The sequence below is a fragment of the Rhizobium sp. FG96 genome (assembly GCF_057808655.1).
Window position 1 is genome coordinate 218,184 of record NZ_JBMDIL010000008.1, and the last position, 57,671, is coordinate 275,854.

General features: G+C 61.3%; 48 protein-coding genes, 2 tRNA genes and 1 riboswitch (1 of these 51 only partly in view). Of the genes, 14 read left to right on the plus strand and 36 right to left on the minus strand.

Translation table 11 applies throughout. The annotated features are described in order from the left end of the window. From topA to rpmG, 5 genes are all read left to right on the plus strand, one after another. Window positions 1-2,263 carry the 3' portion of a type I DNA topoisomerase gene (gene topA, locus ACODR6_RS18135; RefSeq protein WP_489023387.1) on the plus strand. Its footprint begins 434 nt before the window's first position, so only the last 2,263 of its 2,697 coding nucleotides appear in the window; the start codon falls outside the window, past its left edge; its stop codon occupies window positions 2,261-2,263. A 2-nt stretch (window positions 2,264-2,265) separates the two neighbouring features. Beyond that, complete coding sequence (gene rnr / locus ACODR6_RS18140) at window positions 2,266-4,638, plus strand: ribonuclease R (RefSeq protein WP_489023388.1); 2,373 nt, start codon at window positions 2,266-2,268, stop codon at window positions 4,636-4,638. A gap of 20 nt (window positions 4,639-4,658) precedes the next feature. Then, window positions 4,659-5,117: a DUF983 domain-containing protein gene (locus ACODR6_RS18145; RefSeq protein WP_112720453.1), complete on the plus strand. Its 459-nt coding sequence runs from the start codon at window positions 4,659-4,661 to the stop codon at window positions 5,115-5,117. Between the two features lie 274 nt (window positions 5,118-5,391). Continuing rightward, window positions 5,392-6,576, plus strand: coding sequence for an MFS transporter (locus ACODR6_RS18150; RefSeq protein WP_112720489.1), 1,185 nt, complete (start codon window positions 5,392-5,394; stop codon window positions 6,574-6,576). A gap of 93 nt (window positions 6,577-6,669) precedes the next feature. Then, complete coding sequence (gene rpmG, locus ACODR6_RS18155) at window positions 6,670-6,837, plus strand: 50S ribosomal protein L33 (RefSeq protein ID WP_003587245.1); 168 nt, start codon at window positions 6,670-6,672, stop codon at window positions 6,835-6,837. A 760-nt stretch (window positions 6,838-7,597) separates the two neighbouring features. On the opposite strand, the gene ACODR6_RS18160 is transcribed toward rpmG, so the two are convergent. Then, on the minus strand, window positions 7,598-8,971 hold the full coding sequence (locus tag ACODR6_RS18160) for a PleD family two-component system response regulator (RefSeq protein WP_489023391.1): 1,374 nt from the start codon (window positions 8,969-8,971) through the stop codon (window positions 7,598-7,600). 18 nt (window positions 8,972-8,989) lie between these two features. Next, on the minus strand, window positions 8,990-9,361 hold the full coding sequence (locus tag ACODR6_RS18165; protein ID WP_003547430.1) for a response regulator: 372 nt from the start codon (window positions 9,359-9,361) through the stop codon (window positions 8,990-8,992). 135 nt (window positions 9,362-9,496) lie between these two features. Here ACODR6_RS18165 and ACODR6_RS18170 point away from each other — a divergent pair, with 135 nt between their 5' ends. From ACODR6_RS18170 to ACODR6_RS18180, 3 genes are all read left to right on the plus strand, one after another. Continuing rightward, complete coding sequence (locus ACODR6_RS18170) at window positions 9,497-9,805, plus strand: DUF3572 domain-containing protein (protein ID WP_489023393.1); 309 nt, start codon at window positions 9,497-9,499, stop codon at window positions 9,803-9,805. A 5-nt stretch (window positions 9,806-9,810) separates the two neighbouring features. Further along, window positions 9,811-10,473: a hypothetical protein gene (locus ACODR6_RS18175; protein ID WP_489023395.1), complete on the plus strand. Its 663-nt coding sequence runs from the start codon at window positions 9,811-9,813 to the stop codon at window positions 10,471-10,473. A 126-nt stretch (window positions 10,474-10,599) separates the two neighbouring features. Continuing rightward, window positions 10,600-11,895 carry a DNA polymerase IV gene (locus ACODR6_RS18180; RefSeq protein WP_112720457.1) on the plus strand — a complete coding sequence of 432 codons (1,296 nt, stop codon included), beginning with the start codon at window positions 10,600-10,602 and terminating at the stop codon, window positions 11,893-11,895. On the opposite strand, the gene ACODR6_RS18185 is transcribed toward ACODR6_RS18180, so the two are convergent. After that, window positions 11,892-13,622, minus strand: a complete 1,731-nt coding sequence (locus ACODR6_RS18185; RefSeq protein WP_489023397.1) for a GNAT family N-acetyltransferase — start codon at window positions 13,620-13,622, stop codon at window positions 11,892-11,894. The genes ACODR6_RS18180 and ACODR6_RS18185 overlap by 4 nt on opposite strands. Before the next feature lie 174 nt (window positions 13,623-13,796). Here ACODR6_RS18185 and ACODR6_RS18190 point away from each other — a divergent pair, with 174 nt between their 5' ends. Further along, on the plus strand, window positions 13,797-15,035 hold the full coding sequence (locus tag ACODR6_RS18190; RefSeq protein ID WP_489023399.1) for a L,D-transpeptidase family protein: 1,239 nt from the start codon (window positions 13,797-13,799) through the stop codon (window positions 15,033-15,035). On the opposite strand, the gene dnaE is transcribed toward ACODR6_RS18190, so the two are convergent. Further along, on the minus strand, window positions 15,032-18,517 hold the full coding sequence (dnaE, locus tag ACODR6_RS18195; RefSeq protein WP_489023401.1) for a DNA polymerase III subunit alpha: 3,486 nt from the start codon (window positions 18,515-18,517) through the stop codon (window positions 15,032-15,034). The two genes, ACODR6_RS18190 and dnaE, sit on opposite strands and share 4 nt — an antisense overlap. Window positions 18,518-18,914: 397 nt before the next feature. Here dnaE and ACODR6_RS18200 point away from each other — a divergent pair, with 397 nt between their 5' ends. Next, window positions 18,915-19,379 carry a DUF5680 domain-containing protein gene (locus tag ACODR6_RS18200; protein ID WP_489023403.1) on the plus strand — a complete coding sequence of 155 codons (465 nt, stop codon included), beginning with the start codon at window positions 18,915-18,917 and terminating at the stop codon, window positions 19,377-19,379. Window positions 19,380-19,382: 3 nt separating this feature from the next. Here ACODR6_RS18200 and ACODR6_RS18205 read toward each other — a convergent pair whose 3' ends face one another. The 25 genes from ACODR6_RS18205 to ACODR6_RS18325 form a co-directional block, all read right to left on the minus strand. After that, entirely contained in the window at window positions 19,383-20,066 is a 684-nt protein-coding gene (locus ACODR6_RS18205; protein WP_112720490.1) for an ABC transporter ATP-binding protein, read from the minus strand. A 15-nt stretch (window positions 20,067-20,081) separates the two neighbouring features. After that, on the minus strand, window positions 20,082-21,389 hold the full coding sequence (locus ACODR6_RS18210) for a lipoprotein-releasing ABC transporter permease subunit (protein WP_489023406.1): 1,308 nt from the start codon (window positions 21,387-21,389) through the stop codon (window positions 20,082-20,084). Between the two features lie 13 nt (window positions 21,390-21,402). After that, window positions 21,403-22,725 carry a proline--tRNA ligase gene (gene proS / locus ACODR6_RS18215; protein WP_489023407.1) on the minus strand — a complete coding sequence of 441 codons (1,323 nt, stop codon included), beginning with the start codon at window positions 22,723-22,725 and terminating at the stop codon, window positions 21,403-21,405. Window positions 22,726-23,309: 584 nt separating this feature from the next. Continuing rightward, the gene (locus ACODR6_RS18220; RefSeq protein ID WP_112720464.1) at window positions 23,310-23,591 is read right to left on the minus strand and encodes a DUF1467 family protein; all 282 of its coding nucleotides are present in this window, start codon (window positions 23,589-23,591) and stop codon (window positions 23,310-23,312) included. A gap of 122 nt (window positions 23,592-23,713) precedes the next feature. Further along, entirely contained in the window at window positions 23,714-24,118 is a 405-nt protein-coding gene (gene mce, locus ACODR6_RS18225; protein WP_203429072.1) for a methylmalonyl-CoA epimerase, read from the minus strand. 2 nt (window positions 24,119-24,120) lie between these two features. Further along, the gene (locus ACODR6_RS18230) at window positions 24,121-25,791 is read right to left on the minus strand and encodes a ribonuclease J (RefSeq protein WP_489023408.1); all 1,671 of its coding nucleotides are present in this window, start codon (window positions 25,789-25,791) and stop codon (window positions 24,121-24,123) included. Window positions 25,792-25,800: 9 nt separating this feature from the next. Next, a complete protein-coding gene (locus ACODR6_RS18235) occupies window positions 25,801-26,565 on the minus strand; it encodes a biotin--[acetyl-CoA-carboxylase] ligase (RefSeq protein WP_489023410.1) in 765 nt (254 codons plus the stop codon). Continuing rightward, window positions 26,565-28,010 carry an NADH-quinone oxidoreductase subunit NuoN gene (nuoN, locus tag ACODR6_RS18240; RefSeq protein ID WP_112720491.1) on the minus strand — a complete coding sequence of 482 codons (1,446 nt, stop codon included), beginning with the start codon at window positions 28,008-28,010 and terminating at the stop codon, window positions 26,565-26,567. The genes ACODR6_RS18235 and nuoN overlap by 1 nt, the downstream gene beginning before the upstream one ends. 18 nt (window positions 28,011-28,028) lie before the next feature. Continuing rightward, window positions 28,029-29,540, minus strand: a complete 1,512-nt coding sequence (locus tag ACODR6_RS18245) for an NADH-quinone oxidoreductase subunit M (RefSeq protein WP_203429074.1) — start codon at window positions 29,538-29,540, stop codon at window positions 28,029-28,031. Beyond that, on the minus strand, window positions 29,540-31,537 hold the full coding sequence (gene nuoL, locus ACODR6_RS18250) for an NADH-quinone oxidoreductase subunit L (protein WP_489023412.1): 1,998 nt from the start codon (window positions 31,535-31,537) through the stop codon (window positions 29,540-29,542). Before nuoL ends, ACODR6_RS18245 begins: the two co-directional genes overlap by 1 nt. Before the next feature lie 7 nt (window positions 31,538-31,544). Beyond that, window positions 31,545-31,853: an NADH-quinone oxidoreductase subunit NuoK gene (nuoK, locus tag ACODR6_RS18255; protein ID WP_018900202.1), complete on the minus strand. Its 309-nt coding sequence runs from the start codon at window positions 31,851-31,853 to the stop codon at window positions 31,545-31,547. 23 nt (window positions 31,854-31,876) lie between these two features. After that, a complete protein-coding gene (locus tag ACODR6_RS18260; protein ID WP_489023415.1) occupies window positions 31,877-32,491 on the minus strand; it encodes an NADH-quinone oxidoreductase subunit J in 615 nt (204 codons plus the stop codon). A gap of 143 nt (window positions 32,492-32,634) precedes the next feature. Beyond that, window positions 32,635-33,126, minus strand: coding sequence for an NADH-quinone oxidoreductase subunit NuoI (gene nuoI, locus ACODR6_RS18265; RefSeq protein ID WP_112720472.1), 492 nt, complete (start codon window positions 33,124-33,126; stop codon window positions 32,635-32,637). A gap of 40 nt (window positions 33,127-33,166) precedes the next feature. Beyond that, on the minus strand, window positions 33,167-34,210 hold the full coding sequence (nuoH, locus tag ACODR6_RS18270) for an NADH-quinone oxidoreductase subunit NuoH (RefSeq protein WP_112720473.1): 1,044 nt from the start codon (window positions 34,208-34,210) through the stop codon (window positions 33,167-33,169). Between the two features lie 12 nt (window positions 34,211-34,222). After that, window positions 34,223-36,304 carry an NADH-quinone oxidoreductase subunit NuoG gene (nuoG, locus tag ACODR6_RS18275; RefSeq protein WP_489023418.1) on the minus strand — a complete coding sequence of 694 codons (2,082 nt, stop codon included), beginning with the start codon at window positions 36,302-36,304 and terminating at the stop codon, window positions 34,223-34,225. A 224-nt stretch (window positions 36,305-36,528) separates the two neighbouring features. Then, a complete protein-coding gene (locus ACODR6_RS18280; protein WP_489023420.1) occupies window positions 36,529-37,149 on the minus strand; it encodes a 5' DNA nuclease in 621 nt (206 codons plus the stop codon). A 3-nt stretch (window positions 37,150-37,152) separates the two neighbouring features. Then, on the minus strand, window positions 37,153-38,457 hold the full coding sequence (gene nuoF / locus ACODR6_RS18285; protein ID WP_112720476.1) for an NADH-quinone oxidoreductase subunit NuoF: 1,305 nt from the start codon (window positions 38,455-38,457) through the stop codon (window positions 37,153-37,155). A gap of 10 nt (window positions 38,458-38,467) precedes the next feature. Beyond that, window positions 38,468-39,595: an NADH-quinone oxidoreductase subunit E gene (locus ACODR6_RS18290; RefSeq protein ID WP_489023422.1), complete on the minus strand. Its 1,128-nt coding sequence runs from the start codon at window positions 39,593-39,595 to the stop codon at window positions 38,468-38,470. 16 nt (window positions 39,596-39,611) lie between these two features. Next, complete coding sequence (locus ACODR6_RS18295; RefSeq protein ID WP_199628745.1) at window positions 39,612-39,890, minus strand: hypothetical protein; 279 nt, start codon at window positions 39,888-39,890, stop codon at window positions 39,612-39,614. After that, window positions 39,890-41,080 (minus strand): NADH-quinone oxidoreductase subunit D, encoded by a 1,191-nt coding sequence (locus ACODR6_RS18300; protein WP_199628746.1) that lies wholly within the window; start codon window positions 41,078-41,080, stop codon window positions 39,890-39,892. Before ACODR6_RS18300 ends, ACODR6_RS18295 begins: the two co-directional genes overlap by 1 nt. A 76-nt stretch (window positions 41,081-41,156) precedes the next feature. After that, window positions 41,157-41,516, minus strand: coding sequence for a four helix bundle protein (locus ACODR6_RS18305; protein WP_203429997.1), 360 nt, complete (start codon window positions 41,514-41,516; stop codon window positions 41,157-41,159). Between the two features lie 52 nt (window positions 41,517-41,568). Next, complete coding sequence (locus tag ACODR6_RS18310; RefSeq protein ID WP_112389671.1) at window positions 41,569-42,171, minus strand: NADH-quinone oxidoreductase subunit C; 603 nt, start codon at window positions 42,169-42,171, stop codon at window positions 41,569-41,571. An 18-nt stretch (window positions 42,172-42,189) separates the two neighbouring features. Continuing rightward, window positions 42,190-42,774 carry a NuoB/complex I 20 kDa subunit family protein gene (locus ACODR6_RS18315; RefSeq protein ID WP_112389670.1) on the minus strand — a complete coding sequence of 195 codons (585 nt, stop codon included), beginning with the start codon at window positions 42,772-42,774 and terminating at the stop codon, window positions 42,190-42,192. Further along, on the minus strand, window positions 42,765-43,130 hold the full coding sequence (locus ACODR6_RS18320; protein WP_112720492.1) for an NADH-quinone oxidoreductase subunit A: 366 nt from the start codon (window positions 43,128-43,130) through the stop codon (window positions 42,765-42,767). The genes ACODR6_RS18315 and ACODR6_RS18320 overlap by 10 nt, the downstream gene beginning before the upstream one ends. Before the next feature lie 245 nt (window positions 43,131-43,375). Further along, a tRNA-Asp gene (locus ACODR6_RS18325) sits at window positions 43,376-43,452 on the minus strand. A gap of 397 nt (window positions 43,453-43,849) precedes the next feature. Here ACODR6_RS18325 and ACODR6_RS18330 point away from each other — a divergent pair. Together ACODR6_RS18330 and ACODR6_RS18335 are read left to right on the plus strand one after the other, a co-directional pair. After that, window positions 43,850-43,925, plus strand: a tRNA-Val gene (locus ACODR6_RS18330). Between the two features lie 122 nt (window positions 43,926-44,047). Continuing rightward, a complete protein-coding gene (locus tag ACODR6_RS18335) occupies window positions 44,048-44,653 on the plus strand; it encodes a class I SAM-dependent methyltransferase (protein WP_112720484.1) in 606 nt (201 codons plus the stop codon). A gap of 50 nt (window positions 44,654-44,703) precedes the next feature. Here ACODR6_RS18335 and ACODR6_RS18340 read toward each other — a convergent pair whose 3' ends face one another. Continuing rightward, a complete protein-coding gene (locus ACODR6_RS18340) occupies window positions 44,704-45,126 on the minus strand; it encodes a (R)-mandelonitrile lyase (RefSeq protein ID WP_449096730.1) in 423 nt (140 codons plus the stop codon). Window positions 45,127-45,205: 79 nt separating this feature from the next. Here ACODR6_RS18340 and ACODR6_RS18345 point away from each other — a divergent pair, with 79 nt between their 5' ends. Continuing rightward, a complete protein-coding gene (locus ACODR6_RS18345) occupies window positions 45,206-45,712 on the plus strand; it encodes a DUF3833 family protein (RefSeq protein WP_489023426.1) in 507 nt (168 codons plus the stop codon). Window positions 45,713-45,804: 92 nt separating this feature from the next. Beyond that, on the plus strand, window positions 45,805-46,791 hold the full coding sequence (locus ACODR6_RS18350; protein ID WP_130282622.1) for an aldo/keto reductase: 987 nt from the start codon (window positions 45,805-45,807) through the stop codon (window positions 46,789-46,791). Window positions 46,792-47,086: 295 nt separating this feature from the next. Here ACODR6_RS18350 and ACODR6_RS18355 read toward each other — a convergent pair whose 3' ends face one another. From ACODR6_RS18355 to clpX, 6 genes are all read right to left on the minus strand, one after another. Then, window positions 47,087-49,285, minus strand: a complete 2,199-nt coding sequence (locus ACODR6_RS18355) for an esterase-like activity of phytase family protein (protein ID WP_489023428.1) — start codon at window positions 49,283-49,285, stop codon at window positions 47,087-47,089. 96 nt (window positions 49,286-49,381) lie between these two features. Then, a complete protein-coding gene (locus ACODR6_RS18360; protein ID WP_489023430.1) occupies window positions 49,382-50,281 on the minus strand; it encodes a DMT family transporter in 900 nt (299 codons plus the stop codon). An 89-nt stretch (window positions 50,282-50,370) separates the two neighbouring features. Further along, window positions 50,371-50,519, minus strand: a riboswitch (FMN riboswitch). Window positions 50,520-50,624: 105 nt separating this feature from the next. Further along, entirely contained in the window at window positions 50,625-52,547 is a 1,923-nt protein-coding gene (locus ACODR6_RS18365; protein ID WP_489023432.1) for a methyl-accepting chemotaxis protein, read from the minus strand. Between the two features lie 298 nt (window positions 52,548-52,845). Beyond that, complete coding sequence (gene hupB, locus ACODR6_RS18370; RefSeq protein ID WP_112718664.1) at window positions 52,846-53,121, minus strand: DNA-binding protein HupB; 276 nt, start codon at window positions 53,119-53,121, stop codon at window positions 52,846-52,848. A gap of 204 nt (window positions 53,122-53,325) precedes the next feature. Continuing rightward, window positions 53,326-55,743, minus strand: coding sequence for an endopeptidase La (gene lon / locus ACODR6_RS18375; protein WP_489023434.1), 2,418 nt, complete (start codon window positions 55,741-55,743; stop codon window positions 53,326-53,328). Window positions 55,744-56,147: 404 nt separating this feature from the next. Beyond that, entirely contained in the window at window positions 56,148-57,425 is a 1,278-nt protein-coding gene (gene clpX, locus ACODR6_RS18380) for an ATP-dependent Clp protease ATP-binding subunit ClpX (RefSeq protein ID WP_489023436.1), read from the minus strand. Window positions 57,426-57,671: the final 246 nt, after the last annotated feature.

Genomic DNA, 57,671 nt, shown 5'->3' on the forward strand with positions numbered 1-57,671 from the left:
CTATCTCGTTGGCTTCAACCTGTCGCCGGTTCTGTGGCGCAAGCTGCCGGGCGCCCGTTCGGCCGGCCGCGTGCAGTCGGTTGCGCTGCGCCTCGTCTGCGACCGTGAATCCGAGATCGAGCGCTTCATCTCGGAAGAATACTGGAACATCTCGGCGCTGCTGAAGACGCCGCGCGGTGACGAATTCGAAGCCAGGCTGGTGGCTGCCGACGGCAAGCGCCTGCAGGCCCGCTCGATCGGCAACGGCGAAGACGCCGGCAGGCTGAAGGCCCTGCTCGACGGCGCCTCCTATGTCGTCGACAGCGTCGAAGCGAAGCCCGTCAAGCGCAACCCGTCACCACCCTTCACAACCTCGACCCTGCAGCAGGCCGCATCCTCGAAGCTCGGCTTCTCGGCATCGCGCACCATGCAGGTGGCGCAGAAGCTTTATGAAGGCGTCGATATCGGCGGCGAGACCGTCGGTCTCATTACCTATATGCGTACCGACGGCGTGCAGATGGCGCCCGAGGCGATCGATGCGGCACGTGCCGCCATCCTCGACCAGTTCGGCAACCGCTACGTTCCAGACAAGGCCCGCATCTATTCGACCAAGGCGAAGAACGCCCAGGAAGCCCACGAAGCGATCCGACCGACCGACTTCAACCGATCGCCGGACCAGGTGCGCAAGTATCTGGATGCCGATCAGATCCGGCTCTACGACCTGATCTGGAAGCGCGGCATCGCCAGCCAGATGGCATCGGCCGAAATCGAGCGCACCACAGCCGAGATTACCGCCGAGAACGGTGGCCAGAAGGCCGGGCTGCGCGCCGTCGGCTCCGTCATCCGCTTCGACGGCTTCATCGCTGCCTATACGGACCAGAAGGAAGACGGCGAACAGAGCGACGACAACGACGACGAAGATGGCCGCCTGCCGGAGATCAATGCCCGCGAAAACCTCGCGAAGCAGAAGATCAACTCGACACAGCATTTCACCGAGCCACCGCCGCGCTATTCGGAAGCCTCGCTGATCAAGAAGATGGAAGAGCTCGGCATCGGCCGCCCGTCCACCTATGCAGCGACGCTCGCCACTCTTCGCGACCGCGAATATGTGACGATCGACAAGCGCAAGCTGATCCCGCATTCCAAGGGCCGGCTGGTGACGGCTTTCCTCGAAAGCTTCTTCACCAAGTATGTCGAGTACGATTTCACCGCCGATCTCGAAGAGAAGCTCGACCGGATCTCTGCCGGCGAACTGAACTGGAAGCAGGTTCTGCGCGATTTCTGGCAGGACTTCTTCTCGCAGATCGAAGACACCAAGGAACTGCGCGTCACCAACGTGCTGGACTCGCTGAATGAATCGCTGGCGCCGCTGGTGTTTCCGAAGCGCGAGGACGGCAGCGATCCGCGCATCTGCCAGGTTTGCGGCACTGGCAACCTGTCGCTGAAGCTCGGCAAGTACGGCGCCTTCGTCGGCTGCTCGAACTATCCGGAATGCAACTACACCCGCCAGCTCTCCTCGGAGAACAATGGCGAGGGCGAAGGCACGGCGCTGAACGAGCCGAAGAACCTCGGCACCGACCCGACCACCGGCGAAGAGCTGACGCTGCGTTCGGGCCGTTTCGGACCCTATATCCAGCGCGGCGACGGCAAGGAAGCCAAGCGCTCCTCGCTGCCGAAGGGCTGGAAGCCTGAGGATATCGATTACGAAAAGGCGATGGCCCTGATCTCGCTGCCGCGCGATATCGGCAAGCATCCCGAGACCGGCAAGATGATTTCCTCCGGCATCGGCCGCTACGGACCGTTCCTGCTGCATGACGGCAGCTACGCCAATCTCGAGACCGTCGAGGACGTGTTCTCGGTCGGTCTCAACCGCGCCGTGACCGTGATCGCTGAGAAGGCAAGCAAGGGTCCGGGCGGGCGTACACGCGGCACACCGGCTGCACTGAAGGAGCTCGGCGATCACCCCGATGGCGGACCGATCACCGTGCGCGACGGCAAATACGGTCCCTACGTCAACTGGGGCAAGGTCAACGCGACGCTGCCGAAGGGCAAGGATCCGCAGGCGATCACCGTCGAGGAAGCCCTGGAGCTGATCACCGCCAAGGCCGGCAAGGCACCGGCTGCGAAGGGCAAGGCCAAAGCGAAGACGGCCGCCGCCGAAGGCAAGGCGACCAAGACCGCCGCCAAACCGAAGGCTGCTGCGAAGCCCAAGGCCGCAGCAAAGCCGAAGGCTGCCGCCAAGACGACGAAGGCCAAGGCGCCGGCGAAAACGAAAAAGAGCTGAGTGTGAGCAAGATACCGCGCGAGAAGACTAGGGGCACGGGCAAGCGTCCGGGCAAGATCGGCCGCGCGGGCAACGATGCCCCCGCCGAAGAAGCAAAGATCACGCCCGGCGCCATGCCGTCGCGCGAGGTGATCCTGCGTTTCATCGCCGACCATCCGCAAAAGGCCTCGAAGCGCGAAATCGCCAAGGCATTCGGCCTGAAGGGCGATACGCGCGTCGAGCTCAAGCATCTGCTGCGCGACCTCGAGCAAGAGGGCATGCTGCAGAAGACCCGCAAGTCGCTGATCCGGCCGGGCGCCCTGCCCCCGGTCACCGTGCTCGACATCACCACCCGCGACAAGGACGGCGAGTTGATCGGCCGCCCGGCCGAATGGCCTGACGATCAGGGCGTGGCGCCTGCCGTCGCGATCCGCCAGACTTCGCCTGCGGGACGCCAGGGCAAGGGCAAAGCGCCCGTCGCCGGGATGGGCGACCGGGTTCTTGCGAAGATCTTTCCGGCTGCCGACCGCGGCGGCCCGGCCTATACGGCGCGCATCATCAAGGTTCTCGACAAGCGTCGCGGCGCCAGCATGGGCGTGTTCCGCACGGCCCCCGGTGGCGCCGGTCGCCTGCTGCCGATCGAACGGCGCGGCGAGGAGATGGTGATCGACCCTGATTATACCGGCGGCGCCAAGGACGGCGACCTGGTCGAGGTCGAAATCGCAAGGCTCGGCCGTTTCGGCCTGCCGCGCGCCAAGGTGCTCTCGGTCGTCGGTTCGGTCGGTTCCGAAAAGGCGATCTCGATGATCGCGATCCATGCCCATGGCATTCCGAATGTCTTCCCGCAGGCTGTCATCGACGAGGCGGAGGCTGCCAAGCCCGCCTCGATGTCGCATCGCGAGGACTGGCGCGACGTGCCGCTGATCACCATCGATCCGGCGGACGCCAAGGACCATGACGACGCCGTCTACGCCGAAGCCGACCCCTCGCCTGACAATGCCGACGGCGTGATCGTCACCGTGGCGATTGCCGACGTCTCCTATTACGTCCGGCCGAAATCGCAGCTCGATCGTGAAGCGCTGAAGCGCGGCAACTCCGTATATTTCCCGGATCGCGTCGTGCCGATGCTGCCGGAGCGGATTTCCAACGACCTCTGCTCGCTGCGCGAAGGCGTCGACCGGCCGGCGCTGGCCGTGCGCATGGTGTTCTCGAAGGAAGGCCGCAAGATCGGCCACACCTTCCACCGCATCATGATGAAGAGTGCTGCAAAGCTCTCCTACCAGCAGGCGCAGGCGGCGATCGACGGCAAGCCCGACGACAAGACCGGCCCGATGCTGGAGCCGATCCTGAAGCCGCTGTGGAATGCCTACGCGGTGATGACGCGCGGCCGCGACCGGCGCCAGCCGCTTGAGCTCGACATGCCCGAGCGCAAGATCCTGCTGAAGAGTGACGGCACCGTCGACCGCGTCTTCGTGCCGCCGCGGCTCGACGCGCACAAGCTCATCGAAGAGATGATGATCCAGGCGAACGTTTCGGCTGCCGAGACGCTGGAGAAGAAGAAGCAGGTTCTGATCTATCGTGTGCATGACGGCCCCACGCTTGCCAAGCAGGAGGTCCTGCGCGAGTTCCTGGCGACGCTCGGCATTTCGCTCGCCAAGGGCGGCAACATGCGTGCCAACAATTTCAACGGCATCCTGGCGAAGGCCGAGGGTACCCCGCATCAGACGATGGTCAACGAGATGGTGCTGCGCTCGCAAAGCCAGGCGATCTACAGCCCCGAGAATATCGGGCATTTCGGCCTGAACCTGATGAAATACGCGCATTTCACCTCGCCGATCCGCCGCTACGCCGACCTGATCGTCCATCGCGCCTTGGTCGGCTCGCTGGGCTTTGGCGAAGGCGGGATTACGCCCGAGGAAGAGGCCGCGCTCGACGATATCGCCGCCGAAATCTCGACCTTCGAGCGCCGCGCCATGGCCGCCGAGCGCGAGACCGTCGACCGCCTGATCGCCCATCACCTTGCCGGCCGCGTCGGCGAGGAATTCGAGGGCCGCGTTTCCGGCGTGACCAAGTCGGGACTATTTGTCGCCCTGCCGGAGTATGGAGCAGACGGCTTCATCCCTATATCTACTCTGGGCCAGGACTATTTCATCTATGACGAGGCGCATCAGGCCTTGTCGGGTGAGAAGACCGGGCTCGGTTACCGGCTTGGCGACAGCGTGACGGTGAAGCTTGCGGAAGCCATTCCGCTTGCAGGCGCGCTGCGCTTCGAGATGGTCAGCGAAGGCCGCGCCATGCCGACGGCAGTGCGCTCCTTCCACAAGGCCGGCCGCCGCGACAACCGCATGGCCGCCCGCAAGAAGGTCGGCACGAGACCGCCGAGAGGCCGGCGCTAGAAACGCCAGAGGAAAGAGCGATGACGACGCCTGCACAGGAACAGCCGATCCAATATGGCGGAAGCGACGCTTCCGAACGCCCGCTTGGCCGCTCCATCATGCGCGGCATGCTGAACAAGTGCCCGCATTGCGGCAGCGGCAAGCTGTTCCGCGCCTTTCTGAAGCCGGTCGACAATTGCGCGGCCTGCGGCGAAGCGATGCATCATCACCGCTCCGACGACCTGCCGCCCTATCTGACGATCTTCGTGATCGGCCACGTCGTTCTCGGCGGCTACATGCTGACCGATCTCGTCTGGCCGCTGCCGATGTGGCTCACCTTCGCCATCTGGGCGCCGGTGACGCTGCTTTCCGCCCTCCTGATCATCCAGCCGATCAAGGGCGGCGTCATCGGCCTGCAATGGGCGCTGCGCCTGCATGGTTTCGGCGGCCATAGCGACGATCACGACGTCTACGAGATCCCCGGCCGCGACCAGCCGTAAGCGGCATCGCGGCGACCTTCACCGTCCAGACATAATTCGCTTGTATTGGGCAACGCTCACCAACTGTGCGGGCGGCTTTTGCTGCGCGCATATGTTCTCCGGCGAATAAAATGGTGCGCGTTTTCTTGACCGATCTGACGTTCGACTATTCGATCTATTGCATTCTGCGCCGGACTTCCCGTAAAGCTCTGCCCGTCACCTGGTTTTGGCATCTCTGTGCCCTTCTATGTGGCACGAGACGGGCGATTCGTTTCAGTCATTCAAGGATGGATATATGTCTCAGCCGAGAAACGGCACGCCGGGCGATGTTGAAGAAATCCATTGGCCGTCGCTGGTTGCCGCCGTCTCGTCGATCTCTGCTGTCGGCATAGCGATCGGACTCGGACTGCCGCTGCTCTCCATCATTCTCGAGAAGCGCGGCGTTGCCTCCACTCTTATCGGACTCAACACGGCGATGGCCGGCGTGGCCGCCATGGCTGCGGCACCAGTGACCACCAAGCTCGCCCATAAATACGGCGTCGCCTCCACCATGCTCTGGGCGGTGGTGATCTCGGCGCTCAGCGCCATCGGCTTCTACTATGCCCAAGAATTCTGGATGTGGTTCCCGCTGCGCTTTGCCTTCCATGGCGCGACGACGACGCTGTTCATCCTCTCCGAGTTCTGGATCAACGCCGCATCGCCGCCGACGAAACGCGGCTTCGTGCTCGGTATATACGCGACTGTGCTATCGTTGGGGTTTGCCGCCGGGCCCCTGCTCTTCTCGATCCTCGGCAGCGACGGCGTCTTGCCCTTTGCCGTGGGCGCCGTGGCCATCCTGCTTGCCGCCATCCCGATCTTCGTTGCCCGTAACGAGAGCCCGGTGCTCGAAGAGAAGCCGGAGCTGCATTTCATGCGCTACGTCTTCCTGGTGCCGAGCGCGACGGCTGCCGTCTTCATCTTCGGCGCGGTCGAGGCCGGTGGCCTGGCGCTTTTCCCGATCTATGCGACGCGCGCCGCCTTTACCGAATCGCAGGCCGCCCTGCTGCTGACTGTCATGGGAATCGGCAACGTCATCTTCCAGATCCCCGTCGGGCTTCTTTCCGACCGCATGAAGGACAAGCGGCCGTTGTTGGCGGCTATGGCCACAATGGGCCTGATAGGCTCGCTGATGCTGCCCCTGCTCGTTCATAGCTGGGCGATGATGGCGGGCGTGCTGCTCTTCTGGGGCGGCTGTGTGGCCGGTCTCTATACGGTTGGTCTCAGCCACCTGGGCTCGCGCCTGACGGGTTCGGATCTAGCGGCTGCCAATGCCGCCTTCGTCTTCTGTTACGCCGTCGGCACCGTTGCCGGTCCACAGGTTATCGGCGCGGCCATCGATGTCGCCGGGAATAACGGTTTTGCCTGGGCAATTGCCGGTTTCTTCGGGATATATGCGGTGCTTTCAAGCATAAGACTGCTTTTCATTAGAAAGCGGGGTTGACTTTTCGGGCGGGATTCGTAGTTTCGCGCCAGAATTTGCCGTGGAGCCCATCCGGCTTGCCACGGCTTTCATTTTATTAAAGGCAGGACGACCATGGCCAAGGCTACCACAATCAAGATCAAGCTGCTGTCGACGGCCGACACCGGTTTCTTCTACGTCACGACGAAGAACAGCCGTACGATGACGGACAAGATGACGAAGACCAAGTACGACCCGATTGCTAAGAAGCATGTCGAGTTCAAGGAAACCAAGATCAAGTAATCCTTGATCCCTGGGTTTTAAAAAGGCGCGCGCCCAACGGCTGCGCGCCTTTTTCGTTTTAGGGTCTCTCATCGCGGGAAATGTTAGCGCAAACAAAAACGCCGCCCTACCGATCTATCGGCAAGGGCGGCGTTTTTACGAAAGGGGGTCGGCCAGCAAGCAACGCGGCACGAGGAACCGCTTAAGGTTGCGAACTAGCCGACCGACCCCACGACCCAGGAGATGCGGCGGACCTGAGCATCATGGGGTATCTCGGCCTCCCGGTTCCGGGAGCGCTTTTCTTATGGCTCGATAATTTGCCCGAAAATGAAAGAAAATCAACAAATTCTTAATGATTGGATTTCTTAGCTTGCTTCTATGGTTAAAAGTCCAATTTTGGGGCAGGCCCGAAAACAACGAATCACGTTTCTTTACTTGATGAAGAAAAACGCGATTGAATATAACCATAAATATACATCAGTACAATTATGGCGATCTTCCGTTACGTCAGGCGGACGCGTTACATCTCGCCGAATAGTAATACCACGATAACTCTATAAATTGCGGCAGCTATGCTTTACACGCGATACTTAGATTGATTCTATTCGTGAAAATGAGCACAAATTACCCTCAAATTGGACGATCGGGCGCTCTCTCCATTTTTGGGGTATTTGGTTGAAAACCGCCCGGCGCTTTGGCGGCTGCATCATTAAAATTTGTTAATCTTTCGCCGCCACCAGTGGAAACTGAGGATAACCTACGCGGCAAAGGCGCTCCGGCGTCAGGCCGCTGCAGCAACGACTCGGTTGCGGCCAGTATTCTTCGCTTCATAAAGCGCGAGATCGGCCTGCTTCATCAGCTGATCGGGCGTCAGTACGTTCGACAGACGAGAGGCGATACCGAAGGACGCGGTGACTTTCAACTCTTCGCCGGTTGACTTCAGCGTGAAGCCGCTGGTCTCGACCGATGCACGCAGGCGCTCGGCAACGGCGGCAGCCACCTCCGGCGAGGTATCGGGCATGATGATGACAAATTCCTCGCCGCCGTAGCGGCAGGCGAGATCGGCGCCGCGCACCGTGGAGCGGATGCGGTTGGCGAATTCCTTGAGCACCTCGTCGCCGGCATCGTGACCGTAGGTGTCGTTCACCTGCTTGAAGCGGTCGATATCGGTGATCAGCACCGAGAGCGGCTTGCCGCGCGCCATCGAGCGGTTGAACAGCACGTTCAGGTGATTATCGAGATAGCGGCGATTGTTGAGGCCGGTCAGCGCATCGGTGACGGCGAGCTCGATCGTCTGCTTGACGCTGGCGCGCAGGCGGTCGTTAAAGCGCTTGCGGCGGATCTGCGTCAGGCTGCGGGCGACCAGCTCGTTCGGGTCCAGCGGGCGGACGATATAATCGTTGACCCCGAGATCGAGCGCCCGGATGACCATCTCGTCATCGCCCTGATCGGTGACGATCAGGATAGGCAGGAAGCGCGTGCGCTCCAGCGAACGGAACTGCGAGCAGAGGCGCAGCGGATCGTAGTCGTCGAAATTGGTATTGACGATGACGAGTTCGAAGGCGTTTTCCGCGGCTTCGAAGAGCGCCGCCTGCGGATCCGAGATTGCCGTAATGTCGGCGATCGGCTTCAGCGTCCTGATGATGCGTTCCTGGGAATTGGCGCGGCCATCGACGAGGAGGACCTGCCCTGCATCCTCGGCACGCCCCTCGCCTGTCCGCAAGAGATCGTCGATCCCCATGGTCTGCGCAGTCTCGGCACGGATGCGCAGTTCGTCGCTCAGCGTCTTCAGGCGCAGCAGGCTTTTCACCCGCGAGATCAGCTGCAGATCGTTGACCGGCTTGGTCAGGAAGTCGTCGGCACCGGCCTTCAGGCCGCGGACGCGGTCGGCCGGCTGATCGAGCGCGGTGACCATGACGACGGGAATATGCGAGGTCTTCTGGTTGGCCTTCAGCCGCTCGCAGACCTCGAAGCCGTTGAGGCCCGGCATCATCACGTCGAGAAGAATGATATCGACCTGATTGCGCTCGCAGATCGCCAGCGCCTCATAGCCGTCGGCAGCCGTCAGGACATCGAAATACTCCGCGACCAGCCGCGCTTCGAGCAGCTTCACGTTTGCCGGAATATCGTCAACAACCAGAATGCGCGCAGTCATAGGCTTCTTTCCGATGCGCTAGGCATCGCCGAGATAGGTCTTGATCGTTTCGATGAATTTCGGGACGGAGATCGGTTTTGAGACATAGGCCTCGCAACCGCCCTGGCGGATACGCTCCTCATCGCCCTTCATCGCAAAGGCGGTAACGGCGATGACGGGAATGACGTGCAGCTCGTCGTCTTCCTTCAGCCACTTGGTCACCTCAAGCCCGGAAACTTCCGGCAGCTGGATGTCCATCAGGATCAGGTCCGGACGATGTTTGCGAGCAAGATCAAGCGCTTCCATGCCATTTCGGGTCTGGATCGTGGTATATCCGGATGCCTCGATCAGGTCGCGAAAGAGCTTCATGTTGAGCTCGTTATCTTCTACAATCATCACCTGTTTGGGCATGGCAAGCTCGTTCCTATGTTCCGTCCCTGCAAATGTCCGCCTGACGTGAAGCGACATGCGAACGCGCGGCTCGACGAAACCGATAGCGGCAAGCTACCGGTATTTGGTTGAAAAAAAGGTAACTTACCCAGCGAAATGCAAAGCAACTTCAAGACTTCGAAACAACTCGCCAGAGATCCGCATGAAACGGCGATTGCCGTACTTGGCTGGCTCGCCAACGAACCCGACATGTTCTCGCGCTTCCTGGCGCTGACAGGCGTCGAGCCGGTGCAGGTGCGCAACGCCATCAACGATCCGGGCTTCCTCTCGGGCATGCTCGATTTCGTCATGCAGCACGAGCCGACCGCCATGGCTTTCTGCCAGGCCACCGAGACACCGCCGGAAGCGCTGACGGCTGCCTGGCAGCACTTCTCGTCGCCAGGCCTCGATTCCTGGCAGTATTGACGCCGATGCTGATCAACGGTCTCGACACATCCCATGTACGCCTCGGCGACAGGCCGCTGATCGTCTGCGATGTCGACGACGTCGTCTTGCAGTTCATCGTGCCGTTCGAGCGCTTTCTGGTCAGCGAGGGCTACCGGCTGGTGCCGCGCTCCTTCAAGCTGCATGGGAATATCGAGACGGCGGATGGCGCGCCAGCCGATGACGTGACAGTCAGCCGCTTGATCGAGACCTTTTTCGAGCGGCAGGAAGACTGGCAGGCGCCGTTGGCGCTTGCGGGGGAGAGCCTCGCCGCGCTGTCTGCGACAGCCGATATCGTTCTGCTCACGGCCATGCCGCCCGTCTATCGCGACCAGCGCCGCCGGCTGCTCGACCGGTTCGAGCTCGACTATCCGTTGCTCGCCTCGCTGCAGCCGAAGGGTCCGATTGTCAAGGCCCTGCATGGCGCCCGCGACCTGCCCCTCGTCTTCATCGACGACATGGTGCGCAACCTGCATTCCGTGCACGAGCATGTCGATAGCTGCCTGCTGCTGCATCTGATGCCGGTATCGGAGATTCATCGCTTCGCGCCCTCCGCCATGGATGGCATTGCCAAGGTTGCGGGATGGGAAGAAGCCGCCGCCCATATCGGCGAACATCTGTCGCTGCCGCCGGCCCCTGCCCGCGGCTGACTGTCTACCCCCATCGATGAAACGGCCTCAAAATGCCGTCTGATATCCAACGCCTGGCTGCTCCTCTTGTCTTGAGACTCGAAAGCTTAGAGCGTAAAGTCGCCATGTTCAACATTTGTTCCAGCGATGACTCACCCTGCGCCTGACAAGACACACGGCTTCTGTCGCGACTGCCTTGCCGAGCAGAAGGGCGAAGCGCGCCGTTGCACGGCCTGCGGCAGCCCGCGCGTCGTGCGACACAAGGAGCTCTACGGACTGACGCTGGCGCATATCGACTGCGACGCCTTCTATGCGGCTGTCGAGAAACGCGACAATCCGGAGCTTGCGGACAAGCCCGTCATCATCGGCGGCGGCAAGCGCGGTGTCGTCTCCACCGCCTGCTATATCGCCCGCATCCATGGGGTACGTTCGGCCATGCCGATGTTCAAGGCGCTCGAGGCCTGCCCGCAGGCGGTCGTCATCCGGCCTGATATGGAGAAGTACGGCAGGGTCGGCCGCGAGGTTCGCAGCATGATGCAGGAGCTGACGCCGCTGGTGCAGCCGCTGTCTATCGACGAGGCCTTCCTGGAGCTTGGCGGCACCGAGCGCCTGCACCACGATCCCCCTGCCCGCACGCTGGCGAAATTCGCCCGGCGCGTCGAAAAGGAGGTTGGCATCACCGTTTCCGTCGGTCTCTCCTATTGCAAATTCCTGGCGAAGGTCGCCTCCGACCTGCAGAAGCCGCGGGGGTTTTCGGTGATCGGCCGCGAGGAAGCGGTCGAATTTCTGGCGCCGCGCCCCGTCACCACGATCTGGGGCGTCGGCAAGGCATTTGCCGCCACGCTTGAATCCGATGGCATCCGCACGATCGGGCAGCTGCAGCAGATGGAAGAGACCGACCTGATGCGCCGCTACGGCAGCATGGGCCAGCGCCTCGCCCGTCTCTCTCGCGGCATCGATGACCGCGAGGTGCATCTGAACGAGGCGGCAAAGAGCGTCTCGGCGGAGACGACATTCTTCGAGGATATCTCGCGGCACGACGATCTGGTGCCGATCCTGCGCAATCTCTCCGAGAAGGTCTCCTGGCGGCTGAAGAAGGATGACATCGCCGGGCATACCGTGGTGCTGAAGATGAAGACCGCGGACTTCAAGCTCCGGACGCGCAACCGGCGGCTCGAAGACCCGACCCAGCTTGCCGACCGTATCTTTCGCACCGGCATCGAGCTTCTGGAGAAGGAGACCGACGGCACGAAATTCCGCCTGATCGGCATCGGCGTCAGCGATCTCTGCGATCCCGGCCGCGCCGATCCGCCCGATCTTATCGACCAGCAATCGACACGGCGGGCGGCGGCGGAAGCGGCGATGGACAAGCTGCGCGACAAGTTCGGCAAGGGCACGGTCGAGACCGGTTATACATTCGGCGGCGGCAAGCGCGAGCGCTAGACCGGTTCGACCGCGTGCAGTTCGGCGAGAACGGCTGCCTTGTTCAATGCCGCCTGCGCGTAATCCGGTACCTTTTCAAGGGCATGCGAATAGCTCTCGACGGCTTCGTCGAGACGGCCCATGCGGCGCAGGACATTGCCGCGATTGTTGAAGGCCGTGGCATAGCCGGGCGACAGGGCGATCGCCCGGTCATAGCTCGCCAGCGCCGCCTCATCGCGCTTCAGGGCCGCAAGGATGTTGCCGCAAGTGCAATGGGCGGCGGCATCTTCCAGCCGCAACGCCAGTGCCTCGGCCACCTCTGTCTGCGCCGCCTCGAACCTGCCCTGCTGCAGCAGGACCAGCGCCAGCTGATGATGGGCGGCGAAATGAGCGGGCTCGACCTCGATAACGCGGCGATAGCCTGAGGCTGCCCGATCGAGCGCGCCCTGACGGTGATCGTTGACTGCGGTATGCATCAATGTGTCGAGCTCGCTCGCATTGGCCGGCCGGCGGCGGGCGGCTTCGAGATTGGCCCAGAGGGCACGGCCCCGCGCATGATCCGGATCGGCCGCAAGGATCTGCCGGCAGCAGAGCGCTGCATTCTCCAGATCGCCCTTCGCCGCCATATGCGAGGCACGGGTGCAGACGGCATCCAGCGATCGCGGATCGAGGCGATCGCCGATATTGCGCTCCGAGACCGTCATCACCCGGCGGCGCTCGACCTGGTGCTGCTCGGCACCGAAAGTGAACTTGTAGGAGTAATCCCCGGTGCCGAAGTCATAGACACGGAAGCCGTTTTCGATCCCCCAGCGCAGGCAATAGCAATGCAGCGCAAAGCCCGGACTGTGAGACTGCGCCTCGCTATCCCGGCCGCCGATGAAGCAGTGCATCGTCTTCTTCTTATGGTCGAGATAGAGGATCTGCGCGGCAACCGCCCTGTCCTCCTCCCAGAGTACCGGCACGAAAAGCGATCCGTCATCGAGGGAACCGCGCAGCATCTTGCGGCAACCGTCGATGATCCCCGCCGCATATTCCGGCTGGCGCGCACCCCATTGCGCATTCCACATGGCGTAGAAGGTTTCGAGGTTCTGCTCGAATGTCTCTGATGTCGTGTGGGTGATGTGCATCCCGTGCTTGCCGTTCGCAAGGTCGCGCAGCGCCCATCGCGCGTTGCGGCGCGTCTTGGGGCTGAGACGGGTGCTGAGGAAGGTCTCGAAATCATCCTCCAGCGGAATATAGACATAGGCGTCGTGATCGATGTCTTCGCCGGCGTCGGTGACATGGCTGGCGCGGACCACCTTGGCCGGGACGAAATCGGCGCGTGGGAAGCTGCCGATCAGCGCCTGCAGGCGTTCATCCGAGAGATAGATCTCGTCGAGGTTCAAACGGCGCCAGTTGAAGGTCTGCAGGCTGGCGGCGAATGCCGCCATCGCGTCGCTCATCTCATCGGGCCGCGAGAGGATGCCGCTATAGACCGAGAACGGCATGCCGGCCATGTGGATGGCGTTGAAGAAGCCATGTCCGGGCTCGAAATCCAGGCGGATCTGCAGCGGCAGGAAGGCGATATAGGGCGCGCCCTCGGCCGACCTCGCGGCGAGAACATGCCAGTTGCCGCGCGTTTCGAGATAGCGCCGCATCCAGTTCCAGGACATGAAATAGTGCGATTCCGGATCGGCATCGTAGACCGCTTCCCAATCCGGACGCAGTCTGTCGAGTTCGTCGAACGCGGATACAATATCGACGTACATGGCGGGTCTCCCAACCGCTTAGCCCCGGCAGATTTGCATATATTCGATCACCCTACAATAAGCAGCCACTTGATCACTAATGCGTGAGACGCGAAGCCGGGCGGCGCGGGTCAAGCCTTCCTTAAACTTCGTTGAATATTGTCCCAGCCAAGTATTGCGTATTGGTTGGGTAACATGTTCTCGCGTATTGTTTTCGGCCTCGGCTTGCTGTCGGCGACCGCCTTGGTGAACCCTGCTCTCGCAGCAGACGCCCGGACGCTGCAAATCATCGTCTCCAAGGACAAGCAGTCGCTTGCCGTCTATGACGGCACCGAGGTCGTCGCGACCTCGAAAGTCTCGACCGGCAAGCCCGGCCATACGACGCCGAGCGGCATCTTCTCGGTGCTCGAGAAGAAGAAATATCACGAATCCAATCTCTATTCGGCTGCACCGATGCCGTGGATGCAGCGGCTGACATGGTCCGGCATTGCGCTGCACGAGTCGAATTCCGTGCCGCGCTATCCGGCCTCGCATGGCTGCGTGCGCATGCCCGCCGCCTTCGCCAAGGAACTTTACAAGATGACGGACCTCAGCGTTCCCGTCATCATCAGCAATGCGGCGGTGGTGCCCGAGCCGATCGATCATCCTTCGCTGTTCCGCCCGAATGCGCCGGAACCGGCGCTCCTGCTTTCCGACGTGCAGCTGCGCCCGGCAATCGGCAGCAGCGATGGCGAGCCGGTGCAGCTGGCGATGAATACGGTCTCAGCCTCGCTGATCCCGCCGGCTGCAGCAGCGCCTGAAAATGTCGAACCGATCCGCATCCTGATCACCCGGCGCGCCCAGCGCGAGGCGATCATCGACATCCAGACCTACCTGAACCAGCTTGGCTTCAACGCCGGCAATCCCGATGGCCTGCTCGGCCCCTCGACGGTGCAGGCGATCAATGCCTTCAAGGCCTTGCGCCCGGCGCAATTCAAGGGCGACCGGACGCTGACCAGCGATACTCTCCTAAGGGAAGTTTACGCCGCTGTCGGCAAGGGCGAACCGCCGAACGGCGTGTTGATGATCCGCCAGGATTTCAAACCGCTGTTCGAGGCGCCTGTGATCATCGACAATCCGCAGCTGGCGCTCGGCACGCATTTCTTCACGCTGCATAAGGTGGATCAGGAGAACGGCACCGCCGACTGGCTGGGCCTGACGCTCGACAACAATCTGCCTTCGCAGACGATGAAGCGGCTCGGCATCAAGACGCAGGAGGGCTCGATCATCATGGGCAGCCCGATCAACAACGCGCTGTCGCGCATCCAGATCCCCGACGAGACGCGCAAGCGTGTCGATGCCCTGCTCGCCGCCGGTTCGACGATGACCATATCCGATACCGGCATTGGCCCGGAAACCGGCGCCGGCACCGATTTCATCACCGTGACGCGTTAGACGAGCTCGACATCGATAATCCCCGGCGCGGCCCGTAATGCAGCCGCGATCTCCGGCGTGATCCGGTATTTCTGCGGCAGCGCCACCTCGACCTCGCGCTTGCCATCTTCCTTGATGACGATGAAGGACACCAGGCCGTCGCCCTTGGCATTCAGGTGCGCAGCGACCGCCTTCAGCGGACCGGAATCACGGACATAGACGCGCAGTGCCTTCTGCATCTGCAGCGATTTCTCTTCCAGCGACTGGACGGTCTGCAGGCGCAGGCTGACGCCTTCCGGGCGCTCTTCGCCGGTTGCCGTGATCACGAAGGATTTTCCGGGCTCCAGGATATCGCGATACTGGTTCAGCATTTCGGAGAACAGCACGGATTCGAACTGGCCAGACGAATCCGAGAAGACGATGATGCCCATCTTGTTGCCGGTCTTCGTCTTGCGCTCCTGCTTGGAGATTACGGTGCCGGCGAGACGCCCGTTGGCGGCACCCTGCTTCACCGCCGCCGAGAAATCCGCGAAGGTCTGGACGCGCATCTTCTGCAGCAGGCTGTTGTAGGTGTCGAGCGGATGAGCCGTCAGGTAGAAGCCGAGAACCTGGAATTCCTTGAGCAGGCGCTCCGATGCAAGCCAGGGCGAGAATGGCGGCAGCGCGATCTTCTCGGGGCCCGACGAGAGAGCGCCGCCAAAGATGTCCGACTGGCCGCTCAGCTTGTTTTCCTGGGCGCGCTGCGCATAGCCGAGAACGCGGTCGAGACCGGCCGAAAGCTGGGCACGATCGATATTGAAGCAATCGAAGGCACCGGCATAGATCAGGCTTTCCAGCACGCGGCGGTTCACCTGGCGCGGATCGATGCGCAGGCAGAAATCCTCGATGCTGGCGAAGGGCTTGTCGCCGCGGACCTGAACGATGTGCTCGACGGCGTTTTCGCCGACGCCCTTGATCGCCGCCAGCGCGTAGTAGATCCGCTGGTCGCCGGTTTCGAAATGGCGGAAGGAGGTCTGCACCGAGGGCGCGACCACCTCGATGCCGAGACGCTTGGAATCCTGGCGGAAGTCGTTGACCTTGTCGGTATTCGACATATCGAGCGTCATCGACGCGGCCAGAAACTCGACCGGATAATGCGCCTTCATATAGGCGGTCTGGTAGGAGACGATGGCGTAGGCGGCGGCGTGCGACTTGTTGAAGCCGTAGTTCGCGAACTTCGCCAGCAGTTCGAAGATGTTATCGGCCTGCGGCTTCGATACGCCGTTCTTGACGGCGCCGTCGACGAAGCGCTCGCGCTGCTGGTCCATCTCAGCCTTAATCTTCTTACCCATGGCGCGGCGCAGCAGGTCGGCCTCGCCGAGTGAATAGCCCGAGAGCACCTGGGCGATCTGCATGACCTGCTCCTGGTAGACGATAACGCCCTGGGTTTCCTTCAGCAGATAGTCGATCGTCGGATGGATCGATTCGACCTCTTCCTCGCCATGCTTGCGGGCATTGTAGGTCGGGATGTTTTCCATCGGGCCCGGACGGTACAGCGCCACCAGCGCGATGATGTCCTCGATGCAGTCGGGCTTCATGCCGATCAGCGCCTTGCGCATGCCCGCACTTTCCACCTGGAACACACCGACCGTTTCGCCGCGCGACAGCATCTCGTAGGTCAGCTTGTCGTCGAGCGGGATGGAGGCGAGATCGACCTCGATGCCCCGCTTCTTGCAGAAATCGACGGCGACCTTCAGGACGGTCAGCGTCTTCAGGCCGAGGAAGTCGAACTTCACGAGGCCGGCCTGTTCGACCCATTTCATGTTGAACTGGGTGACCGGCATATCGGAACGCGGGTCCCGATACATCGGCACCAGCTTCGACAGCGGGCGGTCGCCGATGACGATACCGGCGGCGTGCGTGGAGGCGTGGCGGTAGAGACCCTCGATCTTCTGGGCGATATCAAGGAGACGAGCGACAACCGGCTCTTTGTCGGCCTCTTCCTGGAACTTCGGATCTTCCTCGATCGCCTTGTGCAGAGGCGTCGGATTGGCCGGGTTGTTGGGCACCATCTTGCAGATCTTGTCGACCTGGCCATAGGGCATTTCGAGCACGCGGCCGACGTCGCGCAGGGCGGCGCGGGCCTGCAGCGAACCGAAAGTGATGATCTGCGCCACCTGCTCGCGACCGTATTTCTTCTGCACGTAACGGATCACCTCTTCGCGGCGATCCTGGCAGAAGTCGATATCGAAGTCCGGCATCGAGACGCGTTCCGGATTGAGGAAGCGTTCGAAGAGCAGCGAGAAGCGCAGGGGATCGACGTCGGTGATGGTCAGCGCATAGGCGACCAGCGAACCCGCACCCGAACCACGGCCCGGGCCGACGGGAATGTCATGCTGCTTGGCCCATTTGATGAAGTCCGCAACGATCAGGAAGTAGCCGGGGAACTTCATGCGCTCGATGACGCTGAGCTCGAATTCCAGCCGCTCGCGGTAATCCTTCTCTTCGTAGCCTGCCGACATGCCGAGCGTCGCGAGGCGCATATCGAGCCCCTCCTCCGCCTGGCGGCGAAGCTCCAGCGCCTCGGCGCGCTCGGCTTCCTCGGGATCGGCGGTGGCGCCGGTGAAGCGCGGCAGGATCGGCTTGCGGGTCTTCAGGACGAAGGAGCAGCGCCGGGCAATCTCGATCGTGTTCTCAAGCGCCTCCGGCAAATCGGCAAAGAGCTTCGCCATCTCGGCGCGGCTCTTCAGGTAATGGTCCGGCGTCAGGCGGAAGCGGCTGTCGTCGGAAACGATGGCGTTATGGGCAACCGCCATCAGCGCGTCATGCGCGTCGTAGTCGTCGCGCGTCGGGAAGAAGGCCTCGTTGGTGGCGACCAGCGGCAGGTCGTGCTCGTAGGCGAGACCGATGATCTTCTGCTCATGGCGCTTGTCGTAAGTGCCGTGGCGCTGCAACTCGACATAGAGCCGGTCACCGAACAGTGACTTCAGCGTCAGCAGCCGCGATACGGCCGGCGCCAGGTGCCCCTGCTTGAGGGCCATATCGACCGGGCCGCTGAGCGAACCCGTCAGCGCGATCAGGCCTTCTGTGCCCGCCTCTTCCAGCCAGGACGAGCGAATGTGGATCGCCTGCCCGTCCTCGCCACCGAGATAGGCGCGGCTGACGAGATCGACGAGACGCTCGTAGCCATCATCGCTGGCGGCAAGGACGACGATCGACGGGAGCTTACCCATCATCTGCTGGCCGCCGCGCTTCTCGATTTCCAGGCCGTCTTCCATGTCGATCGACAGCTGGCAACCGATGATCGGCTGAAGGCCTTCGTCCATGGCTTTCTGCGAGAATTCGAGCGCGACGAACAGGTTGTTCGTATCGGTGATGGCGATCGCCGGCTGGCTATCGCCCGCAGCCTTGTAGAGAACCTTCTTCAGCGGCAGCGCGCCCTCGAGCAGCGAATAGGCCGAGTGCACGCGCAGATGAACGAAGCCCGGCGTCCCGCCGATAAATCCGCTCTCTGTTTCCGCCATGACACGTCCCTTCAATCGCCCGTATGAATCGGCGCCATTGTCGGTCGTGGCCGTGGAGATGTCCAGAAGAAGACCCCGCCTTGAACCGCATGGCAGCCATGCGGTCCCCTGAAAAATTACATCGCCATCAGGATCAGCGAGAAGCTGGCAACGAACATTGCGATGGAGGTGAATGCTGCGACGTCACGGATCATGTCAGTCATTTGGCTCTCCTTTACTCGTTATGTTTTTAGTTTGTTCCACTCTTGTTCTTTCGTCAACAGGAATCTTTTCCGTTTGGTTAACGCGCGTCCGGGAGCGTTCGCCCACCTATCCCAGCCGGCGGCAATCGCTATGTTCTCTATTTGTTCTTTACAGAAGGTCACGCATCTGCGACAACGCTCGCAGGAGGCGCGCCATGTATCTCACCCTGCTCAATGACTTCATCGTCGAGGCGAAATCGAGGACCTACGTGGGTGGCGGCAGTCCGCGTCCATCCTGCCGTCTGGGGTCGCATGACATCGGCTACGAGCGTGGCGAATGGCGCTATCTCGACAGCTATTTCGGCGGAACGGATTTTTGCGGCCAGGAAACAGTCTGGCTGAATGGCGAGCCCATCTGGGCGATGAACTATTTCGGCCACATCATCGAGCCCGGGCTGATCGACGGCAGCCGCGCCGGCGCCGTCATCAAGGCGGCCCTGTCGTCCATGTATTCCGAAAAGAAGCGATTCCTCGGCGGCATGGAATTCGACCACGCCTTCGGCTTCTATATCGACAACAGCGAGGGCGACTGCGCACATTTCCGTGGCATGGAAATGATCATCGTCGAGGAAAGGCGCGCCTATGAACTCGACTACCGCGGCGGCCTGATCCGGCTCTGAGGCTCAGAAGTCGACGACCTTGCCGTCGCTGATCGTCACCCGGCGGTCCATGCGGCTGGCAAGCTCGTGATTATGCGTGGCGATCAGGGCCGCCAAACCGGACTGGCGCACCAGCGCCTCCAGGGCGTCGAAGACGTAGTTGGCGGTTTCCGGATCGAGATTGCCGGTCGGCTCGTCGGCGAGAAGCAGGCTCGGCGCATTGGCAACGGCGCGGGCGATCGCCACGCGCTGTTGCTCGCCGCCGGAGAGCTCGCCCGGGCGATGGGCACCGCGATGGCCGATGCGCATGTAGTCGAGCAGCTGCTTGGCACGCTCGGCAGCTTCCTTGCGCGGCAGGCCCGAGATCATCTGCGGCATCATGATGTTTTCCTGGGCCGAGAACTCGGGCAGCAGATGATGGAACTGGTAGACGAAGCCGATCTCGCTGCGGCGGATCGCCGTGCGCTTATCGTCGGACAGTCCGTTGCAGGCATGGCCGTTGATGCTGACCTCACCGTCATCAGGATGTTCCAGGAGACCCGCCAGATGGAGCAGCGTCGACTTGCCGGTGCCCGAGGGCGCAACCAGAGCGACGATCTCGCCGCTATGCAGCGTGAAGTCGGCCCCCTTCAGGATGGAGAGCACCGTATCGCCCTGCCCGTAGTGACGCTCGACGCCGGAAAGCTTGAGAACGACATTGCGTTTCATGGAGTTCAGCATTCCTTATTCGTAGCGCAGCGCCTGCACCGGATCGAGCCGCGAAGCCCGCCAGGCCGGGAAGATGGTCGCAAGAAAAGACAGCGTCAGAGCCATGATGACGACCGAAGTCGTCTCGCTGACGCTCATCTGCGCCGGCAGCTGGCTCAGGAAGTAGAGCTGCGGATTGAAGAGTATCGTTCCGGTGATCCAGGAGAAGAACTGGCGGATCGACTCAATATTGATGCAGACGACGACGCCGAGCAGCACGCCGGCAAGCGTGCCGACGATGCCGATCGCAGCCCCGGTCATGAAGAAGATGCGCATGATGGCGCCGGAGCTCGCGCCCATCGTTCTCAGGATGGCGATGTCGCTGCCCTTGTCCTTCACCAGCATGATGAGACCCGAGATGATGTTCAGCGCCGCGACGAGAACGATCAGCGTCAGGATCATGAACATCACGTTGCGCTCGACCTGCAGCGCCGAGAAGAAGGTCTGGTTGCGCTGGCGCCAGTCAGTGATGGCGATCTGGCGGCCGGCGGCGGCCTCGACCTTCGGCCTCAGATTGTCGATGTCATCTGGATTGCTGGCGAAGAGCTCGATCGATTGCACCAGCCCTTCGGAATTGAAATAAAGCTGCGATTCCTCGAGCGGCATATAGATGATGGCGGAATCATATTCTGACATGCCGATCTCGAAGATGCCGGAGACCGTATAGGACTTGACCCGCGGATTGATGCCCATCGGCGTGACGTCACCTTCGGGCGAGATCAGCGTGATCGTATCGCCCGCCTGCAGGCCGAGCTGGTTGGCCATGCCGGAGCCGATCAGCACGCCCTGCCCGGACATGAAACCGACGAGGTCGCCCGACTTGATGTTGTCGGAAACGGTCTTCAGCTTGGTCAGATCTTCAGGGCGAATGCCGCGCACCAGCGCGCCGGTGCCAGCACCGCCCTGACCGGAGGCCAGCGTCTGTCCCTCGACAAGCGGCAGGGCCATGCGAATGCCGGGAACGGCGGCGAACTTTTCCGTCAGCGCCGCATAATCGGTGAAGGGCGCATCGACCGGCTGAACGATCATGTGGCCGTTGATGCCGAGGATGCGCGAGATCAGCTCGGTGCGGAAGCCGTTCATCACCGCCATGACGATGATCAGTGTCGCGACGCCGAGCATGATGCCGACGAAGGAGAAGCCGGCGATGACCGAAATGAAGGCTTCCTTGCGCCGGGCGCGCAGATAGCGCCAGGCGACCATGCGTTCGAAGGTGGAAAATGGCTTGCTCGCCGGACCGAAGCCGGATTTCGAACCCCGCTTGTCCACTGCTGCCTCTGCCATTTCGCCTCCGTTATCAGCCCAAGAGCTTATTGATTGCCGCGTCGATGGTCATCGTCTCGCGGGCGCCCGTCTTGCGGTCCTTGACTTCCACTTCGCCGTTCGCGACCGCGCGCGGGCCGGCAATGATCTGAACGGGAACGCCGATCAGGTCAGCCGTCGCAAACTTCGTTCCGGCGCGATCGTCGGTGTCGTCATAGAGGACGTCCTTGCCACCCTTGGAGAGCGCTGCGTAGATCTTCTCGCAGGCACTGTCGCAGGCGGCGTCGCCGGCCTTCATGTTGATCACGATCGCATCGAACGGCGCGACGGAGGCCGGCCAGATGATTCCGTTCTCATCATGCGATGCTTCGATGATGGCGGGAACAAGGCGTGTCGGGCCGATGCCGTAGGAACCCATGTGAACATTGTGTTCCTTGCCGTCGGGACCCTGGACCTTGGCGCCCATCGGCTCGGAATATTTCGTGCCGAAATAGAAGATGTGGCCGACTTCGATACCGCGGGCCGACAGGCGTTCGCCTTCGGGGATCGCGTCGAAAGCGGCCTCGTCATGCATTTCGGAGGTCGCTGCATAGAGCGACGTCCACTTGTCGAAGACGCTTTCCAGGCCCTTGACGCTGTCGAAATCGGTGTCGGCTTCCGGGATGTCGAAATTGACGAAATCCTTATGGCAGAACACTTCGGACTCGCCGGTGTCGGCAAGAATGATGAATTCGTGGCTGTGGTTGCCGCCGATCGGGCCGGTATCGGCGCGCATCGGGATGGCGCGCAGGCCGAGACGGTCGAAGGTGCGCAGGTAGGCCACGAACATCTTGTTATAGGAGTGGATCGCCTCCTCCTTCGTCAGATCGAAGGAATAGGCATCCTTCATCATGAACTCGCGCGAGCGCATGGTGCCGAAGCGCGGACGGATCTCGTCGCGGAACTTCAGCTGGATGTGATAGAGGTTGAGCGGCAGGTCCTTGTAGGACTTGACGTAGGCCCGGAAGATATCGGTGACCATTTCCTCGTTGGTCGGGCCGTAGAGCATCGGACGGTCCTGCCGGTCCTTAATGCGCAGCATTTCCTTGCCGTAGGCGTCGTAGCGGCCGCTTTCCTGCCAGAGCTCGGCGGACTGCAGCGTCGGCATCGACAGCTCGATGGCGCCGGCGCGGTTCTGCTCCTCTCGGATGATGTTGTTCACCTTGTCGAGAACACGCTTGCCGAGCGGCAGCCAGGAATAGATGCCCTGCGACTGCTGGCGGATCATGCCGGCACGCAGCATCAGCCGGTGGGAGACGATTTCCGCCTCCTTGGGGTTTTCCTTCAGGATGGGCAGGAAGTAGCGGGACAGACGCATGGCGGATTCCAGAGCAGTTGGGATTCCACTTCAATCGCGGAATCGACGGCATTCGTTAATGGTGGGAGCGTTCATAGCTGCTTCGCAGCCGGAAAGAAACCCGCGAGCAGCGCAAGCAGCCTTCCGCAGACGCAAGTTGGCGTCCGGAAAACGCAAATGCAGAAAAAATCGCGCATTTATAAGGGCTTGCATCAAAATCTTGTCAACAGGAATTTTTTGCCCGACTGTAGCAAAAATGCAAAAAAAGCTGGTGACAAAGCCCAATCTTTGAGCTAGTTTCAGCTCACAAAACAGGCAAGGAGATAAATTCTTGCCAATTCGCGGTCAAGTCTTGGGAGGATCAGATCTTAGGCGCGCTCGTCGCAGCCCCGGCAACGGTTACAGATCACGCGATACTTAAAACAAGGCTTTTAGCCTTGTTTTTTTTTGGTTTTTCGGCCCCTTCCCTAACGTGAACATCAGAGAATTGACGTAACGGCAGACATCGCTGCCGCCGCGTGAGCTCTTTGCATCATGTTGATGACAGCCGTATGACGGCGTTTTCGCTGGCGCTAACACATATGCTCAAAGATTGAGCAAAAGCCCTATTCGATATTGAAGCTCGGGCCGATCTGCGGCAGGGCATCGAAGCCCCAGCCGAAATAGGTCGAAGACACGTACCAGGCGCCATAGATGATCGCCGAAATCACCGTCGTCAGCGAGAAGACGAAGAGCGGCCGGAAGCGCGCCGGGGCGCTCGGAACCGTGCCGAGCACCACCTCGTTGTCTTCCGCCTGGGTGCGCAGACCGATCGGCAGAACGGCGAATAGCGTGAGCCACCAGACGATGAAATAGACGGCGAAGCCCTGTAGGAAAATCTGCAGCATGGCGGGTCCCAAATCGCGTTACGACCATCGCAACGCCGCGCTTATAGAGTGGAATGGCGCAAAGCTCAAATCACGCCGCGACCAATGCTGGGGACTAGGTCACTCTGCCGCAGAAGCGGCTGTCAGACCTGCTCGAGCTCGATCAGTGTGCCGAAGAAATCCTTGGGATGCAGGAAGAGCACCGGCTTGCCATGGGCGCCGGTCTTCGGCTCGCCATTGCCAAGCACCCTCGCCCCTGAGGTGATCAGATGGTCGCGGGCGGCGGTGATGTCGGCGACCTCGTAGCAGATGTGGTGCATGCCGCCCGATGGGCTCTTTTCGAGGAAGGCGGCGATCGGCGAGTTCTCGCCGAGCGGTTCCAAGAGCTCGACCTTGGTATTGTCGAGCTCGACGAAGACGACGGTGACGCCGTGCTCCGGTAGGGGCTGCGGCGCCGATACCCTGGCGCCGAGCGTATCGCGGTAGCTGGCCGTCGCAGCGGCGAGATCGGGGACGGCAATCGCGATGTGATTGACGCGGCCGAGCATGATCAGACCTTGGTCAGGAAGGCGGTGACGACGGGCTTCTTGCCCCAGGCGTGGTTGGCGGCGGCGCGCACGGCGCGGCGGATCGCCTCCTGCACCATGTCGAGATCCTTGCGGCGGGCGCGCGGAATGCTCTCGACAGCGCCGATGACGGCGTCGAACAGCGTGTCTTCCATCTCGTCGCCTTCGTCGTCATAAACCGGCAGACCGATGGCGACGAGATCCGGCTCGCCGATGATGTCGTAGCGGCTGTCGAGCACAACGTTGACGGCGACATGACCGACATAGGCGAGCTTCTTACGCTCGCCGATACCCATCTCGTCGAAATCGCCGATCAGCGAGCCGTCCTTGTAGATGCGGCCATGCGGGGCTTCGTCGATGACTTCGGCCGGACCAGGTGCCAAACGCAGGATGTCACCATTGCGTACGCGCGGCACGCTTGCGATGCCGGACTGCTCCGCCAGCTCCTTATGCGCCGTCAGATGCGTCGCCTCGCCGTGGACGGGCACGACGATCTTCGGGCGAACCAGCTGATACATCTTTTGCAGCTCGTTACGGCGCGGATGGCCGGAAACGTGGACCAGCGCTTCACCGTCGGTGATGATATGGACGCCTTGCTCGACGAGGCCGTTCTTGATGTCCTGGATCGCCTTCTCGTTGCCCGGGATGGCGCGCGAGGAGAAGACGACGATATCGCCGGCGGCGAGCGCCACATTGCGCATCTCGTCGCGCGAGAGCTTGGCGAGTGCGGCGCGCGGTTCGCCCTGGCTGCCGGTCAGGATCACCACGACCTTGTCGCGCGGGATGTAGCCGTATTCGTCTTCGGAGATGAAGGGCTTGATGCCTTCCATGATGCCGATGTCGCGCGAGACGTCGACGACGCGCTTCAGCGAGCTGCCGAGCAGCAGCACTTCGCGGCCGGCGGCTTCAGCAGCCTCGGCGACGGTGCGGATACGGCCGACATTCGAGGAGAAGGTGGTGATCGCCACGCGTCCCTCGGCATTCTCGATGATCTTGCGCAGGCTTTCCGAGACGTCCTTCTCCGAGGGCGAGACGCCGTCGCGCAGGGCGTTGGTGGAATCGCACATCAGCGCCAGAACGCCTTCGTCGCCGAGTTGGCGGAAGCGGTTTTCGTCGGTCAGCGGCCCGAGCGACGGCTCGTGGTCGATCTTCCAGTCGCCGGTATGGATGACATTGCCGAGCGGCGTGCGGATCATCAGCGACATCGGCTCGGGGATCGAGTGGTTCACGGCGACGCCTTCGATGCTGAAGGGGCCGACATTGATCGTGTCGCCTGCCTTGAAGATCGTCACCGGCACTTCGCCGATCGCGCCCTTCTCGAAATTGCGCTTGGCTTCGAGCAGGCCCGCGGTAAAGGGCGAGGCATAGACGGGAACATTGAGGCCCGGCCAGAGATCGGCCAGCGCGCCGTAGTGATCTTCGTGCGCGTGGGTAATGATGATCGCCTTCAGGCTTTTGCGCTCGGTGGCGAGATAGCGGATATCGGGCAGCACGAGATCGACGCCCGGCAGGTCTGGACCCGGGAAGGTCACGCCGCAATCGACCATGATCCACTGGCGGTGATCCGCGGGGCCATAGCCGTACAGAGCGAGATTCATGCCGATCTCGCCGACGCCGCCCAGCGGAAGAAATACCAGTTCGTCTTGTTTCGCCATTAGGTCCTACTATCCAAAGAAAACGTCGCCGGCGGCGATCTGCATCATCCTGCCTGCGCCGGTATCGAGCATCAACAGCCCATTATCATCAATTCCAGCGAAATGGCCGGAAATCGACCTGTCCGGTAAATTCACGGTAATCTTCTCGCCGACGCCACAGGCGACCTCGCGCCAGCGCGCGGTGATTTCCTTGATGCCGCGCCCGGCGTTCCAGACATCCAGCACTTCGGCCATGGAAGCAAAGAGATGGGCGAAGAGCTCCTCGGGCGAGGCCGAGCTGCCCTGCTCGCGCAGACATGTCACCGGATACATCGGGTTCTCAGGCATGACCGAGACATTGATGCCGATGCCGATCACCAGCGCATAGCGCCCGTCCGGCAGCTGCTCGCCTTCGACGAGGATGCCGCAGGTCTTCTTGCGTCCGATCAGGATGTCGTTCGGCCACTTGACCTCGAGCGGCTCGGCGCCCGGCGGCAGGACTTGGCGGATCGCCTGATGGACGGCGACAGCAATCGCCAGCGGCAGGGATCCCATGCGCTCCATCGGAGCAGGATCGATCAGGAGAAGGGAAGAATAGAGATTGCCGGGTTCGGAGACCCAGGGGCGTCCGCGGCGGCCGCGGCCGCCGGTCTGCCTGACCGCGGTCACCCAGAGGAGACCGGGGTCCCCTGCCCGGGCTCGGGCAAGGCATTCTGTGTTGGTCGAAGGTGTCTCCGTCAGGGCTTCGTGCCTGATATCGCCGAGCGATATCCGGCGCCGCGCTGGAGACATCATCAGAACAGCGTCGCTGCCGCCAGCTCAGCCGCACCGCCGATCGGACCGCCGATGAGAACATAGGCGAGAACGAACAGGCCGGAGAGACCGTAGACCAGCTTGAGGGCGCCGGAGACGCGGGCAAACTCGCCCTTGGCTTCATCGAACCACATCAGCTTGATGACGCGCAGGTAGTAGTAAGCGCCGACGACCGATGCGAGAACGCCGATGATGGCGAGCGCATAGAGCTTGGCTTCGATGGCTGCGACGAAGACGAAGTACTTCGCGAAGAAGCCAGCGAGCGGCGGGATACCGGCAAGCGAGAACATCAGGATGGTGAGAACCGTCGCCATGAAGGGGTTGGTGCTCGATAGACCCGCCAGATCGTCGATCGCTTCGACGACGGTGCCATCCTTGCGGCGCATCGACATGATGATCGCGAAGGAGCCGAGCGTCATGACCATGTAGATAACCATGTAGAGCATGACGCCGGAGACGCCCGTCTGGTTGCCGGCTGCAAGACCGACCAGCGCATAGCCCATGTGACCGATCGACGAATAGGCCATCAGTCGCTTGATGTTCTTCTGGCCGATAGCGGCGAAGGAGCCGAGCAGCATCGAGGCGATCGAGATGAAGACCACGACCTGCTGCCAGTCAGCCATGATCGGCTGGAAGGCGGTGATGACGATACGGGTCATCATGGCCATGGCGGCAACCTTCGGAGCGCTTGCCAGGAAGGCGGTGACCGGGGTCGGCGCACCTTCGTAAACGTCGGGCGTCCACATGTGGAACGGCACGGCCGAGATCTTGAAGGCGATACCGGCGAGGATGAAGACCAGGCCGAAGATCAGGCCAAGCGAACGCGCGCCTTCGACATTGAGCGCCTGGGCGATATCGGCGAAGTGCGTATGGCCGGTGAAGCCATAGACCAGCGACATGCCGTAGAGCAGCATGCCCGAGGACAGCGCGCCGAGCACGAAATACTTCAGGCCGGCTTCCGTCGACTTGACGCTGTCGCGGTTGATCGCAGCGACGACGTAGATCGCCAGCGACTGCAGCTCGAGGCCGAGATAGAGCGCGATCAGGTCGTTTGCCGAGATCATCAGCATGATGCCGAGGGTGCAGAGCACGAGGAGAACCGGGAACTCGAACTTGTCGAGCTGGTTTTCCTTGGCATGGCCGAGCGACATGAAGAGCGCCACGAAGGAGCCGGTCAGCGCCGTCACCTTCATGAAGCGGGAGAAGCCGTCCGCCTTGTAGACGCCGCCAAAGGCGAGGCCGTTGGACGGGATGAAGATCAGCCAGAGAGCCGCAGCCGCGAACAGGATCATGGCGAGCACGCTCACCAGACGCCCGGACCGCTCGCCCGTGAAGACACCGATCATCAGCAGGACAAGGGCGCCTACCGCGAGGATCAGCTCCGGCGCGGTGAGATGCAGGCTTGCAAGAATGGTTTCAGCGGTCATGTCCAAAAAGTCCCGTCATCAGTTCATCGACAGCGCAACGTTCTGCGCTGCGTGTACGGCGGCCGTATAATTGTTCACCAGCATGTCAACCGAAGCGGCCGTCGCATCGAAGACCGGAGCCGGATAGACACCGAAGAAGATGGTCAGCGCGATCAGCGGGTAGAGCAGCATCTGCTCACGCGGCGAAAGATCGAGCAGAGCCTTCAGCTTTTCCTTTTCAAGCGCGCCGAAGATCACGCGGCGATAGAGCCACAGAGCATAGGCCGCCGACAGGATGACGCCGGTGGCAGCGAAGAGCGCAACCCAGGTGTTGGCGCGGAAGACGCCGATCAGGGTCAGGAATTCGCCGATGAAGCCCGAGGTGCCCGGCAGACCGACATTGGCCATGGTGAAGACCATCATCGCCACTGCGTATTTCGGCATGTTGTTGACCAGACCGCCGTAAGCCGCGATCTCGCGGGTATGGGTTCGGTCGTAAACGACGCCGACGCAGAGGAAGAGCGCGCCAGAGACGATGCCGTGCGACAGCATCTGGAAGATCGAGCCCTGAACGCCCTGCATGTTGGCGGCGAAGATGCCCATGGTCACGTAGCCCATGTGCGCCACCGACGAGTAGGCGATCAGCTTCTTGATGTCGTCCTGCATCATCGCCACAAGCGAGGTGTAGATGATGGCGATGACGGACAGTGCGAAGACCATCGGCGCGAAGAAGTCGGAGGCGACAGGGAACATGCCGAGCGAGAAGCGGATCAGGCCGTAGCCGCCGAGCTTCAGGAGCACGCCTGCCAGGATGACGGAGCCGGCCGTCGGCGCCTGAACGTGCGCGTCGGGAAGCCAGGTGTGAACCGGCCACATCGGCATCTTGACGGCGAAGGAGGCGAAGAAGGCCAGCCATAGCCATGTCTGCATCTGCGGCGGGAACTTGTAGGCGAGCAGCGCCGAGATATCGGTCGTGCCGGCCTGCCAGTACATCGCCATGATGGCGAGCAGCATCAGCACCGAGCCGAGCAGCGTGTAGAGGAAGAACTTGTAGCTCGCATAGACGCGGTTCGCGCCACCCCAGACACCGATGATCAGGAACATCGGGATGAGGCCGGCCTCGAAGAAGACGTAGAAGAGCACGATATCCAGCGACACGAAGACACCGACCATCATCACTTCGAGGATGAGGAAGGCGATCATGTATTCCTTCAGGCGCTTCTCGATCGAGAGCCAGCTTGCCAGCACGCAGAAGGGCATGAGGAAGGTCGACAGGATGACGAACAGCATCGAGATGCCGTCGACGCCGACATGATAGCCGATGCCGGTACCGAGCCAGGCGTGCTTCTCGACCATCTGGAAGCCCGGATTGGCGTTATCGAAGCCAGTCCAGATCAGGAGCGACAGCAGGAACGTGACGATCGTCGTGATCAACGAGATGTTGAGCACGTTGCGGCGGCCGTTCGGGCCGTTTTCATTCATCAGCAGCAGAAGCACCACGCCGACGAGCGGCAGGAAGGTGACCGTTGTAAGAATAGGCCAATCGGTCATCAGAAGGAACTCCCGAGCATCATCCAGGTAACGAGCGCTGCAATGCCGATCAGCATCGCGAAGGCGTAGTGATAGAGGTAACCGGTCTGCAGGCGGACCACGCGGTTCGTGACATCGACGACGCGGGCGGCAATGCCGTTCGGGCCGTAGGTATCGATGACGCCGACGTCACCCTTCTTCCACAGGAAGTTGCCAAGAGCCTTGGCGGAGCGGACGAAGAGGAAGTCGTAGAGTTCGTCGAAGTACCACTTGTTGAGCAGGAACTGGTAGAGGACGCGGTGCTGCTGCGCGAGAACGCGCGGCGTCGACGGCGACTTGATGTACATGTACCAGGCGGTCACGAAGCCGATGACCATGGCAATGAACGGGCTGAGCGCGACCAGGGCCGGAACGTGATGGAAGTGCTCCAGCAGTTCATTTTCCTTGGAGGTAAACAGCGCGCCCTTCCAGAATTCGGCATATTCTTCGCCATAGAAGCGGCCCTCGAAGAGGAAGCCGGCGAAGACGGCGCCGATTGCCAGGATGTAGAGCGGCACCAGCATGACCTGCGGCGATTCATGGACGTGATGCATGATTTCGTGGGAAGCGCGCGGCTTGCCGAAGAAGGTCAGGAAGATCAGGCGCCAGGAATAGAAGCTGGTGAACAGAGCGGCGATGACGAGCAGCGTGAAGGCGAAGCCTGCAGCCGGCGAGTGCGACGCGTAGGTAGCCTCGATGATCACGTCCTTCGAGAAGAAGCCCGCGAAACCGATCGGAGTGAACGGAATGCCGACGCCGGTGATGGCGAGCGTACCGATCATCATCATCCAGAAGGTGACCTTGATGTGCGGACGCAGGCCGCCCATGTAACGCATGTCCTGCTCGCCATCGACGGCGTGGATAACCGAACCGGCGCAGAGGAAGAGCAGTGCCTTGAAGAAGGCGTGCGTAAAGAGATGGAAGATCGCAGCACCATAGGCCCCTACTCCGAGCGCCACGAACATGTAGCCGAGCTGCGAGCAGGTGGAATAGGCGATGACGCGCTTGATGTCGTTCTGAACGAGGCCGACCGTTGCCGCGAAGAAGGCGGTAATCGCACCGATGATGGTGACGAAGGTCAGCGCATCATGCGACAGTTCGAAGAGCGGCGACATGCGGGCGACGAGGAAGACACCGGCGGTAACCATGGTCGCGGCATGAATGAGCGCCGAAACCGGCGTTGGGCCTTCCATAGCGTCCGGCAGCCAGGTGTGCAGCAGGAACTGCGCCGACTTACCCATGGCACCCATGAAGAGCAGCAGGCAGACGGCGGTCAGCGCATGCGTCTTGTCGAGCTGCATGCCGAAGAGGTTGAGAACAACTTCGCTGGCAGCTTCTGCACCTTCATGCGGCGCGAAGTTCGCAGCGTTGGCGAAGATCGTGTCGAAGTTGATGGCGCCGAAGAGAACGAAGACGCCTGCGATACCGAGCACGAAGCCGAAGTCGCCGACGCGGTTGACGATGAAGGCCTTCATCGCCGCAGCCGAAGCCGACGGCTTCTTGAACCAGAAGCCGATCAGCAGATACGATGCCAGACCAACGCCTTCCCAGCCGAAGAACATCTGCAGCAGGTTGTCGGAGGTCACCAGCATCAGCATGGCGAAGGTGAAGAGCGACAGATAGGCGAAGAAGCGCGGGCGATGCGGATCATGATGCATGTATCCGATCGAGTAGATGTGAACGAGCGTCGAGACCGTGTTGACGACGATCAGCATGACCGAGGTCAGCGTGTCGATGCGCAGCGACCAGGAGACGTCGATGCCGCCGGACTGGATCCAGCGCAGGACTTCAACCTTGATCGCGCCTTCCGGATGGCCGAGGGCCACCGTGAAGAAGACGTACCAGGAGAGAGCGGCGGCGATGATCATCAGGCCGCTGGTGACATATTCCGATGCCTTGGCGCCGATCGCGCGGCCGAAAAGGCCGGCGATGATTGCGCCGATCAAGGGAAGAAAGACGATAGCCTTATAGAGGAACATGAGCCGCTCAGCCCTTCATCATATTGACGTCTTCGACCGCGATCGAACCGCGGTTGCGGTAGAAGACAACGAGAATTGCAAGACCGATGGCCGCTTCCGCAGCCGCGACGGTCAGAATGAAAAGTGCGAAGACCTGGCCGACGATGTCGTTGAGGAACGACGAGAAGGCGACCATGTTGATATTGACCGCAAGCAGGATCAGCTCGATCGACATGAGAATGACGATGATGTTCTTGCGGTTCAGGAAGATGCCGAAGACGCCGAGCGTGAAGAGAATGGCGCTGACCGTCAGGTAATGGGAAAGACCGATGACCATGTTCTTGTTCCTTGTCCCTGCGCTTAGAGGCCCTGCCCCGGCTTGACGGTGACCACCTCGACGGCGGTCGCCGGCGTGCGGGCAACCTGCTGGGAAATATTCTGACGGCGAATGTTGGTGCGGTGCCTCAGCGTCAGCACGATCGCACCGATCATCGCGACGAGAAGGACCAGACCGGCGATCTGGAAGAAGTAGACGTAGTTCGTATAGAGCACGTCACCGAGCGCCGCCGTGTTGGTGCGCTCCGTCAGAGCCGGGATCGGCATGGCGACGGTCTTGGCAATCTTGGGCGAGATCACGCTGCCGCCGATGACGATGATCAGCTCAGCGGCAAGGATGATGCCGATCAGCGCGCCGATCGGCGCATATTCGAGAACGCCTGCGCGCAGCTCCGTGAAGTCGATGTCGAGCATCATGACCACGAAGAGGAAGAGAACCGCGACCGCGCCGACATAAACGACCAGCAGGATCATCGCCAGGAACTCGGCGCCAAGCAGCAGGAAGAGGCCCGCGGCATTGAAGAAGGTCAGGATGAGGAACAGAACCGAGTGAACCGGGTTCTTTGCCCAGATGACCATGAACGCCGACGCGACCGCGACGAAGGCGAAAAGATAGAAAAATAGAGCCTGCAGACCCATGTTGGTGCCTTTTTCATCTTCCCCCGGGCAGCCGGGAGTTTCCCTGCCCGATGAAGCTCCGTCTACCCTGAAGGGCCGGCAAAGCTCCGGTGCATGTTGACCGCGGGCGGCTGTCGCCTGCCCTGCGGCATTTCAAATTCCAATCAGCGGTACGGCGCGTCGATCGCGATATTGCGCGCGATTTCGCGTTCCCACCGGTCGCCATTGTCGAGAAGCCGCTGCTTGTCGAAATAAAGCTCTTCGCGGGTTTCCGTGGCGAATTCGAAATTCGGGCCTTCGACGATCGCATCGACCGGGCAGGCTTCCTGGCAGAAGCCGCAGTAGATGCACTTCACCATGTCGATGTCGTAACGCACCGTACGGCGGGTGCCGTCATTGCGGCGCGGGCCGGCTTCGATGGTAATCGCCTGAGCGGGACAGATCGCTTCGCAGAGCTTGCAGGCGATGCAGCGCTCTTCGCCGTTCGGATAACGGCGCAGTGCGTGTTCGCCGCGGAAGCGCGGAGAAACCGGACCCTTTTCGAACGGGTAGTTGATCGTCGCCTTCTGCTTGAAGAAGTAGCGCATCGACAGAAAGAATGCGCCGACGAATTCCTTGAGGAACAGCGAGCTGACGGTGTTTGACAAGCTTGCCATCTTCAACCTCCAAATTTGCCGGAAACGAGGGATGTCATGATCATGCCCATCCCGTCAGTTTCAGCACGAATGCAACGATAATGACCATGGCGAGCGACAGCGGAAGGAAGACCTTCCAGCCGAGGCGCATCAGCTGGTCGTAGCGGTAGCGCGGCACGAATGCCTTGACCATCGCGAACATGAAGAACACCAGGCACGACTTGAGCATGAACCAGATGATGCCCGGGACCCAATTGATGAGCCAGAAATCAACCGGAGGCAGCCAGCCGCCGAGGAAGAGGATCGTCGTCAGCGAGCACATCAGGCAGACGGCCGCATATTCGCCGAGCATGAACATCATGTACGGCGAGGAACCGTATTCGACCATGAAGCCGGCAACCAGTTCCGATTCCGCTTCCGGAAGGTCGAAGGGCGGACGGTTGGTTTCAGCGAGCGCCGAGATGAAGAAGATGATGAACATCGGGAACAGCGACAGCCAGTGCCAGTCGAGGAACGAGCTGGGCAGGCCGAGCTTGGTGCCGAGGCCGGTCTGCTGAGCCATGACGATATCCGTCAGGTTCAGCGAACCCACGCAGAGAAGAACGGTGACGATGACGAAGCCGATCGAGACTTCGTAGGACACCATCTGCGCAGCCGAGCGGAGCGCGCCGAGGAACGGATACTTCGAGTTCGAAGCCCAGCCGCCCATGATGATGCCGTACACTTCGAGAGAGGAGATCGCGAAGATGTAGAGAATGCCGACATTGATGTTGGCGATCACCCAGCCGTTGGAGAACGGGATGACGGCCCAGGTGGACAGTGCCAGAAGCACGGTCACCAGCGGTGCCAGCAGGAAGACGACCTTATTGGCGCCGGCCGGAATAACCGGTTCCTTGAAGACGAACTTCAAAAGGTCGGCGAAGGACTGGAAAAGGCCGAAGGGACCAACCACATTGGGTCCACGGCGCAGCTGAACGGCTGCCCAGATCTTACGGTCGGCAAGCAGAATGTATGCGATGAAGACCAGCAGGCAGACCAGGAGCAGCAGCGACTGACCGACCATTAGAAGGCCAGGCAAGACATAAGTTGAAACAAACGATTCCATAGTCCCCTGCCCTTACTCTGCCGCGACTTTGAAGTTGTTGCGGGCCAATGCCGAGCACTCGGCCATGACAGCCGAGGCGCGCGCTATCGGGTTCGTCAAATAGAAGTCTTTGACCGGTGAAGCAAACCCGGATTTGTTCATCTTCCCGGCTTTTTTCGCAACTGCGGCAATTTTGGCGCTGTCGCTTTCGGCGATCTCGTCGATGGCTGCGAAATGCGGGAATGCGGCATAGAGCTTGCCGCGCAATTCGCCAAGCGAATCAAAGGGAAGCTTCTTGCCGAGCACGTCGGAGAGAGCACGCAGGATCGCCCAGTCTTCACGGGCGTCGCCCGGTGCGAAGCCGGCGCGGTTGCCCATCTGAACGCGGCCTTCGGTGTTGACCCAAGTACCGGACTTTTCGGTATAGGCAGCAGCCGGAAGGATGACGTCGGCGTTATGCGCGCCCTGGTCGCCGTGCGAGCCGATATAGACCACGAACTTCGCAGCCTTCTTGGTGAAATCGAGTTCGTCGGCGCCGAGCAGGAAGAGCACGTCCATGGAGGACAGCATCTCTGCGGCATCGACGCCCTTGGCGCCCGGAACGAAGCCGAGGTCGAGGCCACCGACGCGCGCGGCTGCCGTGTGCAGGACGGCAAAGCCGTTCCAGCCTTCGGCAACAGCGCCGACTGCGCCTGCGAGCTTGGCAGCGCTGGCGAGGACGCCTGCACCATCAGCGCGCGACAGAGCGCCCTGGCCGATGATGATCAGCGGCTTCTTGGCGTCAGCGAGAACCTTCGCGAAGGCATGGGTGCCGTCGACGAGATCCTTCAGCGTATCCGGACCGGCGCCGAGATATTCGTAGTCGTAGCGCAATTCGCCGGCTTCGCCGATCACACCGATCGGGAAACCGCCGCGGCGCCAGCGCTTGCGGATGCGGGCGTTGAGAACGGCGGCTTCAAAGCGCGGGTTGGCGCCGATGATGAGGAGCGCGTCGGCTTCTTCGATGCCCTGAATGGTCGGGTTGAAGAGGTAGCTTGCGCGGCCGAGCGACGGATCAAGTGCCGTCCCATCCTGGCGACAGTCGAGGTTCTCGGAACCGAGAGACTTCACCAGTTCCTGCAATGCGTACATTTCCTCGACGGTTGCGAGGTCGCCGGCGATCGCGCCGATCTTCTCGCCCGTCGTACCAGCAACCGCCGTCTTGATGGCGCCGAAGGCGTCGACCCAGGTTGCCGGCTGCAGGCGGCCGCCCTTGCGGACGTAAGGACGATCGAGGCGCTGCGTCTTCAGGCCGTCCCAGATGAAGCGGCTCTTGTCGGAGATCCACTCTTCATTGATCTGCTCGTTGACGCGCGGCATGACGCGCATGACTTCGCGGCCACGGGTATCGACGCGGATCGCAGAGCCGAGCGCGTCCATGACGTCGATCGATTCGGTCTTGTTCAGTTCCCACGGGCGGGCCGTGAAGGCGAAAGGCTTGGAGGTCAGCGCGCCGACCGGGCAGAGGTCAACGACGTTGCCCTGCAGCTCGGACGTCATCGCCTGCTCGAGATAGGTGGTGATTTCGGCATCCTCGCCGCGGCCGATCAGGCCGAGCTCGGAGATGCCGGCCACTTCGGTGGTGAAGCGGACGCAGCGCGTGCAGTGAATGCAGCGGTTCATGACCGTCTTGACGAGCGGTCCGATATACTTGTCCTCGACGGCGCGCTTGTCTTCCTGGTAGCGCGAGGTGTCGATGCCGAAGGTCATCGCCTGGTCCTGCAGATCGCACTCGCCGCCCTGGTCGCAGATCGGGCAATCCAGCGGATGGTTGATCAGCAGGAATTCCATCACGCCTTCGCGGGCCTTCTTGACCATCGGCGTGTTGGTGAAGACTTCGGGCAGTTCGCCGTTCGGGCCGCCGCGGATATCGCGCACGCCCATGGCGCAGGAAGCCTGCGGCTTCGGCGGGCCACCCTTCACTTCGACAAGGCACATGCGGCAATTGCCGGCGACCGACAACCGCTCATGGAAGCAGAAGCGCGGAACTTCAGCGCCGGCTTCCTCACACGCCTGAATAAGCGTGTAGTGATCCGGGACCTCGATCTCGTTACCGTCAATCTTCAGTTTTGCCATCGTCACTCAGTCCTGTTTCCCGTTCGCCGGATGGCGGCAAACAAACCTTATTCTGCAACATGACCGCTGCCAGGCGGGATTTCGTCCCCGCAAGCACCGGTGTCGCCCAAATTGTCTTTCCCCGGCCCCGGGGAACCCGAGACCCGATCGGCTTGCCTGAGCGAGGCCCCTGCCCCGTCATGCCTGCCTTATTCCCTCCGGCCGCTTGGGTCAGCCGGAAAAACTCAAACCCGCTTGCGGCGCTTCGCCGCGAGAGCCTTGGCCTGACCGCGCCAGTCGTCGCGGGCGATCCGGCCGTCGAAGCCGAGCTCTGCGTCGATGCCTGCCGCTTCCGCATCGCTCCAGGCTGCGATCGCAGCGAAGGTGCGGATACCCTTGGCGTTCAGCACCTGCTCCAGCTTCGGACCAATGCCGGAAATCAGCTTCAGGTCGTCGGCCTTTCTGGCACGGCTCGCCGGCTTCTTCGCAGCGACAGGAGCCGCCTTCGGCTCCGGCGTTGCGACGATCGACAAGGCCGCCTTCTTGGCAGCAGCCGGCCGGATGTTCTCCGGCTTGATGCGAACCTCGGGCTTTGCAGCGGCCGGCGGCGTCTCGTCGAGCGCTTCGGCAATCCGGCTCGTCGCTTCGAAGGCGCCTTGCAGCGCACCGAAAAAAGCGCCGGCCATCTGCGTCGAGAAACCGATGCCGACGGCGGTTGCCGCTGCCATAGCCGCGGCCGGATGGGCCATCATCGGATGGATCGGCATCGAGCGGGCATTCTCCAGCATCTCGGCAGCAAGACGGCCGAAGTCAGCCGAGAAATCGGCCGCTCCCTGCTTGTCCTTGCTGCCCGACGCCTTCGTCATCGCTTACTCCGCAGCTTCCAGAACCGCGCCATGATCCATGGCGCTGGCCGTGTACTGGTCGATACGCGCTTCGATTTCCGGACGGAAATTGCGGATCAGACCCTGGACCGGCCATGCAGCAGCATCGCCGAGCGCACAGATGGTGTGGCCTTCGATCTGCTTGGTGACCTGGAACAGCATGTCGATTTCGCGCTTCTGGGCGTTGCCCTTGGCCATGCGCTCCATGACGCGCCACATCCAGCCGGTGCCTTCGCGGCACGGCGTGCACTGGCCGCAGCTCTCGTGCTTGAAGAAGGCCGAGATACGGGCGATCGCCTTGATGACGTCGGTGGACTTGTCCATGACGATCGCAGCTGCCGTACCGAAGGACGAGCCGACAGCGCGCAGGCCGTCGAAGTCCATCGGGCAATCGATAATGTCCTTGGCCGGAACGATCGGGCACGATGCGCCGCCCGGAATGACGGCGAGCAGGTTGTCCCAGCCGCCGCGGATACCGCCGGCGTGACGGTCGACCAGCTCACGGAAGGTGATGCCCATCTCTTCTTCGACGGTGCACGGCTTGTTGACGTGACCCGACAGCATGAACAGCTTGGTGCCAACATTGTTCGGACGGCCGATCGACGAGAACCAGCCGGCGCCGCGGCGCAGGATGGTCGGAGCAACGGCGATCGATTCGACGTTGTTGACCGTAGTCGGGCAGCCGTAGAGACCCATGTTGGCCGGGAACGGCGGCTTCAGGCGCGGCTGGCCCTTCTTGCCTTCAAGGCTTTCGAGCAGCGCGGTTTCTTCGCCACAGATGTAGGCGCCGGCGCCGTGGTGGACGTAGATGTCCATCGGGTAGCCGAGCTTGTTGCTCTTGCCGAGCAGGCCGTAATCGTAGCACTCGTCGATCGCCGCCTGCAGGGCTTCACGCTCGCGGATATATTCGCCGCGGACGTAGATATAGGCAGCATTGGCGCCCATGGCGAAGCTCGCGATAACGCAGCCTTCGATCAGCGTATGCGGATCGTGGCGCATGATGTCGCGGTCTTTGCAGGTGCCCGGTTCCGATTCGTCGGCATTGACGACGAGGTAGTGCGGACGGCCGTCGGATTCCTTCGGCATGAAGGACCACTTGAGACCGGTCGGGAAGCCTGCGCCGCCACGGCCGCGAAGGCCCGAAGCCTTCATCTCGTTGATGATCCAGTCGCGGCCCTTCTCGAGGATCTGCTTGGTGCCATCCCAGTGGCCGCGGCTCATCGCGCCCTTCAGGGACTTGTCCTTGAGGCCGTAGATATTGGTAAAGATGCGGTCTTTATCTTGTAACATGCTTCACCTCTTACCGCGGCTTCTTGCCGAAGACCTTGATATATTCCGCTTCACCGCCCTTGGCGAGCGCCTTGGCCTGCTTGACCCAGTCGTCGCGTTCGATGCGGCCCTTGAAATTCAAGTATCCATCGACCCATTCGCGTTCAGCCTTCTTCCACGCCGCGACTTGCGCGAAGGTGAAGATGCCGAGTTCGTTCAAAATACCTTCGATCTTCGGACCGACGCCGGAGATCAGCTTGAGATCGTCGGGTGCTGCCGGCTTCTCGATGCCTGCAGGACGGTTCTTGTCCTCCAGCGAGGGCTTTGCATTGGCCGGAGCGGCAGCAGCCTTGGCAGGCTTCTCGGCAACGGCCGGAGCCGCTTCAGCAGCAGCGTTCTTGGCAGCAGCCTTCGGCGCCGTGTGCGGCGTCTTCAGCGTCGGATTGGTTTCTGCGTCCGTGCTCTTCGGGCGAGCGGCCTCAGACGGCGGAACACTGACAGCGTCGGCGTCTGCCTTCTTCGCGGAAGTCTTGGCCTTCGCCTTCGGCTCTTCGCTCAGAAGCGACGTCGGGCCACCTTCCGGCGACGAGAAGTGACGGTCGATCTGCGGGCCGGGCGTGATGCTCGCGCCGTTGCCGGCGTTGAACGTGTCGATGATCTCTTCGAGACGCTCAGGCGTCAGATCCTCGTAGGTGTCCTTGCCGATCATGATCATCGGTGCGTTGACGCAAGCCCCGAGACACTCGACCTCTTCCCAGGACAGCGTGCCCTCGGCGTTACGCTCGAACGGGTGCTGGTGGATCTTGCTGCGGCAGACGCCCATCAGCTTTTCCGAACCGCGCAGCATGCAGGGCGTGGTACCGCAGACCTGAACGTGGGCGCGCGTACCGACCGGACCGAGCTGAAACTGGGTATAGAAGGTCGCGACCTCGAGCACGCGGATATAGGCCATATCCAGCATGTCGGCGACCTTTTCGATCGCGGCGCGCGTGACCCAACCGTCCTGCTCCTGCGCTCGCATCAGCAGCGGAATGACCGCGGACTGCTGACGGCCTGCGGGATATTTCTGGATCGTCTTATCCGCCCAGACCGCGTTTTCGTCATTGAAGGCGAATGCGGCAGGCTGGAATTGATCTTCGGCTAGTCGACGAACGGACATTCTTCCTCACGCCTTGTCAGTTTAGGGTCCCACACTGCGAAGCTGTCAATGACTGCATCTCGCATGCGTAGGCCGACTGGTCTTTCTGCAAAAACACTACGAATTTCTTGCCATTCGGTACGGCGGCCTTGATCTGGTAACCCTTGGACAAGAGCTCCCCCATCGTGGCCCGACCGCTTGGCGGCGTTACTTCATCAGAACCGAGCTTAGGGCCGAATCCCTGCGTGTTGTTGTCCTGGGCGAAAGCCGAGGCGGCAACGAGGAATGCAGCGGCCGAGAGCACGGTGAGCTTCATCAGCGATCAACCTCACCGAAGACGATGTCGAGCGAACCGAGAACGGCGGCGACGTCGGCCAGCTGGTGACCGCGGCACATGAAATCCATCGCCTGGAGATGGGCATAACCCGGGGCGCGGATCTTGCAGCGGTACGGCTTGTTGCTGCCGTCGGACACGACGTAGACGCCGAATTCGCCCTTCGGCGCTTCGACGGCGGCGTAAACTTCGCCGGCCGGAACGTGGTAACCTTCGGTGTAGAGCTTGAAGTGATGGATCAGCGCTTCCATCGAGCGCTTCATCTGGCCACGCTTCGGCGGAACGACCTTGCCGTCAACAGAAGAGAACGGGCCTGTCTTGGCATCCGACAGCAGGCGGTTGACGCACTGCTTCATGATCTTGCAGGATTCGCGCATCTCGATCATGCGGATCAGGTAACGGTCGTAGCAGTCGCCGTTCTTGCCAATCGGAATGTCGAATTCGAGATCCGAGTAGCACTCGTAAGGCTGCGAGCGGCGCAGGTCCCAGGCAGCGCCCGAACCGCGAACCATGACACCCGAGAAGCCCCAGGCCCAGCAGTCTTCCAGCGACACGACGCCGATATCGACGTTACGCTGCTTGAAGATGCGGTTGCCGGTCAGGAGGTCGTCGATATCGTCGAGCTTGGACGGGAATTCGTCGCACCACTTGCCGATATCCTGGACCAGCTCTTCCGGCAGATCCTGGTGGACGCCACCCGGACGGAAATAGGCAGCATGCATACGGGCGCCACAGGCGCGCTCGTAGAACACCATCAGCTTTTCGCGCTCTTCGAAGCCCCAGAGCGGCGGCGTCAGCGCGCCGACGTCCATGGCCTGCGTCGTGACGTTCAGAAGATGCGACAGGATACGGCCGATTTCCGAATAGAGAACGCGGATCAGCTGGCCGCGGATCGGGATGTCGATGCCGAGCAGCTTTTCGACGGCCAGGGCATAGGCATGCTCCTGGTTCATCGGTGCGACGTAATCGAGACGGTCGAAATAAGGGACCGCCTGCAGATAGGTCTTGGTCTCGATCAGCTTCTCGGTGCCGCGGTGCAGCAGGCCGATATGCGGGTCAACACGCTCCACAATTTCGCCGTCAAGCTCCAGGACAAGACGAAGAACGCCGTGCGCCGCCGGATGCTGCGGTCCGAAATTGATGTTGAAGTTGCGGACGTTATGTTCTGTCATGCTGCCTGCTCCGGGCCAGATGCGCTGTCAGCTAAGCGAATGGCGAATAGCGAATAGCGAATAGTTGCATTCCGTTTCATTGCTTCTCCTGAAGATTTCGTATCAGCGCGCGCAGCATCCTGCCGATTTCGTCGCATCTGTCCGTCATCTTCCTGAACTCGACCTCGCGGATCAGTCCGACCCTTTGCGAGATGAGCATATGCGTTTCCAATTCCTTCAGCGAACCCTGGGCAATCCGCAAGAACTGAACGAAACTTCCCGTGACTTCACGGCCGTGACCTTCAGCAATGTTGGCTGCGACTGATGTCGCAGCCCTGCGGATTTGAGCAGTCAGACCGTAAGCCTCCTCCCTTGGAAATCCCTTGGTTAACTCGTAGCAATCGACAGCCAAGTCGATGGCCGCCTGCCACACCTTGAGATCTTTGTAGGAGCTTATCGTCTGCGCACCCTTTCCAACTATTCGCTATTCGCTACTCACTATTCGCTTCTTACTGCTTCGCCTTCTCATCACCCGGCAACACATAATCCGTGCCTTCCCAGGGTGACATGAAGTCGAAGTTGCGGAATTCCTGCTTCAGTTCCACCGGCTCGTAGACGACGCGCTTGGCAGCGTCGTCATAGCGGACCTCGACGAAACCGGTCGTCGGGAAGTCCTTGCGCAGCGGGTGCCCCTCGAAACCGTAGTCGGTGAGGATGCGGCGCAGATCGGGGTGACCGGTGAAGAGGACGCCATACATGTCCCAGGTCTCGCGCTCGAACCAGTCGGCGCCCGGATAGACGGCGCAGGCGGACGGCACTGGCGTATCTTCGTCGGTCGCGACCTTGATGCGGATGCGCAGGTTCTGCTTCGGAGACAGGAGATGATAGACGACATCGAAGCGCAGCTCGCGCTGCGGCCAGTCGACGCCGCAGATGTCGATCATGTTGACGAAGCCGCACTTGGCGTCGTCACGCAGGAACGTCAGCAGCGCGATCAGGTTTTCACCCGTCGTCGTCAGGGTCAATTCGCCGAACTTCAGCTGCGACGCGGCAACCAGGTTGCCACGCGCTTCCGAGATATAGGACGACAGCTCAGTGAGGGCTTCGCTCATATGTCTTGTCCTTAACCCTTACCGCTCGATCGTGCCGGTGCGCCGGATCTTCTTCTGCAGCAGGAGCACGCCGTAAAGCAGCGCTTCCGCCGTGGGGGGACAGCCCGGCACGTAGATGTCGATCGGCACGACGCGGTCGCAGCCGCGAACAACCGAATAGGAATAGTGATAGTAGCCGCCGCCGTTGGCGCAGGAGCCCATCGAGATGACGTAGCGCGGCTCGGGCATCTGGTCATAGACCTTGCGGAGCGCGGGGGCCATCTTGTTGGTCAGCGTGCCGGCGACGATCATGACGTCGGACTGGCGCGGCGAGGCACGCGGCGCAAAGCCGAAACGCTCGACGTCGTAACGCGGCATCGACAGCTGCATCATTTCGACGGCGCAGCAGGCGAGACCGAAGGTCATCCACATCAGCGAGCCGGTACGGGCCCAGTTGATCAGCTCGTCGGTCGAGGTGACCAGAAAGCCCTTGTCGGCGAGCTCGTTGTTGATTTCGCCGAAGAATGCGTCATTGGCGCCGATCGGCTTGCCGGTCGAGGGGTCGATAATCCCCTTCGGAGCCTGCGAAACGAGCGGCTGATTGCCGGCGGGGGTCACTCCCATTCCAGGGCTCCCTTCTTCCATTCATAGATAAAGCCGATGGTCAGCACACCAAGGAAGACCATCATGGACCAGAAGCCGAACCAGCCGATGGCGCCGAAGGAAACGGCCCAGGGGAAGAGGAAGGCGACTTCGAGGTCGAAGATGATGAAGAGAATCGACACGAGATAGAAGCGGATGTCGAACTTCATGCGGGCATCGTCGAAGGCATTGAAACCGCATTCGTAAGCGGAGAGCTTTTCCGAATCAGGCGCCTTGAAGGCAACGGCAAACGGCGCGATCAGAAGCGCCAGGCCGATAACGAGAGCGATACCAATGAAAATAGCGATCGGAATGTAATTACCGAGCAGTTCAGTCATCATGTTCATCCCTGCTTGCCGGCTGCGCCGGGCGGCGCAATGGGCAAATGCCCGGCAAGCGAACGTGCGTTGCAACAAGCCGTGGTTAGCGCAGGCTGAGCCACGGCGCAAGACTTTTAGAAGACCAATTCCAACTGCGATGATGCGACATTATCAAGCAGCTGCAACGATGTCGCGACAAATCCGCGTAAGTTGCGAGAGGCTGCATGGCAGCCCACCAAAATCTGCATGGCTTGGAGAAGAAATGGCGCGAGTGACGGGGCTCGAACCCGCGACCTCCGGCGTGACAGGCCGGCACTCTAACCGACTGAGCTACACCCGCACTTCATTTCAAGCAATCCGGAGGCTTTCGCTTCCTTCACCGAGGCGGGCTGGCCGCTTCGATGAGCGGCTAACTAAGGGGTTCGCATTTGAGTGTCAAGCAGGTTTGGAGACAAAACGATGACAGCACAGAAATTGTTTTGGGCCACCCCCGGGACAGCCTCCAATGGCACCCCGGCACACACGCGCCCGCACACATGAGAGGTACAGCGCCACCGCCAAGCAGCGCGCCTCCCCTCCCCTTTTTTCCACAGGTAACCGACCCGCGGAAATCAGGGCTTACCGCAGCCGCCTTCCAAAAAAATCAAAAATTCTTCACAAACACTCTTGCGGTTTTTTCCCGATCCGCATAGATCACGGCCACCGACGCGGCGGGCCGAACAGGCTTCGTGACGCGAGGGCGATTAGCTCAGTTGGTAGAGCGCCTCGTTTACACCGAGGATGTCGGGAGTTCGAGTCTCTCATCGCCCACCATTCTTTTCCTCAGACAAATCTCGCATATTTGATGTTCCGCAACATCTGCGTTGTTGGCGATTCGACGTCTTTCGGCTACTTGGCTGCTGGAAACATCCGGTGCCCCGCAGAAGGCGAGAATCATGAAAACACGCGAAGAACGGCAGGCGCAGCGCGCGGCGATGCCGCGGACACAGCTTTCGGCTCACCATATGGAGAATGCCAAGCTCCTGCCGGATCGGGGAGAGCTGCTCTACCGCATTCCGAATGGCGGCGTTGGCGTCGAGGTCGGGGTGGCCTTTGGCGAGTATACGGCCGAGATCATCGAGAAGAACCGCCCTTCGCAGCTCTTCCTTATCGATCCCTGGGGGATGGACCGGTACAGTTCCGGCCTGCATGACGTGCAGACCAAGTTCGAGGCGGAGATCGCTTCCGGACAGGTCACGCTGATGCAGGGCACGTCTCTGGAGAAGCTCAACGAGTTCGAGGACGGGTTTCTCGACTGGGCCTATATCGATACCGACCATTCCTTCGAGCTCACCTGGCAGGAGCTCCTGCTCTGCGACAGGAAGGTGAAGCGGACGGGGCGGATTGCCGGGCATGATTTCTGCACCGGCAATACGGTGAAGCCGATCGTTTATGGCGTCGTCGAGGCCGTCACCAAGTTCTGCAAGGACTACGGCTGGCAGTTCGAGTTCCTGACGGTCGAATCACATGCGCATTTTTCCTACTGCCTGAAGCGGCTCTGACGCCGCTGTGGCGGCCGGCACGGATGCCGGTCGCCTTTTCTGCCGGATGCTTACGCCTGACGCGAAACGCTCCAGCTCTTTCCTGCATATTGGTCGTCGCTGACATGCTCCATCCAGTCGACCGGGGAGCCGTTCAGCGCTTCCTGGATGGCGATGTGGCTCATTGCGGTGTCGGGCGCTGCACCATGCCAATGCTTTTCGCCAGGCTCGAACCAGACGACGTCGCCGGGGCGGATCTCGCGGATGTCCTGCCCCCAGACCTGCACGAGGCCTTTGCCTGACGTCACGATCAGCGTCTGACCCAGGGGATGGGTGTGCCAGGCGGTGCGGGCGCCGGGCTCGAAAGTGACGGTGGCGGCGCGCACCCGGGCGGGATCCGGCCCTTCGACGATCGGGTCGAGGCGGACGGTGCCGGTGAAATAGTCGGCGGATGGCCTGGTCGAGGGCCGCGATCCGGCCTGCTTGATGTCCATTGTGATTCTCCTGCGATTGATCCGGTGCGTGCGTGCAAACGTAGGTCAGTGACAGGATGATTTGAAGTGGAGGAAGACCATGCGACGCACCGGTCTCATCATCATCGCCGCGATTCTCGCCATCATCGCCCTGCCGCATCTGGCGAGTGCGCGCGATTTCGCGCTCGAGGATTTCTTTGCCGGGCGCAGCATGGCCCAGGGAGAATTCAAGGCGATCAACGGCGTCGACCGCAAGTTTCGCGTGGCGCTGACCGGCCGCTGGAACGGCAGGCAACTGACGCTGCGCGAGGATTTCGTCTATGCCGACGGTCAGCGCGAGCGGAAGACCTGGCGCTTCATCAAGACGGCGCCCGGCCGTTACAGCGGCACCCGCGAGGATGTGGTCGGCCCGGCGGAAGTGACCATCAAGGGCGATGTGGCGCGCTACAGCTATCTCGTCGATATCGCGCCCGGGCCGAAGCAGAATATCGTCCGCTTCCACGATACGATTCGGCGCCAGCCTGATGGGACCCTGCTGAATACCGCCTGGGTCAGCAAATTCGGCTTCCCGGTCGCCACCGTGCGGGTCGTCTTCTCGAAGAAGTGAGGCCCTGCCCTATCTCCCTTGCGGTCGCGCGCTTGCCGCCCCTTGCGGCGGCTGCTAGGTGCGATGCAGTTTCATCACGAGGGAGATTTTCCATGAAAGAGCATAGTTTCGGCCGCATGCCGTTTTCGGTCACCAATGTCGGCTTCGGCGCCTGGCAGATCGGCGGCTCCTGGGGTGACGTCAGCGAGGCCGATGGCCGCGCCGCCTTGAACGCAGCACTCGATGCCGGCATGACCTTCATCGACACCGCCGACGTCTATGGCGACGGCCGCTCGGAAAAGATCGTCGCCGACGTCCTGAAGAGCCGCGGCGGCAAGCGCCCGATGGTCGCCACCAAGGCCGGACGCCGCCTCAACCCGCATGTCGCCGACGGCTACACCAAGGCCAATCTCGAGGGCTTCATCGACCGCAGCCTGAAGAATCTCGAGGTCGAGAGCCTCGACCTCGTGCAGCTGCACTGCCCGCCGACGGAAGTGCTTTACCGCGCGGAGGTCTTCGAAGGCCTGAACGAGCTGCAGAAGGCCGGCAAGATCAAGGGCTACGGCGTCAGCGTCGAGAAGGTCGAGGAAGCGCTGAAGGCGATCGAATTCCCGGGCGTCGAGAGCATCCAGATCATCTACAACATCTTCCGCCAGCGCCCGGATCACCTGTTCTTCCAGGAAGCCCGCCGCAAGAACGTCGCGGTGATTGCCCGCGTGCCGCTCGCCAGCGGCCTGCTCTCCGGCAAGATCACCCGCGACACGAAATTCGCGAGCGACGACCACCGCAACTTCAACCGCAACGGCGAAGCCTTCGATGTCGGCGAGACCTTTGCCGGCGTCCCCTTCGAGGTCGGCCTGCAGGCGGTCGAGGAAGTCCGCAAGCTGGTGCCTGCGGGCGCCACGATGGCCGCATTCGCGCTGCGCTGGATCCTGATGCACGAGGCCGTTACCGTGGTCATCCCGGGCGCGCGCAATGGCGAGCAGGCGAAGGCCAATGCCGAGGCCGCCAGCCTTGCGCCGCTTTCCCAGGACGTGATGGCGGCGACGCGGGAGATCTACGAGCGGCTGATCGCACCGCATGTGCATCATCGCTGGTAGGATTTGCACGGATTGAATGAGAGATGGCCGGGTTATTGCCCGGCCGTTTTTGTTTGGCCTGACTGACACCCCAAACACTTCCCTCATCTCTGTGCTTGTCACAGAGATCCAGCCGTCCCAAGTCCTTGGGAGGGAGAGACTCTTTTCGCCGCGCAGACGCGCGGCGGCTGGATCCCTGTGACAAGCACAGGGATGAGGGAGAGATTGGCGCTACCGCCTCATTTCATAGCAGGTCCAAACAACAAAAAGGCCGGGCTTGCGCCCGGCCTTCCGGTTTCATCCAGCTACCGCCAGCTCAGTTCGTGCCGACCAGGTTGACCGGGAAGAACAGGGTCTCGCCGGAGGAGTCGCTGACGCCGTCGTTGTCGGTGACGGCGTAGGGCTTGCCCGAGGCGTCGAAAGCGAAGCCTTCAAGCTTGTCGAGGACGTAGCCGTTGGTTGCCGTCTTCAGTTCGTCGAGGAAGTCATGGGCTTCCGCCTTCTTGACTACCGGAAGTTCACCGCCGAGCTTGGCGGGCTTCAGGTCGGAGATGGCGACCTTGTAGAGCTTCTTCAGCTTGGCAGCATCGCCGACGAGGTTGTCACGCTCGATGATGTAGACGCTGTCGCCGTGGGCGGAGATTTCCGAGAGACCGACCCAGCCGTTTTCAGACTTGTCGAGCGGGTAGCGCACGGCGCCCCATTCCTTGCTCTTCGGGTTGTAGGAGACGAGCTTGACGAAGCCCTTCTGGTCGTCCTTCCACTCGCGCTGTACGGCCATCCACAGCGTTGCGTCGTCGCCGGAGCCGACGATCGTCACGCCTTCGAAGCCGTAGCGGATCTCGTTATCCGTCAGTTCCTTCGGCAGCGCGATCTCTTCCTTGATCTCGCCCTTCGGGTTGACGTGGTAGAGAGCGTGCGGCAGCAACTTTTCGCTATTGCCTTCCGAAGCCAGCCAGAACCAGCCCTTGGCGTCGACGGCGATGCCTTCGATGTCGAGCTTCTGGGCAGCGGCGCCATCGCGCTTGACGGTCATGGCGTCGGTGATGACGGCAGGCTTCTTGGTGGCGTCGATCGTGTAGATCGTCGGCTGATTGCCGAGAACGCTGTCGGACACGGCGAAGAGCTGGCCGGCCTTTTCAGGAACGGCGGCAAGGCCCGAAAGCGCTGCGAAGCCGATCGGATTGCCGTCCTTCTCTGCCGAGACGATCTGCGGATAGGCCTTTTCGCCTTCGCTGCGCTCATAGATCATGACATGCGAGCGTGGGCCGCCATCTTCGCCGAGATCGGCTTCGTTGGCCGTGGCAAAGAGATTGCGGCTCGGGATGGCGATCGCGCCTTCCGGCGAGACGCCCGACGGCAGGATCTGCAGCAGTTCCGGGTCCGCGCCGGTGTCCTTGAAGACGCCGACGACCGAAGCGCGCTCGGCGAGCAGGAAGAACAGCTGGTCGTCGCCGAACTTAGCGGCTTCCAGACCTTCAGGCTCGACGCCCTTCGAGGACGAGCGACCTTCCGGATAGTGGCCGAGATGGGCAACGGCGCGCTCGAAGGACGAGCCCGATTCGTAGAGAACCTTGCCGGTCTTGTCGAAGATGGTGAAGCCGCGCGAACCGCCTTCATAGTCGCCTTCGTTGGCGACGACGAGACGGTCGTCGTCCAGCCACTTCACGGCGTCGGGCTCGCGAAGAGCGCCCTTGGCTTCGCCGGTGAACTTCAGCTGGCCGTCCTTCTTGGTGTCGATGCCGGAGAGATCGGTGCTGCCAGCGGTGAAGTGCGTCTTCACCGTGCCGGTCTTGCCGTCGATGATGACGATCTCGTTGTTTTCCTGCAGCGTCAGGGCGATTTCGCCCTGGCCGTTGAAGGAGACGAATTCGGGCTCCGGATCTTCAGGCGCGATGCCGGCGAGACCCGTCAGCGTGACGTGCTTGATAGTACCGCAATCGACGGTGCCGTTTTTGACCTGGAAGAGCACGAGATCGCCAGCCGGCATCTGCGGGATCTTGCCGTCGTTGATCTCTTCGTCACGCTCGTTCTCGATGGCGATCGTGCCGAGCGTCTTGTCCTTGTTGAGAGCGATCGAATCCGGCTGGCCGCCGAGATCGCAGGTATTCTCGATCTTCTTGGTGGCAACATCGACGATGGCGAGGCGGCCCGACGGCTTGACCTTACTTTCGCTGGTGTTGACGGCGACGAGCGCCTTGCCAGAGGTCGAGGTAACCGACGTCGGCTCACCGTCCATCATCAGCGCGCCCAAGGCCTTCGGGGCCTTGGCGTCGGTGATGTCGACGAAGCCGATCGCGCCGAGCGGGCTGTCGCTGTAGATCAGCGTGTTGCCGTCGTCGGTTGCGGTGATGATTTCTGCAGAGGTCGTCGAAAGCTTGTCCTTGCCTTCAGGCAGGTTCGAAGCGACCGGAAAAGATGCGATGCGATTGAAAACAGGCTCGGCAACTGCCGGAAAGGCAACAGAAGCCAGGAGCACGGCAGCGAGCGCTGCCTTGCGCGATGAAATAGTCATGAAATCCCCCATGCGTCGAAAAATCGAAACATGGGGGTTTTGAGGGAAACGGATGACAGGCGGATGACACCGGGTGCAGTTTTGCACCGCTTTGCATCAGGCCGCGTTCTTCTCCCGGCGCATCTCGTTGCGCATGATGAAGAGCGAGGCTGTCAGGATCAGTGCGGCGCCGAGCCAGAGATAGCCCGCTGGCGCATAGCCGAAGAACAGCCATCCGGCGAGAACGTTGAGCGGCAGCTTCAGGTCGTCGAAGGGCTGGACATAGGCGGCATCGGCGACGGTGTAGGCCAATGTCAGCAGATATTGCGCAAAGACGGTCAGCAGACCAGCGAAGACGAAGAGCGCCAGGGTCATCCCCTCGGGCACCTCGAAACCGGCTACCCCCGCCAGCACGCCGTTGATCGGCGTCAGCAGCACCAGCAGCCAGACGGTGATGGTCTCCGGTTTCTCGATGCCGGTCAGGCTCTTGGTGATTAGCGACGACGCGCCCCAGAAGAGCGCCGAGATAATCGGAAGGAGTGCCGCCCAGGTGAAGGCGTCCGACCATGGCTGCAGGATGATCATCGCACCGGCAAAGCCGACCGCCGTTGCCGCCCAGCGTGCCGGGCCGACGCGCTCGCCGAGAAAAAGGCGGGCGCCGAGGATGATGAAGAAGGGCGAGGTCATGACCAACGCGATCGCCTGCCAGATCGGCACCGAGGCCAGACCGGACACCCAGGCTTCGACCCCGAGGGCGGCGAGCGCTACGCGAACGATATGGCGCCAGGGATAAGAGGTGCGCATTGCCGAGAGGCCGGCGCGGCGCAAGAAGGGAAGCGAGAAGAGGAGTGCGAAGGCATATTGCCAGAAAGCGGCGGAAGCGGCTGCGAAGCCGAGCTTCATCGTCAGCCATTGGGTGACGACATTGAGAACGGAAAAGGCGATGCCCGCCAGCACCATGAAAGCGGCACCGGCCATCGCACGCGACGAGGAAAAAGCAAGGGAAGTCTGATTCATGTCTTTCATCCAGAAAGGGACCAACACAAATCAGGACGCATGAGCGCAGGACGGCAGCCGGACAGACCCCTGCCCCGCTCACAGCTTGCGATCATTCTCTTTCATCCGGACTATACCGTCGGCTCCGGAATTGCACCGGATCTGCTGACCCCCGGCCGTTGACGGCCGAAGCGCTCGCGGGCTTGGGCCGAGACCCTTTACCGCCGGTGGGGACTTTCACCCCGCCCTGAGAACGGCCGATCCGTAGATCAAAGGCCTGCGCTCCGCAAGACCACGGAAATGCGAAAAGGGTCCGGCTTTCGCCGAACCCTTCGAAGTGATGCTCTTCTACCGGTAGCCGGTCTCAGAACTCGGACCATTCCTGCTTCACCGCGGCATTGCCGTGGCTGGCATAGACCGGGGCCGATGCAGCACTGCGCTGCGGGCGGGCCATGGCGGCCGCCGTCTGGCGCAGGGACGCAGCGTTGGTCTCGGCGCGGCTGCCGCCGAGCTGGAACTGGCCGATCAGCTGGTTCATGCGATCGGCTTCGGCGGCCAGCGTGGCGCTCGCGGCATTGGTCTCTTCGACCATCGCGGCGTTCTGCTGGGTCACCTGATCCATCTGGTTGACGGCGCTGTTAACTTCGGAAAGACCGGTCGACTGTTCGCGCGACGACGTGGCGATGGCGTCCATGTGCTGGTTGATGGTGACGACCAGCTGTTCGATGGTCTTCAGCGCCTCACCGGTCTCGCGCACCAGCTTGACGCCGCCTTCGACTTCAACCGACGAGTTGCGGATCAGGTCCTTGATCTGCTTTGCGGCCTGGGCGGAACGCTGTGCCAGTTCACGGACTTCCTGGGCAACGACGGCAAAGCCCTTGCCGGCTTCACCGGCACGCGCTGCCTCAACACCGGCGTTCAGCGCCAGCAGGTTGGTCTGGAAGGCAATCTCGTCGATGACGCCGATGATGCTGGAGATCTGGTTCGACGACTGCTCGATCCGCTCCATCGCATCGACGGCATTGGCAACAACCGTGCCGGAAGCCGTGGCGCTGCGGTTTGCCTGGATCGCCACCTGGCGGGCCTCGTCGGCGCGCTTGGAGGAGTTCGAGACATTCACGGTGATCTCATCGAGAGCGGCTGCGGTCTCTTCGAGCGAAGCGGCCTGCTGTTCGGTGCGCTTCGAGAGATCCTCGGCGCCCTGGCTGATCTCGCGAGTACCCCCGGTGATAGAGACCGCCGACTGGGCGACGGCGCGGAGCGTGCCGCCGAGCTGCGAGATCGCACCGTTCAGGTCATGGCGGAGTGCTTCGAAATCCGGGGCGAAGGCATCGTTGAGCTGGAAGTCGAGCTCGCCGGCTGCGAGGCGGCGCAGACCACCAGCAAGACCGGCCGTTGCCTGCTCGAGGCGCTGCTGGGCGGCGGCTTCCGCTTCGGAAGCAAGGCGAGCCCTGTCGGCGTCGGTCTTGGCGCGGGTCATCTCGGCGTCGGCCTGCAGGCGCTGATTGTCGATCGCGGCAAGACGGAAGATCTCGACGGCATTGGCCATCTGGCCGATCTCGTCCTCCCTGCCCTTACCCGGAATTTCCGATGCGGTGTCGCCGGCGGCCAGACCGCGCATCGACTTGGTGATGCGGACGATGGGGCTCGCGATGCCCGAAATTCCGAAATAGATCGCGGCGAAGACGATCAGGGCGCTGAGGCCGAGAACGGCGGAGATCAGCGTCAGGGTCGTGGAATACTGGCTGCGGCTTTCGGCGAGACCGGCAGCAGCTGCGTCCTCGTTGAAGGCGACGAGCTTGTCGACGTTGTCTGCCAGGATATCGGCGACCGGGCCGAGGTTTGCGTCGAAGGCATTGATCGCGTCCTGCTGCTTGCCGGCCTTCGCCAGCGCGATCATCTTCTGGCCCTCTTCGATATATTTCTGCGAGGAGCTGTCCATTTCCTGATAGATGCCGCGCTCGACATCGGTATCAACGAGGTCCTGATAGGCGAGGACCGTCTTGCGGAGCTTGGCTTCGCGCTCGCCGATCTTCTTTTCCAGCGCCGCCTCGTCGCCCGAGGTGCGGCCCATCGCCAGGTCGCCGTAGGAGCCGCGCAGCGAATAGCGGGCAAGCTGGATATCCTTGGCCTTGGAAATGCCGGGATGCATGCTGGTCGCGAACAACTCGTTGTTCTTGTTGGAATCGCGCAGGCCGGTGACGGCGATATAGCCGGTGGCTCCGAACATTATGGTGAGAACGGCGAAAATACTGATCATTGCCGTCTTAATATCAGGACGCTTCATCGAAAGACCTCATGAAAAACACGCCGCTACCGGCGCCAAAAATCAAGCAACAGAAAAAGGGAAAGCGGCGTCATGCCGACCGGATACGATCGGAGAGCAATGAAGGACGACCGTTGGGGGCGGATCGTATGGATCAATATTTAATCGAATGTGAACGATGCACGGCAGCTATTGCCAGAGAACTGCGCGCTTTTGCGCGGTGAAGCAAAGCCCTGAATGCAAAAAGGGTCCGGCTTTCACCGAACCCTTCGAAACTTTACCTGCCGGTCTCGTTATCCGGCGGCCAAGTTAAACCGGATTAGCCGTTTACGGCATCCTTCAGGCCCTTGCCGGGCGTGAACTTCGGCACGTTACGAGCCGGGATATCGACTTCAGCGCCGGTGGACGGATTACGGCCCTTGGTAGCTGCGCGATGAGAAACGGTGAAGCTGCCGAAACCGGCGAGGCGTACGTCGCCCTTCTTCTTCAGTTCGCCCTGGACAACGTCGAAAACAGCGTCGACAGCAGAAGCGGCATCAGCCTTGGTGAGGCCAGCTTTTTCGGCAACTGCGGACACGAGTTCATTCTTGTTCATGTTTCCACCCCTTTCAATGGTTTGAAACGACTCAATCTGTAAGCCAGGCACAGAATAGGTTTCATCAGGCCCGCCGCAACCCAAAAGCCCTGCAAATCAAGGAAAAGCAAGCACCTCCGGCGGGTTTTCACAAAAAAGGCTGGCGTTTTGCGCCAGCCTTTTCGGTCATTTGCAGCAATTTGACATAAATGGGGCGAATATCACTCAGTGAGCGATGCCAGCACCCGTTTCATCAAGACCTTCGACCGTTGCGATGACCGGCGTTTCAACCGTTCCATCCCATTCGATCGGCTCCGGCCGCCGGATCAGAGCATGCTTGATCACCTCGCCCATGCGGGATACCGGGATGATCTCCATGTTGTTCTTCACGTTATCCGGAATCTCCGCCAGATCCTTGGCGTTTTCTTCCGGGATCAGCACCTTCTTGATGCCGCCGCGAAGCGCTGCGAGCAGCTTTTCCTTCAGACCACCGATCGGCAGGACGCGGCCGCGAAGGGTGATTTCACCCGTCATCGCCACGTTCTTATCAACCGGGATGCCGGTCATGATCGAAACGATCGCGGTTGCCATGGCCACACCAGCCGACGGACCATCCTTCGGCGTTGCGCCTTCCGGCACGTGCACGTGGATATCCGACTTGTCGAAGCGCGGAGGCTCGATGCCGAAATCGACGGCGCGCGAGCGAACGTAGGATGCAGCAGCCGAGATCGACTCTTTCATCACGTCCTTCAGATTACCGGTGACCGTCATGCGGCCCTTGCCCGGCATCATCACGCCTTCGATCGTCAGCAGTTCGCCGCCGACCTCGGTCCATGCGAGGCCGGTGACAACGCCGACCTGATCTTCGCGCTCGGCTTCGCCGTGGCGGAAGCGCGGAACGCCCAGGTAGGTGTCGATGTTTTCGGCGGTCACATGAACCGACTTCGTCTTGCCCTTGATGATCTCGGTGACTGCCTTGCGGGCGAGCTTCATCAACTCGCGCTCGAAGTTACGAACACCGGCTTCGCGAGTGTACTGCTGGCTGATCGCCATCAGAGCATCGTCGCTGACCGAGAACTCGTTCGGCTGCAACGCATGTTCCTTGATGGCCTTCGGCAGCAGGTGCCGCTTGGCGATCTCGCGCTTTTCATCTTCGGTGTAGCCGGCGATACGGATGACTTCCATGCGGTCCATCAGGGGCGCCGGGATATTCAGCGTGTTCGCCGTCGTGATGAACATCACGTCCGACAGGTCGTATTCGACTTCCAGGTAGTGGTCCATGAAGGTCGAGTTCTGCGCCGGATCCAGCACTTCGAGCAGAGCCGAAGACGGATCGCCACGGAAATCCTGGCCCATCTTGTCGATTTCGTCGAGCAGGAAGAGCGGGTTGGACTTCTTCGCCTTCTTCATCGACTGGATGACCTTGCCGGGCATCGAGCCGATATAGGTGCGGCGGTGACCGCGGATTTCAGCTTCGTCACGAACGCCGCCGAGAGCCATGCGGACATACTCGCGGCCGGTCGCCTTGGCGATCGACTGGGCGAGCGAGGTCTTGCCGACGCCCGGAGGGCCGACGAGGCACAGGATCGGGCCCTTGATCTTGGTGGCACGGGCCTGCACGGCCAGATACTCGACGATGCGCTCCTTGACCTTGTCGAGACCAAAGTGATCGGCTTCGAGGATCTTCTCGGCATTGTTGAGATCGGACTTGATCTTCGACTTCTTGCCCCACGGAATGCCGAGCAGCCAGTCCAGATAATTGCGCACGACGGTGGCTTCAGCCGACATCGGGCTCATCTGGCGCAGCTTCTTCAGCTCGGCGTCAGCCTTTTCCTTGGCTTCCTTGGAAAGCTTGGTCTTGGAAATGCGCTCTTCCAGTTCGGCCATCTCGTCGCGGCCTTCCTCGCCGTCGCCAAGCTCCTTCTGGATCGCCTTCATCTGTTCGTTCAGATAGTATTCGCGCTGGGTCTTCTCCATCTGGCGCTTGACGCGCGAGCGGATGCGCTTTTCGACCTGGAGGACCGAGATCTCGCCTTCCATGAAGCCGAGGGCCTTTTCGAGGCGGGCCTTGACGCTGGTGGTTTCCAGCATCTCCTGCTTCTCGGTGATCTTGATCGACAGATGCGATGCGACCGTATCGGCAAGCTTCGAGTAATCGTCGATCTGGCTGGCAGCGCCGACGACTTCAGGAGAGATCTTCTTGTTGAGCTTCACGTAGCTCTCGAATTCCGAGACGACGGAGCGCGACAGCGCTTCCAGCTCGACCGGATCGTCATGCGGCTCTTCAAGCACATGGCCGAGGGCTTCGTAGAAATCTTCGCGAGCCGTATAGGCGTCGATCTCGGCGCGCGCACGGCCTTCGACCAGAACCTTGACGGTGCCGTCGGGAAGCTTCAGCAGCTGCAGAACGTTGGCCACGGTGCCGACATTGTGGATCGCGGACGGATCCGGATCATCGTCGCTGGCGTTGATCTGGGTTACGAGCATGATCTGCTTGTCGGAGCCCATGACTTCTTCAAGCGCACGGATCGACTTTTCGCGGCCGACGAACAGCGGCACGATCATGTGTGGGAAGACTACGATGTCGCGCAGGGGCAAAACAGGATAGGCAACACTGCTCGCTACAGACGTTTTCTTCGTCATTTCTTATTCCTTTCCATCGTCCCGTTTCCGGGCTCTCTGGCGCGGCCGCTTGGGACCCGGCCGGCACTCTCACTTGGATTACAAGTGGAGGTTCTTCTTACCCTTTTCAAGCCACGCCAACGCCCGCGCTCCCCGCTTGTGACAGACTTATTACAAAGGAACGCCCACACTATGACGCGCGTAACTGTAGTGGCGCTTACCAATTCCGAACCGGCTAAAATACTGGACCGGAAAACACACTACGGAATCATTCCATCATTGCCGGGGACGCCGCATTCCGCAACGTCAGGAACAGCGTTTTCAAGCTTCTTCTGCAATAATTAACAGGAGGGCTCCCGGTTCACAAAATAGAAAGGGGCTCGCCGCAGGCAAGCCCCTAAATCTAACCATGCCGTCTACGACTATCAGGCAGAGGCGTTGGCCTTCTCGTCCTGACGGTCAGCGTAGATGTAGAGCGGGCGGGCCGAGCCGCGGGCAACCTCTTCCGAAATGACCACTTCGCGAACACCTTCCAGCGCCGGCAGTTCGAACATCGTGTCGAGCAGGATCTTTTCCATGATCGAGCGAAGGCCGCGGGCGCCGGTCTTGCGGATGATCGCCTTGCGGGCGATCTCGCGAAGAGCGTCCTCGTGGAAGGTCAGTTCCACGTCTTCCATCTCGAACAGGCGCTGATACTGCTTGCTGAGCGCGTTCTTCGGCTCGGACAGGATCTGGATCAGTGCATCCTCGTCAAGATCTTCGAGCGTCGCCAGAACCGGCAGACGGCCGATGAACTCGGGGATGAGGCCGAACTTGACCAGGTCTTCCGGTTCGAGTTCGCGCAGCACTTCGCCGACGCGGCGTTCGTCCTGAGCCTTGACGGTCGCGCCGAAGCCGATCGAAGTCTTCTCGCCACGGGCGGAGATGATCTTGTCGAGGCCGGCAAATGCGCCACCGCAGATGAACAGGATGTTCGTCGTGTCGACCTGCAGGAATTCCTGCTGCGGATGCTTGCGGCCGCCCTGTGGCGGCACCGAGGCAACGGTACCTTCCATGATCTTCAGAAGCGCCTGCTGCACGCCCTCGCCCGACACGTCGCGGGTGATCGAAGGATTGTCCGACTTGCGGGAGATCTTGTCGACTTCGTCGATGTAGACGATACCGCGCTGAGCGCGCTCGACATTGTAGTCGGCAGCCTGCAGCAGCTTCAGAATGATGTTTTCGACGTCTTCACCGACATAGCCGGCTTCCGTCAGCGTCGTCGCATCGGCCATGGTGAAGGGAACGTCGATGATGCGGGCGAGCGTCTGGGCAAGATAGGTCTTGCCGCAGCCGGTCGGGCCAACCAGCATGATGTTGGACTTCGCCAGCTCGATTTCGCCGTTCTTGGTCGCATGCGCGAGGCGCTTGTAATGGTTGTGAACGGCAACCGACAGGATCTTCTTCGCCTGACGCTGGCCGATGACGTATTCGTCGAGAACCTTGATGATGTCCTGGGGCGTCGGAACGCCGTCGCGGGACTTGACCATCGAGGACTTGTTCTCCTCGCGAATGATGTCCATGCACAATTCGACGCATTCATCGCAGATGAACACCGTCGGCCCGGCAATCAGCTTCCGGACTTCGTGCTGGCTCTTTCCGCAGAAGGAGCAGTACAGGGTATTTTTGGAGTCGCCGCCGTTGCTGCCGCTGACCTTGCTCATATCACTTTCCTTCCAGCACGCCGCATTTCAAAGGTGAAATCGCGGTCCACTCAATGGCCCGCCAGCCCGCTCCGCCACCGGAGCATCAGCCGGCCTAGCTTCAAGGGGTAAGAACCGGAACCCAACCAAACACGCTCAAGTTCCGGCGGCAACGAATTCCCCTTCGAATGCCGAATGCTATGTCATCAAAATTCAACATAGCATTAATACTTACTCTTAGCGTGTCCGCTTGGGGATTAAACCCCT

Coding starts and splice junctions, on each gene's coding strand:
- nuoK (WP_018900202.1), bottom strand. CDS start 31,853: ATGGTCATCGGTCTTTCCCATTACCTGACGGTCAGCGCCATTCTCTTC.
- ACODR6_RS18350 (WP_130282622.1), top strand. CDS start 45,805: ATGAAAGAGCATAGTTTCGGCCGCATGCCGTTTTCGGTCACCAATGTC.
- nuoF (WP_112720476.1), bottom strand. CDS start 38,457: ATGTTACAAGATAAAGACCGCATCTTTACCAATATCTACGGCCTCAAG.
- ACODR6_RS18280 (WP_489023420.1), bottom strand. CDS start 37,149: ATGACGAAGGCGTCGGGCAGCAAGGACAAGCAGGGAGCGGCCGATTTC.
- ACODR6_RS18180 (WP_112720457.1), top strand. CDS start 10,600: ATGACTCACCCTGCGCCTGACAAGACACACGGCTTCTGTCGCGACTGC.
- ACODR6_RS18175 (WP_489023395.1), top strand. CDS start 9,811: ATGCTGATCAACGGTCTCGACACATCCCATGTACGCCTCGGCGACAGG.
- clpX (WP_489023436.1), bottom strand. CDS start 57,425: ATGAGCAAGGTCAGCGGCAGCAACGGCGGCGACTCCAAAAATACCCTG.
- ACODR6_RS18165 (WP_003547430.1), bottom strand. CDS start 9,361: ATGCCCAAACAGGTGATGATTGTAGAAGATAACGAGCTCAACATGAAG.
- ACODR6_RS18210 (WP_489023406.1), bottom strand. CDS start 21,389: ATGGCAGAGGCAGCAGTGGACAAGCGGGGTTCGAAATCCGGCTTCGGT.
- ACODR6_RS18315 (WP_112389670.1), bottom strand. CDS start 42,774: ATGGGAGTGACCCCCGCCGGCAATCAGCCGCTCGTTTCGCAGGCTCCG.
- nuoN (WP_112720491.1), bottom strand. CDS start 28,010: ATGACCGCTGAAACCATTCTTGCAAGCCTGCATCTCACCGCGCCGGAG.
- ACODR6_RS18260 (WP_489023415.1), bottom strand. CDS start 32,491: ATGGGTCTGCAGGCTCTATTTTTCTATCTTTTCGCCTTCGTCGCGGTC.
- ACODR6_RS18300 (WP_199628746.1), bottom strand. CDS start 41,080: ATGACAGAACATAACGTCCGCAACTTCAACATCAATTTCGGACCGCAG.
- nuoG (WP_489023418.1), bottom strand. CDS start 36,304: ATGGCAAAACTGAAGATTGACGGTAACGAGATCGAGGTCCCGGATCAC.
- ACODR6_RS18290 (WP_489023422.1), bottom strand. CDS start 39,595: ATGTCCGTTCGTCGACTAGCCGAAGATCAATTCCAGCCTGCCGCATTC.
- nuoL (WP_489023412.1), bottom strand. CDS start 31,537: ATGTTCCTCTATAAGGCTATCGTCTTTCTTCCCTTGATCGGCGCAATC.
- ACODR6_RS18185 (WP_489023397.1), bottom strand. CDS start 13,622: ATGTACGTCGATATTGTATCCGCGTTCGACGAACTCGACAGACTGCGT.
- ACODR6_RS18160 (WP_489023391.1), bottom strand. CDS start 8,971: ATGACTGCGCGCATTCTGGTTGTTGACGATATTCCGGCAAACGTGAAG.
- ACODR6_RS18295 (WP_199628745.1), bottom strand. CDS start 39,890: ATGAAGCTCACCGTGCTCTCGGCCGCTGCATTCCTCGTTGCCGCCTCG.
- ACODR6_RS18335 (WP_112720484.1), top strand. CDS start 44,048: ATGAAAACACGCGAAGAACGGCAGGCGCAGCGCGCGGCGATGCCGCGG.
- ACODR6_RS18365 (WP_489023432.1), bottom strand. CDS start 52,547: ATGAAGCGTCCTGATATTAAGACGGCAATGATCAGTATTTTCGCCGTT.
- proS (WP_489023407.1), bottom strand. CDS start 22,725: ATGCGTCTGTCCCGCTACTTCCTGCCCATCCTGAAGGAAAACCCCAAG.
- ACODR6_RS18310 (WP_112389671.1), bottom strand. CDS start 42,171: ATGAGCGAAGCCCTCACTGAGCTGTCGTCCTATATCTCGGAAGCGCGT.
- rpmG (WP_003587245.1), top strand. CDS start 6,670: ATGGCCAAGGCTACCACAATCAAGATCAAGCTGCTGTCGACGGCCGAC.
- ACODR6_RS18205 (WP_112720490.1), bottom strand. CDS start 20,066: ATGAAACGCAATGTCGTTCTCAAGCTTTCCGGCGTCGAGCGTCACTAC.
- nuoI (WP_112720472.1), bottom strand. CDS start 33,126: ATGGCAAGCTTGTCAAACACCGTCAGCTCGCTGTTCCTCAAGGAATTC.
- ACODR6_RS18345 (WP_489023426.1), top strand. CDS start 45,206: ATGCGACGCACCGGTCTCATCATCATCGCCGCGATTCTCGCCATCATC.
- ACODR6_RS18150 (WP_112720489.1), top strand. CDS start 5,392: ATGTCTCAGCCGAGAAACGGCACGCCGGGCGATGTTGAAGAAATCCAT.
- mce (WP_203429072.1), bottom strand. CDS start 24,118: ATGCTCGGCCGCGTCAATCACATCGCGATTGCCGTCCCCGATCTCGCC.
- ACODR6_RS18230 (WP_489023408.1), bottom strand. CDS start 25,791: ATGGCGAAACAAGACGAACTGGTATTTCTTCCGCTGGGCGGCGTCGGC.
- ACODR6_RS18190 (WP_489023399.1), top strand. CDS start 13,797: ATGTTCTCGCGTATTGTTTTCGGCCTCGGCTTGCTGTCGGCGACCGCC.
- ACODR6_RS18320 (WP_112720492.1), bottom strand. CDS start 43,130: ATGACTGAACTGCTCGGTAATTACATTCCGATCGCTATTTTCATTGGT.
- ACODR6_RS18360 (WP_489023430.1), bottom strand. CDS start 50,281: ATGAATCAGACTTCCCTTGCTTTTTCCTCGTCGCGTGCGATGGCCGGT.
- ACODR6_RS18245 (WP_203429074.1), bottom strand. CDS start 29,540: ATGACCGATTGGCCTATTCTTACAACGGTCACCTTCCTGCCGCTCGTC.
- ACODR6_RS18220 (WP_112720464.1), bottom strand. CDS start 23,591: ATGCTGCAGATTTTCCTACAGGGCTTCGCCGTCTATTTCATCGTCTGG.
- ACODR6_RS18200 (WP_489023403.1), top strand. CDS start 18,915: ATGTATCTCACCCTGCTCAATGACTTCATCGTCGAGGCGAAATCGAGG.
- dnaE (WP_489023401.1), bottom strand. CDS start 18,517: ATGGCGGAAACAGAGAGCGGATTTATCGGCGGGACGCCGGGCTTCGTT.
- ACODR6_RS18235 (WP_489023410.1), bottom strand. CDS start 26,565: ATGATGTCTCCAGCGCGGCGCCGGATATCGCTCGGCGATATCAGGCAC.
- ACODR6_RS18340 (WP_449096730.1), bottom strand. CDS start 45,126: ATGGACATCAAGCAGGCCGGATCGCGGCCCTCGACCAGGCCATCCGCC.
- ACODR6_RS18170 (WP_489023393.1), top strand. CDS start 9,497: ATGCAAAGCAACTTCAAGACTTCGAAACAACTCGCCAGAGATCCGCAT.
- ACODR6_RS18355 (WP_489023428.1), bottom strand. CDS start 49,285: ATGACTATTTCATCGCGCAAGGCAGCGCTCGCTGCCGTGCTCCTGGCT.
- nuoH (WP_112720473.1), bottom strand. CDS start 34,210: ATGGAATCGTTTGTTTCAACTTATGTCTTGCCTGGCCTTCTAATGGTC.
- hupB (WP_112718664.1), bottom strand. CDS start 53,121: ATGAACAAGAATGAACTCGTGTCCGCAGTTGCCGAAAAAGCTGGCCTC.
- ACODR6_RS18145 (WP_112720453.1), top strand. CDS start 4,659: ATGACGACGCCTGCACAGGAACAGCCGATCCAATATGGCGGAAGCGAC.
- lon (WP_489023434.1), bottom strand. CDS start 55,743: ATGACGAAGAAAACGTCTGTAGCGAGCAGTGTTGCCTATCCTGTTTTG.